Genomic DNA, 57,671 nt, shown 5'->3' with positions numbered 1-57,671 from the left:
CACTCGGCGAGGAACTCCTCGCCGGCCTCGCGCTCGTCGGGACCGTCGACGACGTGCAGCAGCGAGACCTCGGCGTCGGCGACCGCCGCGATCATCTCCGCGACCTCCGCGCCCAGGGACGAGTTCGGGCCGCCGGCCGTCGGAACGAGGATCCGCGAGACGTCGAGCCCGCGGTCCTTCACGATCAGGAAGTCGCTTGGGAGGCGGTTCGTCAGCTCGGTGAGCGGGCGCTCGGCGCGCGCGTCCGTCCAGAGCCGGTCCTCCCCCCACCCCATCAACACGAGATCGGGGTCGGTCCGACGGGCGGCGTTGAACACCTCCTCGAACGAGCGGTTGGTGATGACCATCGACGTCTCCAGGCCCGCGTCGTAGTCTGCAGCGACGTCCCGGAGCGGCTCCATCAGGCGGTCCGACTCCTCCATCACGCGCTGGCGCTGCCCGTAACTGGGGTCCGCCGAGCGGCGGCCCGGCGTCTGGATCACGTGGACAGCGTGGACGATCGCGTCCTCGCGAGCGCTCGCGATGGTGCAGGCCAGCTCGATCAGCCGCGATTCGGTCCGCGGGTTCGCGATCGGCACCATGATCCGGTAGGTGCCCTCGCTCGAGAGTCCCTGCTCGGAGGGGTCGAGCATCGGAACGTACGACCGGCCGGCGAGGCGGCCGAACAGCCACTCACGCGGGGTGAGCCGGCGCTCGATCCCCTCGAACCGGGCCGACTCGAGGCGGTCCTCGCTGGTCTGAAAGTAGTTCACGAGGGTGACGAGCGCGACGCCGCCGACGGTGTTGCCGATCAGGACCGGGAGGACGAACCCGGTGAGGCCGGCGAGGATCCCGAGCTCGCCGTGCAACAGCAGGTAGAACGCCTCCGCGAAGGAGACGACGACGTGGAAGAGTCCGCCGAGCGGGACCGCGAGGAAGGCCAGATAGGTCACGACGACCCGGGAGATCGTGTCCCGCGCGCTGAACCCGACCCAGACGACGCCGGCGACGATGAGGCCGGCGAAGACGGCCTTGGAGAACAGCGCCCACGCCGACGTTTCGACCCCGTGCCGGCCGAGCTCCATCGCCTTCTCGGCGGCCGCGGGGTCGAAGACGTTGCCGTAGACGAGCACCAGGGTCCCGAGCGCGCCGCCGGTGAAGTTCCCGATCAGGACGATGCTCCAGTGGCGGAGCAGGGCGGGGAGGCTGGCGATCCGTTCGAGGGTCAACGCCACCGGCGGCAGGGTGTTCTCGGTGTACAGCTGGTAGCCGCCGATGATGATGTAGATGAACCCGAGCGGATACAGCAGGACGCCGAGCACGGGGTGGTCCGTCGACGCCGAGAGGGACGCGTACAGCAGGAAGGTGATGCTGATCGCGAACCCGGCCGCGATGCCGCTGAAGAACAGCTCTCGGCCCGAGGAGGTGACCTCCTCGTCGGCCGCAGCGACGATCCGCTGGAAGACCTCGTCGGCCGAGAACCGGTCGCGGACCGCCTCGCCGACCGCGGGCGCGCCCATCCGCGAGCGTTCGACCGCCTGCCGGACCGACTCGTCGAGATCGCTTGGGGTCGGGGGGTCGTCCGGCTCGTCCCGTCCGTTTCGGTCAGGGGGGTCGACGTCGGAGTGGTTCTCGAGATCCGTGTGTTCCGGGTCGGCCATTATCCGATCCCTGATGGCGCGCCGACTTGAAGGTCACCGTCTCGCCGAGACTTGAAGGTCACCGTCTCGTCGAGGGTTCGGTCGCGGGCGCACGGCGCCGATTGCGCTGGATTCCGCACCGATCCCCGAACGGACGGCGTCGGCTACTCCCGAGCGCTCCGATCACGGCTCGGACCTGAGCCAGTCGGGGACCCATCGCTCGCGTCGCCCGCCTCCGACCGTCCGTCGGTCCCGGAGCCGGCATCGGCGACGTCACGGCTCCGATCCGAACCGCCAGTCGAACCCGTCTCGACGGCGGCGCTCGAACCGATCCGGTAGGCGAGATAGATCCCGACGAGCGGGACGATCGCCAGCAGCGGCGAGGGCTGAAGTTCGTAGAACGGCGGCATCAACCAGTTCAGCAGCCGGAACCCGGCGCCGATCGAAACCACCGCCAGACCGGCCGCGGCGAGACCGCTCGGAAGGCCGGCCCGCTCGCCGGCCCCGAGCGCGACGCCGAACCCGGCGGCAAGGGCGGGAAGAACCACGAGGAGCCCGTAGACCGTCTCCGTTTGCACCGACACCCACGCGAAGACGGCCGCTCCCAGCAGACCGAGGACGGCGCCCAGGACGATGCCGGCGACGATCCCGCCGCCGACCAGCCCCTCGGGGAGCGACGCGTCGGATCGGTCGGCGTCGGCGGACGTCCCCTCGGCTGCGGCAACGACCGCCTCCGGTTGGGGGATCCCCGCGGTGGCGGTCCAGGCGAGGTAGGTCCCTGCGGCGGTCACGACGATCGCGATCGGGCTGACCGTCACGAGAGCCACGAGGAGACCGAGCACGTACCAGACCGCACCCGCCGCGTGGACGACCGGCGAACGCTGGGGGAGCCCGAACCCGTGGCCGAGATAGACCGCGCCGGCAACGATGCCCCAGAATCCGAGCGCGGGGAACCCCCATAGTCGAACGCCGACGAGCAGCGACGAGAGAACGAGGAGCCCGCCGAGCGCGTAGCTCAGGTAGCTCAGATAGGTGAGCCGCTCGTGGCCGGCCTCCCGCGGATGGACGAAGACCGGTTCGACCGCGAGGAGGTCCCGAACGTCGCCGGGACCCTCGATCTCCGCGTTCCGGAGCCGGGCCCTGATCTCGGCCATCGACATCCGGCCGTCATCGACCTCGCCGGCGACGTCGTCGGAGGGATCCGCGGTGCCGCCGGCGCGGGCGGCAGCAGGGGTGGATCCGCCGGCCGCGGCTGCGCGCGAGTCGCTCCGCACCGACTCGGCATACTCGTCGAGGAAGACGATCTCGGTCCCGCCGCGAGCTCGCAGCCCGACGCGGAGGACCTGTCCCCCGCCGATGACGATCGCGATCGCGCCGAGGCTGGTCGTCAACAGCGAGAGCCCGCTGAGGGTGAACAGGGTCCAGCCGACGATCCCCGCGATCCACGCCTCGGTGGCCCCGTAGGTCCGGATACCGTACCAGGCGAGCCCGAACCAGGCCGTCGTCACGAGAAGGGTCGTCGTCCCGCCCAGCGCCGTCGCGGCGAAGACGAGGAATCCGACGACGATCCCGAGCGGCGTGCCCGAGGCCGCGGCCGTGAGCGGCGAGGCGACGGCCGAGACGACGAGGAAGAACCCGAGGATCGCCGTGAGGTACTTGTTCGCCCTGTTGAACTCCCGGAGGTGGCCGCGGGACGCGGCCGCAGGGGCAGCGGCGTCCCCGGGTTCCGAACGTGTCTCGGGGTCCGCGTTCGATCCCGCCTCTCCGCGGCGTCCCGTGCCGGAGCGCGTGGCGCGCGTGTCACTCGCTGCCCGGGAGCGCCGGTCGTCGACGAGATAGCGGCGCGCGATCCGCGAGGCCGCCCACGTCAGGAACGCGACCGCGGTCACCGCGGGCGGCACGAGCAGCACCGCGGTTCCGAGGACGGGCACGTCCAGTGCGCCGACGCCGAGCGCGTAGAATCCGACGATGACAACCACCGTCATTCCGAAGCCGATCAGCGCGACCGCGCCGGCGAGCTTCGCGAGCCATCCGAGTGCCGTGTTCCCCCAACCCATACTCGGAAAACGTTGTTCCTTCACAAAAAGTTTTGAGCGTGGAACGACCGCGAGGGCGGTCGAATGACCGCTGAGGAGGGAACGCCGGCACCCAGCGAAGCACGTTGGCCGCTCCTTTAGGGCCTTCCCGCAGCCACGTGCAACCGTGGCGGTCGTTGCGCCGCTTCGACAACCCCACACCAGTCAATGGAGACACCACGATGAACTATGACGCATTCCTCGGCGAGGTACAGCACCGACTGGAACTACCCGATGAAGGGCACGCGGCGAAGATGACGCGCGTCGTCTTGAACACGCTCGGGGAGCGACTCGGCGAGGGAGAGGCGGCGGACCTTGCGGCTCCACTCCCGATGGAGATCGATCGCTTTCTGACCGAGTCCCGCGGCGGCCAGCAGTTCACCTACCAGGAGTTCATCGACCGGGTCTGCCGGCGGGCCGACGTCGAGGAGGCCGACGCGCACTTCTACGCCCAGGCGATCGTCGCGCTGGTCGCGGAGTGTGCTACCGGATCCGAGATGCAACAGGTCCAAGAGCAGCTTCCCGAGGACTACGAGGAGCTCTTCGAGTTCACCGAGCAGGAAGCCGTCCCGTGGTGATCGCCGAGCGACCGACACGGCGAGACGGGGTCGTCAGGTGAGCGAGACGGGGTCGTCAGGTGAGCGAGACGGGCTCGTCAGGTGAGGACGGAGACCGTCGAGTTAGGACGCGAGCTTTTTTCGTCGGCCACGGTTGCTCCGGTATGGATCTGGGCTGCTTCACCGCACACGAACAGTACCCACCCGGCCGCCTCCTCGAGCACGTGGCCGCCGCGGAGGCCGCCGGCTTCGACGCCGTCTGGACGAGCGACCACTTCCATCCCTGGTGGCACACCGGCGCCGAGTGCGGCGCCGCCTGGCCCTGGCTCGGATCCGCGCTGGAACGGACCGACGACGTCCGGATCGGGACCGGCGTCACCGCGACCGTCGGCCGGTACCACCCGGGGCTGGTCGCACAGACCTTCGCGACGCTCGGCGCGATGTATCCCGGACGGGTCCACTGCACGCTGGCGACCGGCGAGGCGCTCAACGAGAAGCCGCTGGGCTACGACTGGCCGCCCTACGCCGAGCGGCGGCGACGGTTGATCGACGCCTGCGAGATCGTCCGATCGCTGTGGAACGGCGAGGTCTGTGACTACGAGGGCCACCACTGGGAGACCGACGACGCGAAGCTCTACACGCTGCCCGACGAGCCCGTTCCCCTCTACGTGGCCGGCAACGGCCCCGAGACGGCGCGCGTCGCCGGGCGGTACGCCGACGGCTTCCTCACGCTTGCGGACGTCGAGACCTACCGCACGGAGTTGGTTCCCGCACTCGAGGAGGGCGCTGCCGAGGCCGACCGGAACCCCGAGGAGATCGACCGGATCCGCCAGTTCAGCGTCTCGTACGCCGAGAACTACGATGACGCGCTCGACGCCGTGGAGTTCTGGACCGGCTCGATGGCCGTCGACTTCGACGACGACGTTTACCATCCACCACGGATCGAACAGCTTGCGGAGACGGTGCCACGGGAAAAGTGGACGGAGTGGGGCCTCGTGACGACCGAGATCGAGGACGTCCGGGCCGCGATCGATCGACACCGCGAGGCCGGGTTCGACGAGATCGAGTTCCTCTCGACGAGCCCCGACCAGGAACGGTTCATCGAAGCGGTCGGATCGCTGACCGCGATGACGTCATAAGCGGTGCAACGGAACGTCGCCGCGTTCGAGGGCCGCCGACCGACGAGGCCGTCGATCGGATTAGGCAGCACATTTATATGGGGAATTCGTCTGCGATCGATATGACCGAGAATCGACACGAATGGGCGCTGTCGGTCTCGGATCTCACGACGTTCGTCTCCGGGGCGGTGCTCGTGGTCGACGGAGAGGGGCGACTTCGTCGTGCAGACGAGGAGGCGACGGCGCTGTTCGGTCTCGAGAGCGGTCGGTCGGGCCGGCCCTCGATGCCGACCTTCTACGACGCCGACGGCGACCGGCTCCCGCCCGAGAAGCGGCCGACGGACCGTGCGGTCGAAACCGGCACACCGGTTGAGAACGTGGAGTGTGTCGTCGAGACCGCGGACGGGCGACGGCGCGTCGTCGTCGATGCGGCGCCGCTGGCTGGCGGGGGGACGGAGACGCGCCGAGGCGCCGTTCTCACCGTGGATCCGGTGACAGGGACGGACCAGGACGGAACCGATGGTCCGCACACGAGCGCCCACCACGTCGATCCACCGCCGGAACCGGAGACCGTCCTCGAGCGCGCCACCGACGCGTTCGTCGCTCTCGACGACGAGAGCCGTTTTACCTACGTCAACGAAGCGGCCGAGCGGCTGTTGGAAACGGCCGAATCGGAGCTGCTGGGGACCAGGGTCCGGGAGGCCATCCCCGGGACGGAGGACGCCGAGATCCAGGACCGCATCGAGGCCGTCCGGAGGACGGGCGAACCGCAGCGGGTCGAGCTGCACGACGAGGTCCTGGATCGTCGTCTCGCGGCGCGCATCTACCCGGACGACGACGGCCTCAGGGTGTACTTTCGGGACGTCACGGAACGTGAGAACCGTAAACGCGAACTCGAGCAGTACGAACGGATCGTGGAGACCATCGACGACGGCGTCTACGTGATGGACGAGGAGGGACGCTTCGTGATGGTCAACGACGCCTACACCGAGCTCACGGGCTACGACGAGGCGGAGTTGCTCGGCGAACCGGGCACGAAGGTCGTCAGCGAGGAAACCGCCGAACGGGCCCGAAGGCTCCACGACGAACTGGCGGGCGGGGAATCCGCACGGCTCGAAGCCACCGTCGAAACCGCCAGCGGAGAGGAGATCCAGGCGGAGGCGACCTTCACCCTCCTCGAGACCGACGACGGGACGAACAAGCGGATCGGCGTCGTTCGCGACGTTTCCGAGCGCAAGGCCAGGGAGCGCGAACTCGCGACGCGGTCCCGCCAGCAGGCCGCGGTCGCCGACCTCGGCAGGCGTGCCGTCCAGCCCGAGGGGCTCGACGCCTTCCTCGATCGGGCGACTCGCGTCGTCGCGGACGTCCTGGACACCGACTACTGCAAGGTCCTGGACCTCGACGCCGGCGCGGAGGAACTGCTGCTTCGCAACGGCGTCGGTTGGGATCCCGGCGCCGTCGGCGAGGCGACGGTCTCGGCGACGGAGAACCTCTCGCAGGCCGCCTACACGCTCGGCCAGCGGGAGCCAGTGGTCATCGAGAACCTGGCGGCCGACGACCGGATCGACGGCCCCGACCTCCTGACCGACCACGACGTCGTCAGCGGCGTCAGCGTCATCATCGGTTCCGTCGAGGATCCGTGGGGTATCCTCGGCACGCACGACACCGACCGACGCTCCTTCGCGGAACACGACGTCGAGTTCGTCCGGAGCGTCGCCACGCTCATCGCGTCGGTGATCGAGAACCACGAGCGACGGCGCCGGATCGAGGAGAGTCGCGAGCGCTACCGCACGCTCGTCGACAACTTCCCCAACGGGGCCGTCACGCTCGTCGACGACGACCTGCGGTACTCGCTGGTCGGCGGAACGATCCTCTCGGACCTCCCGATGACCGCCGACGCCCTGGAAGGCGAGGCCGTTCGCGACGTCCTCTCCGACGCGCTCGCCGAGGAGCTCGTGCCGGAGTACGAGGCGACGCTCGAGGGCGAACGGCGGTCGTGTGTGACCGAGAACGACGGGGTCGTTCGCAAGATCCACACCGTTCCGGTCCGGGACGAGGCGGGTGCGGTCACCGCGGCGATGGCGATCTCCCAGGACGTCACCGAGCGCCGCAAGCGCGAGCAGCGACTCCGGGAGCAACGCGAACAACTCGACGTCCTCGCGGAGATCAACGTGCTCGTCCAGGACCTCTCGGAGGCCGTCGTCGAACAGTCCCACGTCACGGACGTGCAGTCGACGATCCGGGCCCACCTCGAGCGCTCGCGGTTCTACGCGGCGTCCTGGATCGGCGAGGTGGGGCCCGACCGCGCGACGATCGAGCCGGTGGCGGGAAGCGACGCCGCCACGCTCCCGCTCGACCCGCCGCTGTCGATCGAGTCCGACGCCGCCTCGCCGACCGCGTTGGCGGCGCGCCGCGGCGACACCCAGGTGGTCTCGAACCTGGACGATCGCGCCGACGGGGAGGACGCTGCGTGGGCCGGTCCGCTCGCCGACCGTGGCTTCGAGTCGATGGCGGCGATCCCGCTCAACTTCGAGGACACGCTCTACGGCGTGTTGACCGTCTACACCGATCGCGACGCGATCCCGGACCGCGAGCGGCGATCCCTGGACCGTCTGGGGACCATCGTCGCCCACGCGATCCGGTCCGTGACGCGCGAGGAGCAGCTCCGCCGGAGCGAGGAGCGCTACCGCACCCTCGCGGAGAACATCCCCGGGGGATCCGTCGCGATGGTCGACACCGACTGCACCGTTCAGGCGATCGCCGGCGGCCTCGTGGACGACCTGGATCTCGATCCCCCCGCCTTCCGTGGTCGGCGTCCGACGGACGTCGAGACGCTCAGCGACGAGAGCGGACGGCGGCTCGAGGACGCTCTCGAGGCGGCGCTGAGGGGGGAGCGCAGATCGATCGACATGCGGAACGAGACCGGCGCGTTCGAACTCCGGACGCTCCCGGTCCGGAAGGAGGACGACGAGATCGTCGGCGCCATGGCGCTCGTCCGGGACGTTACCGACCGCGTCGAGCGCACCGAGGCCCTCCAATACGAGCGCGAGCGCCTCGAGTTCCTGATCCGGCTGGTGCGACACAACCTGCTGAACAGCCTGAACCTCGTCGACGCCCGGCTCGCGATGGTCGAGGGAAGCGTCGAGGCGGACGTGGTCGAGCACCTGGAGACGGCAAAGAATCGGACGACGGAGATGATCGACCTCGTCGAAACCATTCGGGGACTGACCCGCGTGATGGCCGGTGACGAACCCGACGACCTCGAGGCGATCCCCGTCGACGAGCTCCTCGCCGACCAGGTCGAGTCGGCGGCGATCACCTTCCCCGACGCCGAGTTCGAGACCGACTCGCTGCCCACGACCGAGGTGATGACCGACGGCCTCCTGGAGGAGGCGGTCGAGAACGTCATCCACAACGCCGTGCAGCACAACGACGAGTCGACGCCGCGGGTCTCCGTGACGGCGAGCGCGGACGAGGACGCGGTGACGGTGTCGATCGCCGACAACGGGCCGGGCATCCCCGACCACCTCGTCGAGAGCGTCTTCGAGCGGGGAGCAAAGGGGTTCGAGAACCCCGGCACCGGCTTCGGGCTCCACATCGTCCGGGAAGTCGTGGAGTCCTACGGCGGTTCCGTTGCCGTCGACGACAACGATCCGGAGGGCGCGATCGTCCGGTTGACGCTTCCACGAGCAACCTGAGCGGGAGCGTTCCGCGAGACCTGAGCGGGAGCGTTCCGCGAGACCTGAGCGGCGTGGCCGCCTCAGCAAACGCGTTCGAGATGTTCGACGAACGCCGAACGACCCATCGGTTTGGTGAGATAGGTCTCGACGTCGTCGTCGCTCAGGTGGTCGTCGCCCCGATACGCGCTGAGAACGAGGACGGGGACGTCCGGACCCTCCGCCGCCAGGCGATGGACGACCTCGGGCCCGGAGAGCTCCGGCATTCGCCGGTCGAGGACGAGGGCATCGACCTCCTCGTCGAGCTCCTCGATGGCCTCCCGGCCGTTCGTTGCCTCGCGGACGTTCCACCGGTCGTCGGCGAGCCAGATCGAGAGCGTCTCGCGGTAGGCATCGTCGTCGTCCGCCAGGAGAACGGTGAACGTCTCGTTCTCCGTCCGATCCCCCTTCGCCGTGTCGGGACCGGAACGGGGCTGGTTTTCCGCCGTCATTCGCGCCTCGAGGGTGATCGCGAGGTCGTACTTCGGATGGGAGATCCGGGGAGCCATCGCAGTCCCGCGCCTCGAGGACCCCGGCTGAACGGACCCGACCCGGACGCGTACACTAGCGAACTGCGCACTAATTTGCGGAATCATCAGGACGAGTAATAAAGCTTACCTCGGTGACGAACTGCACAACGGCGGTGAGGTGGACGACGACCACCCGCGCTCGACGGCGGTCGGGTCGCGTTCGACGACGGTCGCGGTGCGCTTGACGGGGGCGGGTCGCACTCAACGGCGGTCGTAACACCCGCAGAGCGGTTCGGCGGCGGTTAGGGACGCTTTTTAATTCCCGGACTCCGTGAGGCCCGGGCAACCCGGTTCTCCAGCGATGCTTTCGACCGTCCTTCTGCTACTGCTCGGACTCGCCGCGCTGATCTACGGCGGGGAGACGGTCGTCGACGGTGCGAGCGGCCTCGCCCACGGCCTCGGGGTCACCCGGCTGTTCGTCGGCGTCACCGTCGTCGCGGTCGGAACCTCCCTTCCCGAGATCGCCACGGCGGTCTACTCCGGGATCTACGGAGCGCCGGAGTTCCTCGTCGGCCACATCGTCGGCTCCGCGACCTCCCAGATCACCGTCGGGGTCGGGATCGTCGCGCTCGTCTCGCCGCTCGTCCTCGATCGCGCGAAGCTCAGGCTCTACGGCGGCGGGATGCTCGTCGGGATGACGCTCATGGTCGCAGTCATCCGGTCGGGACGGGCGACGCGCCCGGAGGGCGCCGTGCTGGTGGGCAGTTACGTCCTCTTTCTGGCGCTGACCTATCAGGAGATGGAGCTTCACGAGTCGGCGGCCCGCCGGGTGCGGGCTGACGCCAGCGTCGCCCGGACCGTCGCCCGGCTCGGCGGTGGACTCGCGCTCCTGGTTGTGGGCGGGCACTTCCTCATCGTGAACGGCCGCGAGGTGGCCGTGGCCCTCGGCGTTCCGCAGCTGCTCATCGGGCTGCTCACGGGCCTCGGAACGACGTTACCCGAGATCGCCGTCGCGGCGCTGGCGGTTTCGAAGGACCGTCACGGCATCGCCGTCGGGACGCTCTTCGGGAGCAACGTCACCGATCCGCTGTTTTCCTTCGGCATCGGCGTCCTCGTGAGCGGCTTCACGTTCGCCGACGTCGATTTCGTCCTCGGCTCGGCCCTCTATATGCTCGTCGTCTCGACGCTGGTCGTGGGCGTGTTCTTCGTCCGGAGCGAGGTGGGTCGGGCCGAGGCCGCGGCCTGCATCGCCCTGTACCTCCCGACCTTCCTCGTCTGAGCGCACGGGATCCGAGGGCACGAGATCCGAGGACACTAGAATCGGGGACTCTCGGGATTCTCGACGACCGCGAACTGCTCGACGGGGTCCTCGAGTTCGTCCATCCTGTCACCGATCGCCGCCTTCTTGCGCTCGATGCGCTCCTGAAGTTGGCGTCTGGCCTGCTCGATCACCTCGCCGTCCCGGGGCTCGAGGGCGCTGTGCTTGGAGGCCAGCCGGAACAGCTCCTGAAGCTCCTCGTCGAGGGTCCGGCGGTGAGCGAGACACTCGACCGTCTCGACCATCGTCGACCTGTCGATGGGCTTGGTCAGGTACTCGTCGAAGGGGAGATCGAGGACGTTCTCGTCCGGTTCGACCGCGGTCAGCATCGAGATCTGGTAGGAGCCGTCGCGCTCGCGAGCCTTGCGCAACACCGCATCACCGGGAATGTTCGGCATCCGGCGATCGAGCACGACGACGTCGATTCGGGGATCGAGCGCCGCCAGAGCCTCGTCCCCGCCGTAGGCGGTCTCGACGTCGTAGTCGTCCTGACGGAGCCACACGGAGTAGGTGTCAGCGAGGTCCGCCTCGTCCTCGACGATCAGGACGGTCGTGTCCGAGGCGACGCCGCCGGTCGGGGCATCGACCGAGTCAGTCATCGGCGCGTCCCGTGCCAGCCGGTTCGACGGGGCGGTCGGTCCCGAGCCGTGCAGTTCAGTCGAGGCTGCATGGTCCACCGTTCGCCACAAGTCATCCTATACCATATGCCTATATCATTAGGTGATCGACCGGCGGAGTACGGACGGCGCCGACCCCGGCGACCGGCGTCCTCGACGACCTCGAAAGGATGCATCGTGGTCATTCGGGATTCATCGCTGGCGAGTTATTTTTATGTGGGTGAATCGAGACGTAAGGCACAACCACGGGGGAATACGAATGAGCAACGAGCCGTCCGCCGAGACCGGTGTCGACGCCGCGCAGGAACAACCGGTCGTGCTCGTCGTCGACGACGACGAGGACATCGCGGACACCTACGCGATGTGGCTTCGTGACCGCTTCGACGTCGTCACGGCCTACGGCGGCCACGAGGCGCTGGAGCGGGTCTCCGAGGACGTCAACGCGGTGTTACTCGACCGCCGGATGCCGAATATGCCCGGCGACGAGGTCCTCGAACGGATCCGGGAACGGGACCTCGACTGCCAGGTGGCGATGCTCACCGCCGTCAAGCCGAACAGCGACCTCGTCGACCTCCAGTTCGACGAGTATCTCACGAAGCCGGTCGCCAAGTCCGACGTCGTCGGCGTGATCGAGGACTTGCTCCTCCGTGAGGACCTCGACGAGGAGACCCGGGAGTATCTCTCCCTCAAGTCGACCGCGCGGACGCTCGAATCGCAGGATTCCGATACGATCCGGGACCCCGAAGCGGTCGATCAGGTGAAAGCCGAGGCCGAGGCGGCGGCCGAGAGCCCGGTCGTCCAGCGGGAGACCGCCGAGCTCGAACGGCTGCGGTCGGTCAACGAGCTGCTCCGATCGGTGAACCGCGCCGTCGTCGACGTCGACTCGAAGGAGGCCCTCGCCGAGTCGGTGGCGGAGCTGATGACCGAGAAGCTGCACTACGACCACGCGCTGGTCGGCGAGTACACGACGGCCTACGACGAGCTGTTCCCGGAAGCGGTCGCCGGCAGCGATGGAGACCTCGACTCCGTCTCCTGTGAGCCCTCGGGACCGATCCGAACCGCGCTCGACGAGGGCGACGCCCGGCTCGTCGATCCCGGCACGCACCAGGATCACGCGGTGGGCCGCCTCACGACGCGGCTGGCCGCGGATGACGCGCTCCGGACGGCGCTCGTGGTCCCGATCAACTATCGTGACTCGATCCGGTTCGTCGTGGTTGCCTGGGCCGAAAACGAGACGGAACTCACCGATCGCGAGCGCTCGACCCTGCGGGAGGTCGGGACGACCGTCGGCAACGCGATCGACTCGATCCAGACCCAGCAGCTCGTCGAGGACGACAGCATCGTCGAGCTCGAGCTCAAGGTCACCGACGGCTCGGACTTCTTCGTCGACCTCTCGATGACCCACCGCTGTCGCGTCGAACTCGAGGGGGTCCACCGCAGTTCCGGCGAGGGGATCGTCTGTTACGTCACCGTGACGGAGGCGCCGACCGACGACGTGATGGAGCACCTCGCGGACGCCGAGGGCGTCGACGGCGCGCGCGTCATCGACGACCGCGGCGACGTCGTGCTCGTCGAATGTCGAGTTCACGACGGCTCGATCGTCTTGGAACTCCTCGAGACCAGCGGCAACGTCACGCGCCTGGTCGCCGACGACGGCGAGGGCCACCTCGACATCGAGTTCGCCTCCGACGTCGATCTCCGGACCGTCCTCGAGACGATACGGGAGGACTTCCCCGACGTCGACCTCGTGAGCAAGCGCAACGTCGAACGGTCCTACGAATCCGTTGAGGGCTTCCGCGCGACGCTCGAGTCGACGCTCACCGAGCGCCAAGACACGGTCATCACCGCTGCCGCCAACGCCGGATACTTCGACTGGCCGCGCAAGAGCACGGCCGAGGAGATCGCGGAGAGCCTCGGGATGGCGCCCCCGACCATGCACGAGCACCTCCGCGAGGCCGAACGGAAGCTGGTGGACATCTATCTCGAGGAGACGAGCAGCGGCGATCGGCGCGGTGCCTGAACGGGAGTCGCGGCGGCTGCGACGTCACGATCCGCCGGTGCCGGCCGTTCCGGTCGAATCCACGGTTGATTCGACGTTGGTCACGGTGACGGCGTAGGTCTTCGGCCCGAGGACGTCCGTCGCCGACGTGACCGTGTTACTGCTCGAATCCTTGAGCGTGACGTCCATACTGAGCGTCACGTCCGTGTTCGTGCTCCCGCCGTCGGTCGTCGCGGCGAAGTTCGACGCGGACAGGGCGCCGCCGTTGTTCGATAACAAGCTGATCTCCGGAAACGTATGGTCCACCGAACCGCTCTTGCCGGGACTCGGCGCCGAAATCGAGTACGGCGTGCTCCCGACGGTGCTCTCGCTCGTTCCGGATGATGCCACCGACCACGTCGCCTGGATCTCGGCAACTGCGGTCTCTTGCCCGTCCCAACTCACGGTGATGTCCGGCGCGATCGTAAGCGACGTGAGCTCTCCATCGTTGCTGGAGACGGTCACGTCGTCCGCCGACAGTCCCGTCGCCGCGACCGCAGGCTCCGACGAATAGACGAGCAGTCCGCCGCCGGTGATCAATGCAAGCGTCGAGCCACCACCAGCTCGTAACACGGTTCGTCGGGTGAGTTCCACCATCGTAATTGACGTGTCAATCTCCAGGATAAAGCGAGCGTATCCTAACTGTGTTGCGGCTGGAGGCGAACTCGTGTCGCGGATGGACGCGGAGCGGAAAGCGACGCCACCGGACCGGAGCCCGGGGACGCCGACGCCGGCGGTCGATGATCTCGAACGCGTCGATCCCACAGGCTTGCCAGCCCTACACACATAGGATGGCCCACTATTCCGATGGCAGTGGGTCGAACGGTATGGTCAAGCGTCACGGTCCGATCCCGGCGTACCGTATCCGACCCTGCCGGCGGGTCGCCGAGCAGACCGAGAACGAGCAGCCTGAGACCGAGCAACCCGAGGACCGTCGTGCGCGGACGAGCGGCGACCGCCGTGGTCGACGGAGGACCCGATGAGCGAGTGTCGGAACTGCGGGGCCTTCGTCACCGACCGATACGCGAGCGTCTTCACGCCACGGGACGTCGACCAACCACGGGTGTGTCCGCGCTGTCCGGACAGAACCCGGACCGGCGGCGACGTCCGCGAGATCCGAGGGACACGGTCCGGCTAAAGCCGACCGATGGAACCGACGATCATCGCCCTCGGCGGCAACACGCTCGTGTCGAGCGACGACGCCGACTACGCCGAACAGCTGCGGCGGGTCCGCTCGACGGTCGATCGTCTCGAGGGCGTCACCAGCACCGGGCGGACGATCGTCTGGACCCACGGAAACGGCCCGCAGGTCGGCCGGCAACTTCTCGAACGGGAGGTCGCGGACACGCCCGCCCGCCCCCTCGATGCGCTCGTCGCGGCGACGCAGGGCCAACTCGGCTATCTGCTGAGCCACGCGCTGGACGCACATCACGACGAGGCCGTCCCGGCGGTGACCACGCGCGTCGTCGTCGACCCGGACGATCCGGCCTTCGAGGAGCCGACCAAGCCGGTCGGTCCGTGCTACGATGCGGCGGAAGTCCGGGAGAAGCCCTTCGAGACCGCTCCGGTCGAGGGCGGTGCCGACACGTATCGGCGCGTCGTTCCCTCGCCGCGTCCACGGCGGATCCTCGAAGCGCCGACGATCGAGCAGCTCGTGGAAACGGGGCAGTCCGTCGTCTGCTGTGGCGGGGGCGGGATCCCCGTGGCGGACCGCGGTGACGGCTTCGAGGGACAGGCAGCCGTCGTCGACAAGGACTACACGTCAGCGCTGGTGGGCCGCCATCTCGATGCGGACGAGCTGGTGTTCGTCACCGACGTCCCCTGCGCGTACCTCGACTACGGCACTGACGCGCAGGAGCCGATCGGCGAGGTCGATCCCGGCACTCTCCGGAAGTACCTCGAGCGCGGCGAGTTCGGGGCGGGGTCGATGGGACCGAAGGCCGAGGCGTGCGCCTCGTTCGTCGACGAGGGCGGGCGGCGGGCGGTCATCACACAGCCCGAGGACCTCGACGACGCGCTCGACGGCGCGGCGGGGACGCAGGTTCGGTGACCGGTCACGGCAGACCCAGGTCGGTAGCGTACCGGTCCACCAGCGCCTCGAACGAGGCGTCGTGAAGCTCAGTGCGGTAGTTGACCCGCACGATCGGCGTGTCGACGTCGATCTGATGCGACAGGTCGTGGGGCGTCCCGGCGAGCACGAGGTCACAGTCCACGGCCCGGATCGTCGCCTCGAGATCCCGCAGCTGCTCGTCGGTGTAGCCCATCGCGGGGAGACAGTCCCCGAGGTGCTCGTGGCGCTCGAAGACCGCCGCGATCGACCCAACGGCCGCGTCGCGGGGATCGACGAGTTCCGCAGCGCCGTACTTCTCGGCAGCGACCGTGCCCGCGCCGGTCGGTGCATCACCGTGAGTGAGCGTCGGACCGTCCTCGACGGCCAGAACGCGGGCCCCCGTGACGCGATCGGGGTGATCGACGGTGACGACGGAGTCGGCGTGGCGGATCTCGGCGTCGGGGTTCACGTCCGCGACCGACTCGACGACGGTCTCGATCGCGTCGGCGTCGGCGCCGTTCTCCTTGTTCGAGATGACGACGTCCGCCATCCGGAGGTTCGTCTCCCCGGGATGGTAGCGACGCTCGTCGCCGGCCCGCAACGGGTCGACGAGGACGACGTGGAGGTCGGGGTCGTAGAAGGGGAGTTCGTTGTTGCCGCCGTCCCAGAGCACGACGTCGGCCTCCCGGGCGGCGGCCGCGCCGACCGCGCGGTAGTCGACGCCGGCGAAGACGACGTGGCCGTCGTCGAGGTGCTGTTCGTACTCCTCGCGTTCCTCGATCGTGACGCCGGCGGCGTCGAGATCGTCGTAGTCGGCGAACCGGCTGACGCGCCGGGCCTCGAGGTCGCCGTAGGGCATCGGCTCGCGGACGATCCGGACCGCGACGTCGCGCTTCTCCAACGCGCCGGCGAACCCGCGGGTGACCTGGGACTTGCCACAGCCAGTCCGGACGGCGTCGACGGCCAGGACCGGCACGTCGAGGTCGATCTGCATCGCCTCCGGGCCGACGAGACGGAAGTCCGCGCCGGCGCTCATCGCCCGCGAGGCCGCGTGCATAACGTGGTCGTGGGAGACGTCGGAGTAGGAGAAGACCACCTGGTCGACGTCGTGGGTCTCGATGAGCGACTCCAGGTCGGCTTCGGGCTCGATCGGGATGCCGTCGGGATAGCCGGAGCCGGCAAGCGACGCCGGGTACCGGCGGTCCGTCCCGGCGGTCGCCGCCCCGAGGTTCTGACCGGGCGCGCGGGTGAACGCGACGACCTCGGCGTCCTCCCGCCCCCGGAAGACCTCGTTGAAGTCGTGGAAGTCCCGGCCGGCAGCCCCCATAATGAGTACACGCATACCGTCCGATTCGGGCTCGGGCCCAAAGTGGATTGGCCAAATGGCGACGCGAGTGTCGAGCGTTCGTGTCGCCAAGCGCCACCCGGCCCCAGGCACTCGGCGGCCGCACCCCCGGCTCGAACGATTGCGGTGCCGGCGAATCGACGGTCGCTGCCCGCTCAGGGCGCTGGGTCGGACGAAAACCGCGGAGAGGGGTGGGTGTGGGAAGTGGCGATCGGTGGTGCGGGAGACACCGTCGCCGTGCCGGTCACGTTGGGTGCGACGCGACCCGCAACCGGATGTCTACCCGTGATGCCAATAAAAAGGAAGCCAAATCCGGAGGCGTTCCGCCGCTCGTCGAATCGACGTCGAGCGGCCAAGAGGCGTCGAGCGAGCGATCCGGCCCCGGAAAATCACAGGTACCGTTCCGGATACCGGTCCCCGCGGTCCGCCAGCGGGATGACGACGACGTCGTCCGACTCGAAGACTCCGCGATCGGAGAGTCGCTCGACCAACGCGAGCGCGCCGCCGCTGGAGGGGCCGACGCGGAACTCGCCGTCGACGCGGAGTTCCTCCCTGACGAACGATCGCGACCACTGGCCGGGGTCCTCGATCCGGATCCGCCGGTCATCGTAGCGGCGCCGGAGCCGGCGTGTGGCATCGTGGGCGGTCTCCGTGCCGAGAAACGTCATCGTCTCCACGACCGCGGGATCGTACGTTCCCGGGACGTAGTGGCCCGCCGTGTGCATATGCTTGCAGCCCGCGATGTCGTGCTCGTCCGTCGCCGGCTCGTAGCCGTGGACGTCCACACCCCGGTCGCGAAGGGCGGTCCCGACGCCGACGAGCGTGCCGGCAGTTCCGGCGCCGGCGACGAAGTGGTCGACCGCGCCGTCGGTCTGCGCCCAGATCTCCGGGCCGGTCGTCCCGGCGTGAACGCCGGGATTGGCCGGATTTTCGTACTGGTCCAGGTAGCAGTAGCGGTCGGGATGGCCCCCGGTCCGCGACCGACAGGCCTCCACGTAGGCGTCGTAGCCGAGGTCGGCGTCGATCCGAACGAGCTCCGCCCCGGCAGCCTCCATCGCCGCCACCTTCCCGCCGCCGGCGTCGTCGGGGAGAACGATCTCGACGTCGTAGCCCCGGGCGGCGCCGAAGCGGGCGACGGCCGCGCCGGTGTTCCCGCTCGAGGCTTCCAGGAGCGTCCGGTCGGCGAGCGGCTCCGGACCGGCCTCCGCCGCGAGCAGCATCGACTTCCCGATGCGGGACTTGATCGACCCGCCGCCGTGGGGCATCCCCGCTTGGTTGAACCACTCGACCTTCCCGTACACCGTCGGCGACGACGGTCCCTCGAGTTCGATCAAGGGCGTGTTTCCGACCGCACTGAGATCGGCTGTCGCTGCCATGGGCGTCCTATGGCGTCCCGCCGAAAAGTATGCCGCCCCAAACCGCCGCCCGTTCCGCAGCGAAGCGCCGGGCAGCCGGGAACGACGAGACGTTCGAGACTCGGACGAAGCGGAGACCTCCAACGGTTACTCCCGTCGTCGCGCCGCGACGAGCGCCGCGAGGACGATCCCGAGCAGGAGCAGCCACAGGAGCCACGCGGGCAGCAGCGACGATGCGGAGTCGTCCGGGGCGTCACCGGCGGGGGCAGGCGTACTCCCCGTGTCGCCGCCGCGATCCGCCGCCGGCCCGAGGACGGCGAACGACGAGGTCGAGGTCGTCGTCGCATCGAGAGTCACCGTTCCGTTACCGCGCTCGGCGACGTTCGTGTCGAGCTGGCGCCACTCGTCGGCGTCCTCGTCGTAGCGGACGATCGTGTGGTCCGCGGCCCGTCCGTCGAGCTCCGCAAGCGAGAGCCGCACGCGGAGGGTCGCCTCGGCGTCCTCGGCGAAAACGGGCCGGTCGAGGATCATCGTGGTGACGACCGGTCGCGAGCGGTCGTCGATGAAAGCGGATCGGTTGCTGGGAACGACGGCCTGCACGGGCCCGACAGCCCCGTCCGTGGACTCCACGACGACCGACTCGATGGTGGGGGTCTCCTCGAACTCGGCGATCGCCCGCCCGTCGTCGGAGAGCTGGGCCTCGGCATCGATCGGCTGTACCGACCCGACCACGCCGTCTTGAGACTCCACGATGAGCGGCTCGACGGTGAGCGTCGATCCGTACGAAGCGGCCGTCCGCTCAGCGTCGGACACGGCAGCCGTCCGCTCAGCGTCGGACACGGCAGCCGTCCGCTCAGCGTCGGGCAAGACGATCCCGGTATCGACCGCCTGCACGGCCGCGGGGTCCCGGATGCGAACGCTCGTCGACAGATCGTGGGTGAGACCCGCCGTGCTCGTCAGCGTCACGGTCGTGTCGTATCGACCCGCCGTCCGGGGATTGGTCACGGGTTCGAGCCCGACGACGATCCGGTCGCCGGCACGGATCGTCGGCCGCCGCTCGCCGTCGACCGTCGAGAGGTCGGCGTCGACCGTGCCGGCGGTCGTGTCGACGGTGACCTCGTCGGTGCCGCCGAGGCGAGCACGGACGCTGCCGTTGGCCGCAACCACGAGGAGGCGTTCGACGTTCTGGTCGTCGCTGACCGAGGAGAGGTCGCCGCCGGTCGCCAGGAACGCGTCGGAATAGCCGACCGAGACGCGATCGAGGGGCTGGCCGACGACGCTGGCGTTCTCCGCGATGCGGACCGCGAGCGTGTGTCGGCTGTCGTCGGCTCCGACGAAGGGCGAACCGGCGAAGCTGCTCGGGCGGGGTCCGGCAGTAGCCGAGGCGACGCGATCCGGTTCGACGGAGCCGGTGGCGCTCGTGACGCGTTGGAGGGTCGCGACGACGGTGGCCCCGTCGCCCGCGTCGACGTCGGCCGAGTAGACGTATGTGCCGTCCTCGCGCTCGCGAGTGAAGTCCTCGATCCGGAGTCGGTCAACCGTGGCGCCCGCAAGGTCGACGGTGAGGGCGTCCGCGCGCGCATCGACGACGGCGGTCACGGTGACGTCCTGGCCGTCGATCTCGACGTCGAAGCCGGAGACCGTCGGCGGCAGGGGATCCCCGCCGGAAGCGCCGCCTCCGGAATCGCCGGTGCCGTCACTTCCGGAGCCATCGGTGCCGTCATCCCCGGAATCGCCGGTAGTTCCGTCCCCAGAATCGTCGGTGCCGTCGGTCGTGTCGTCTCCGGAGCCAGTAGTGCCGGTTCCCGCGTCGACGGTGGCGACCTCCCGCGGTCCGGCGTCGCCGCCGCTGCTATCCTCGACGGTCGCGTCGATGCCGTAGGACGTCTCCGCGTCCGGGTAATCGACGCTCACGTCGACGGTCGTGTTCAGATCGACCGTGCCGCCACCGTCGACGTCGGTCTGGAATCTGACGGTGTCGTCGACGCCATCACCGTCGCGGCCGTCGACGAGCTCGGCGCTCTGGGCGATGCTCGCGGAGCCGTTCACGCTTGCTCCGTTCACCGAGAGGCCGTCCGCGAGTTCGTTCGGGAACGCGACGTAGTGCGTGTCGGTGTCGCCGTCGGCGCTGACGTTCGCGAGCGTCACCGTCACCACCTGGTTGTTCACGGTCTCTCCGGGGTCGACCGAGGCGGGATCGACCGTTCCGTCGACGATGGCGACGCCCTGCGCGCCGATCCGGACGGCGTCGGTCTCGCCGTCGGAGACGTCGTTCCCGTCGCCGTCGACGGCCTGCTCGAGGGTCACGTCGTAGCTGCCGTCGGCGTCGAGGACCTGCGACCCGTTGTACGCCCAGGTGTCGCCCTCGTCGGTCTCGGTGAGGTTGCTCTCGGTGAACGTCGCGACCGTCGTGCCGCTGGCGTTCGTGACGTCGATGGTGACGTCGGCGAGCTGCTCCGTCGAGTCGAAGGAGACCGCGAGCTCGCGGCCATCGGGGTTCGACGCGTCGTAGTTCGAGATCGCCGTGCCGGTGATGATCGTCTCGACGTCCTGCCGGGTCGTCGTTGCACCGCTGCTGTCGACGGTGCGGGCGTCGATCTCGAACGCGTCCTCGCGGTCGGGATAGGAAACGCCGGTGTCGACGGTGAGGTTCAGGTCGATCGCACCGCCGCCGTCGCCGCTCGTCGCGAACCGGAGGGTGTCGTCGACGCCGTCGCCGTCGAAGCCGTCAACCAGGTTCACGCTGGAGGTGATGCTCGTCGCGTTGGCGTCCGCCGAGTTCGGCGAGAGGCCGTCCGCGAGCTCGTTCGGGAACTCGACGTAGTGGGTGTCGGTGTCGCCGTCCTGGCTGACGTTCGCGACCTCGACGTGGACCAGCTGGTTGTCGACGGTCCGGCCGGGCTCGACGGGGTCGGGAGCGGCCGCGCCGTCGACGATCGTCGTCGACCCGACGACGGTGACCTCCCTCGCGGCGAGATCGTCGATCGTGACGTCGTAGGTGCCGGCGTCGCCGAAGTCGGTGACGAAGTCGACCGTGGTCGTCGAGTCGGCGGCGACGGTGCCGTTCTCCCAGCGGACCACCGAGCCGTCGACGACCAGCGAGGCGTTGTAGGTGCCCGACTGCTCGCCGGTGTTGTTCACCACCGCGGAGACGGTGAGGTTCTCGCCGACCTCGACCGTGGTGTCGTTGCCGTCGGTGTGCGTGTCGTTGAAGGCGAGATCCTCGTACCCGATCGACGCGGACGTGTCGATGGAGACGGCGTCCTCGAACTCCTCGAACTGCGTGTCGCCGGTGTCGTGCAGCGTCGCGTTCGCGGTGAAGTCGTCCGCGGGGTTCGTGACGTCGGCGACCTCGATGCGGACGGTGTCGCCGTCGTTGACGTTCCGTGAGCTCGAGAGCTTGAACTCGACGGTGCCGTCGGATGCGCTGAACTCCGTGAACCCGTCAGTGTACTCGACGCCGTTAATGAAGAGGTCGACGTCGCCGGATCCGACGGCGCCGACGTCCGCGGGCTCCAGGTGGACGTCGACGTCCTGGAGCGTGTCCTGATTCCCGAGCTGCAGGTCCCCGGTCGCGTTGTAGGTCACGCCCGTCGCGTTCGCGTCGGCGTCGCTCGGGCTGATCGAGACGTTCGTCGCGGCGCCGGCCAGTCCCGCGAATTGGAGGCTCGCTCCGACCAGGACGACGACGAGCAGCACGACTGCTGCCCGAGATCCGTCCGCGTTGGTTCTCCCCCTCATTGGCCGGTTCTCAGGGGTGCTCCGTCGGTCTGCGACGGCGGGATGCTCCCGCAAGCCGTTGGCTCGTTGACCCGGCGGATCCGGGGCGGGCGACCTCGCGGACGTCCAGCTCGGCCCGCGTCGCTGGCTGTACTGTGTGCTGCCGGCGGACGGATGGACGTGCCGGCTCGGTACCACGTCGTGAGACGGTCGCGGCGAGTGTGTACACTCATCGTGAGATCGCTCCTGTAAGGGGCGCCAGCACTGTGGGCTGGCGATGAGTGTCAATTGGAAAACGTTCACAATCAGGCACGTTCCTAAGTGCTTACCGCAGGAATCCGCCGGATCGGGTTGGTGGATTCGCACGCAGGCGGGACGGTTTCCTAACTGCTTAGGTGACGGTTTCGGACCGATGTGCCTCGATTTCGCCGGCAGTTCACCACACCGAGCGACGGAGGGGGTTGTTCACTCCGTCTCGGCGTCGGCCCGGACGATCGTCACCGGAACCGGCGCGTGCCGGGTGACCCTCTCCGCCACGCTGCCGATGACGACGCGCTTGAGCCCGCTGTGACCGTGGCTGCCCATGATGATCTGATCGACGTCTTCCGCCTCGACGTAGTCCAGGATGGCGTCGGTCGGCCGCCCGCGGACGTGCTCCGTCTCGACGTCCGTCCCGCGCTCGGCCGCGAGCTCCTCGGCGTCCGAAAGCAGCGAGGCGGCGTGCTCCTCGGCGGCCTCGTAGACCTCCTCAACGTGGACCGGTGCCATCCCGACCGGCGTCGCCTCGGTTTCGGAAACCACGCTGACGACGTGGACGGCGGTGATCGTCGCCTCGGGGTGGTGGTCGATCGCGAACTCGAGCGCGTTCCACGATGCCGCCGAACCGTCCAGCGGAACCAGAATGTGTCGGGCCATACGCGGCTGTGCGATCGCGGCATCAGTTAAAGGGTGAAGCTAATCGGCGACGAGGAACGGCGAGAGCCGGGGACGGGACCGTCACTCCGCAAGCGGAAAGACCAACTCGACGACGGTGCCGCCGTCGGGGGCCTCGTGGTCCCGGATCGTCACCGTGCCGCCGTACGCGTTCATCATCTCCGTGACGAGGTAGAGTCCGAAGCCGTTGCCGGGCTCCTTGAGTTCGGAGACGCCCTTCCGGAGGACCGCGTCCTTCTCCTCGTCGGGGATGCCGGGGCCGTCGTCAGCGACGTGAACGGCGATCGCGTCCCGCCGCTCCGTCTCGACGGCCGATGCCGACCGTCGCTCGGCGCGTTGACCCGAGAGCAACTCCCCGGACTCCGGATCGGTCGGGACGTCGACGGTCGTTTCGCTCGTCCGGACCTCGACCGTCGGCGACGCGGAGTCGTTGTGGGTCACGGCGTTGGAGAGCACGTTCTCGAAGACCTCGCCGATGAGGTCGTCGCCGACGACGGTCGTCCCGGGATCGGGGAGGTCCCGGGTCGTGAACTCGGCCTCGGGATAGGTGGCTCGCGAGAGTTCGACCTTCTCCTCGATCGCGCTGCGGAGCTCGACCGACTCGAGGTCGTAGTCGGAATCGACCGCGATGGCGTCGGCGAGGGAGCGCATCGTCTCGATGAGCTCGGTCATGTCCGCGACGCGGTCCCGAATCGTCTCGAGGTGAGCTTGGGGCTCGGGGCTGCCGGCGAACTCCGGCTCGAGGAGCTCGGCGCGGGCGTCGATGAGGTTGAGTCCGTTGAGGATGTTGTGTCGGATGATCCGGTTCAGAAACTCGATGCGCTCGCGTTCGCGTTCCAGCGCCCGCTCGTACTCGCGGCGGTCGGTCAGGTCCCGGACGATCTTGAGGTAGCCGACGTGCTCGCCGTCGTCGTGGCGGGCGGCGATCGTGACGTGGGCCCAAAACCGGGTGCCGTCGCTGCGGACGCGCCATCCCTCGTCGGTGGCCTGTCCCGTCTCCGCGGCCTCCGTCAGGAGCTCCCCGGGACGACCCGCCTCGCGCTTTTCCCGCGGATAAAACACCGAGAAGTGCTCCCCGACGATCTCGTCGCGCGAGTAGCCCTTGATCCGTTCGGCACCCTGGTTCCAGGAGGTCACGAGGCCCTCGGTGTCGAGCGCGAAGACCGCGTGGTTGTCGACGCCGTCGACGAACTGTTCGAACTTCGCCTCCTGCTCGCGGAGGGCCTGCTGGCGCTCCTCGAGGAGGTGCTTGCGGTTGAGTTCGTAACCCATCCAGTTGCCCATCAGCTCGACGACCGTGAGCTCCCACTGGTCGAAGGACGCCGCCTCCTCCCGGTCGAGGAAACACAGCGTCCCGTAGAAGGCGTCGTTCTCGTAGACGGGCGTCCCGACGTACATCTCGAAGCCCGTCTCCGTGCCGTAGTTCTTGGGGTCGACGTCGAAGGGCCGGGTCTCGAACTGGATCGTGCGATCCTCCTCGACCGTTCGCTGGCAGTGGGTTTGTGCCAGCGGCACCACGTCGCCCTCCGAGAGGTCGGCTGAGGTCGTCCGAACGGCTTCGAGGTGATACTCGCCAGCGTCCGCGTCGATGCGTGCGAAGGCGCCGTACTCGGCGTCGAAGAGGTCCTGACCGATCCCGATCAGCCGATCGACCTTCTCATCGAAGGTCAACCCCGGGTCGGAGATCACATCGTACATCCGCCGCAGTCGCTCGTCGCGCTCCTCCAGTTGCGACATCGCCTGACTCCGGCGAGCGTTGTAGACCCCAACGCCGAGCGCCGCCACCGAGCCGAAGAGCACCCCGTCGAGGACGAGGATCCAGGGTTTGAGCGATCCCATCACGGCCAGCTGGAGCGCGACGACGACGCCGTAAAGACCCGCGATCGCGACCGCGATCCCGACGTTCCACTTCACCGCCGCCCAGACGAATCGTGGCTCCCAGTCCTGCCGCCCGATCCAGACGCCGCCGTAGACGAGCCCGATCGCGAGCAGGAGCAGCAGCGAGTTCTCCACCACGGTCGAGGCGATGCCCCAGGACAGGGCGGTGACGTCCTCCCACATATCGTAGAGCGGCACGAACAGCAGCAGCACCCCCAGCAGCGACACGGCGATCCACGAGTGGCGACGGAGGACGCTGGTGCCGTCGGAGTCGGGATCGAACATTCGCAGTGGGTTATCCCACGCCGGGAATCCACTAATACGTTCACCCTGTTCCTCGAAACACGTTTAAATAGTCCGTCAGGACGACGTCGGATCGACCTCGTGGCGTTGCGGGAGGCCTATTACCCTCACGGTCGCTGAATGGGTATGGACGCGGACGAGATCCGGGAGTGGAGCGACCGGTACGACGAAGTGTACGACGACGACCTCCGGGCCATCGAGGAACGGCTCCACGAGGCGTTGGCCGACCAGGGGTATATCACCCGCGAGCAGCTCGCGGACGTCGTCCGGTGGAAGCTGAACGGACAGGCGGGACGACGCGACCGCAACGTCGAACAGGTACGGTCCGTCCCCGACGCGTTCGTTCGGCGCGTGAGCGAGGCGGCGTTGCTGGTCGACGATCCGACGCTCCAGCTGAAGACGCTACGGTCGATTCCGGGGATCGGCGGCTCGACGGCGACGGTCGTATTGATGTTTTACGACCCCGAAACCTACGCGATCGGCGACCGATACATCGTTCACGAGTTCTTCGGGGAGGATCGAGGGATGCGGGTCACCGACTATCCGAAGATCCTCGCGGAACTCCGCGACCGGAACCCTGGCGACTTCGATCTCCGGACCGTGGAGAAAGCCTACTACCAGAGATATCGGGTCGAGAACGACGTCGGGAACTGGTGAGTGACGCGGCTCGACCGAGAGCGTTCACTACGGACGCTCGCGTTCACTCCCGGAATATATGCGTCAATATCCCGGTGATGAAGTCCGAGTCGGATTAGAACTGAAGAATAAGACGGAGCGAGATTCATCCGGCCGATGGCAGAAACAGCCCGCCTCGCCGATGGTGGCGACTACTTCGAGTGAGTGGTTGTGGATCGAGAAGCGACATCGCGGTGGGCAATGAAGCTCGGTATTCGACACCAATTGACCGAATTATCACTTTCGGATACAATCTTAGAACGTGAGAGGTTCGGTATCGGGCGCTGTCGATCGACCGTCCACAACTGGATACGGAAAGCCGACCGACAGCCGAGTGAAGTTCTCACCTCAGGGGGTGAAAACCACCCACAGTCGGTCCGCCGGCGTCTCAGCGGCCGATGGTGCCCTGGCGCGTGATCGGTGCATCGGGCTTGATGTTGAACGCGACGATGGTGGCGTCCTCAGTCGCAGTGACGGCGACGTCATCGCCACCGGTCACGAGTGCGCTCTCGGTGTACCCGACGGCCTTCCCGCCGACTTCCACGGCGCCGTCGAAGACGTACAGGTAGGTGTGCCAGCCCGGTCGTGAGGGGAGCGTGGTCGTGGCCTCGGCGGTGAGCCGGCAGTCGTAGAAGTCGACGTCGTTCCGAACGGACAGCGGGGCGTCGGTTCCTTCGGGCCCAAACAGGTGTCGCCATTCCCCGGCGACCGGTTCAGGGATCGGTTCGTGTTGGATGCCGGGCTCGAGGTCGAGGCTGTGCGGGCGGACGAAGATCTGGAGCATCCGCAGCGGCGGGTCGTCGGCGAGCGTCTCCTCAGCGTGCCAGAAGCCGTTGCCGGCGTTCATCACCATCAGGTGGTCGGGATCGGTGACGAGTTCGTTGCCCTGCCGGTCATCGTGGCGCATCACGCCGTCGGGGACCCACGAGATTATCTCCTCGTTTCGGTGCTGGTGCATCCGGATGAGCGTCCCCGGATCCATAAACGACTCCACGACGGTCGCGAGCGGCCCGTACCCGTGGTCGTCGTGTTCGGGGACGGCACGGCCGGGGAAGTTGAAATGGATCCGGAACGTGCCCTGATTCTGCGAAACGTCCGTTCGTGGCGCCGTGTAGATGCGAGACGATGTCCGTGCTGAAGGCGAGTCGTTCATTGTCGCGTGTAGTCGCTCGTCCGCTAAATGGGTTCTGCGCGACCGTACCCGCACTGTTCAGATTAGAACTGAAGGATGAGGCGACTGAATCTCCGAGTGATCCATATCTATACCCGCAATCAGCCGCCTCAGCGGGAGCAGCAACTGTTTCGGGTTAGTTACTCTTGGATGAATAAATCAACGAATTGAGGTGAGACGGAGAAAACTTCGGACAAGAACTCGCTCATTGTCCGTAAAATTTCGTCGGCTTCAGGGGTTCTACCACCCGTTCTCCCGACAAATAATCTACCACCACGTTCAGCATCCCCGCCAACTACTTCAAGACCGTTTCTATGAGCAATCGATTTGATTTTCTCCCAATCTTGCGTATCAAACTTCCCGATGGTGTTACTTTCGTTAATAAATCCGTGGCAATTATAAACGTCAGCGGTGAGTTGAGGTGATATCACATACCCTGAATTTGAGCCGTCTAAATAGACCGTCACATAGACTGTTCCAGAGTTCCGTTTCGATAGCCGTATCGCCTGATTCAGTATGTCTTCTTTACTTCTATCCCTACTATCCGATAGTGTCACTTTAGAGTTATTTTCTGTTTCCGAAGGAATATATTTCCGTAACATCTCATCCGTTTTCAACTCTTTAATCATTGATATGAGCCGTTCCCTGTTGACTGTTTTAACGTTAAGATCACCCGCAGCCTCCTCTGCTTGAGGAGTGAAATCGCCGGTCGTCACCACAACGACGGCGTCTACGTTATCCGTCTGGTGTCTTAAACTACTGTACTGCTGTATATCCGGACGCCCTACCTTGGTGCGAGATGAATATCGCTTTGCTTGTATCAGTTGTTTTTGATGGAAGGGCGTGTCTTTTTCAGCAATAACATCCACACCACCATCGTTTGAGCCGGATGTAACCGTCGTACTCCATCCTTGTTTTTCCCACAAATCCGCGACAAACTCCTCAAATTCATACTCGTCCATATCTTGTAATTTTTTGAGGAGCTCCTTCTCAGTCACATCCATATTATCCAGTAGTGGTCAGTCGTCGGAGGAACGTGAAACCACTATCGGTGATTTATAAAATACGATATGATGTAGTGAAACGCCCGACGGCACAGGATACGTGCTGTTGCCGGTTCAAATCTCGCGGGGAGAGACGGTGAGATAGGACTACGTCCCGACGCGATATCTCGAATCCAACCCGAGCGAAAACGGAATGCCGCCTCCCGGATTTGAACCGGGGACAGCTCGATCTTCAGTCGAGTGCTCTCCCAATCTGAGCTAAGGCGGCTCGCATCCGAACCAAGGCCGATTCGGGACAAAAGGATTTCGAAACCCGGCGCGGGGGGTGGCGACCGAAACCCGTCATCTCGCCCCGGGTCATCGCCCGCCGCCGATCTCGATCCGGACGTTCGATCCGCGGCCGGATGAAGAATTATGAGGGTTCGGGGACGAGATCCGGGGACCGATGGACTCGAACGAGAACGCGGACGACGACGCTGCCGCGGATCCCGCGGCGTGGTGGCGGCGTCCGGGACGAGCGATCGTCGCCGCCGGACGGTGGATCGCGGACACGTTCCGGGGCTACTCGGGAGTTCGGGAGATCGAGAACCGGCGACGGTAGAAACGGATGGGGCCGCTGAGAGTCGAACTCAGGTCCACTGCACCCAAGGCAGCGAGGATACCACTACCCTACGGCCCCGCACCCTCCACTACCCGGATGACGCGCTAAAGGGTTTCGTTCGGGGAGAGTACCCGTTCCGGCCGCAGTGCGTCTCGCATCGCCGTTACCGATTTGTGGATCGCGCCGATCAGTATCGAACGGGATACGCTACCAATACGGGTGATACCGATGCGCATCGGCATCGAACTCGAGTGCTGGGTCGTCGACGGCGACGGGGCGCTCACGTCGGCGTCCGGGATCGCGTCGGCGTGTCCGGGCGTCGACTCGGAGTTCGTCGACCCGCTCCTCGAGGTCACGACCCGGCCACACGACTCGGCCGAGGCGGCGATCCGCGAACTGCGGAGCCGCCTCGAGACGACCGTGGAGACGGCACACGACCGCGGGAAGCGGCTCGTTCCGCTGGGGACGCCGCTGGGCGAGGGTCCGATCCCCACCAGCCGGGACGACCGGACCGCGATCCAGCGCGCCGTGCTCGGGGACCGGCTCGACCACGCCGCCCACTGTGCGGGCACGCACGTCCACTTCGAGCAGGTCGACGCCGTCGACCAGCTCCGGGTCCTGACGGCGCTCGACCCGGCGTTCGCCCTCGTGGCCACGTCGCCGTACTACCGGGGGCGGCACGCGAAGCCGTGCGCGCGACCCCACGTCTACCGACGGCTGTGTTACGCCGACTACCCGGACCATGGGCGGCTCTGGCGATATCCGCGGTCGGCGGCGGAGTGGCGCGACCGGATCGACGACCGGTGCGAGACCTTCCGCACGGCGGCGGTCGACGCCGGGATCGATCCGGACCGATTCGACGCCGCGTTCACGCCCGCGACCGCGGTCTGGTCGCCGGTCCGGCTCCGGGACGACCTGGGAACCGTCGAGTGGCGAGCCCCCGACGCCGCGCCGCCGAGCGATCTCGGCCGACTGATCCGGGAGACGGCCGCGATCGTCGCGGCCGCGGTCGAGCGGGGCACGCGGATCGAGTCCGCGCCCGGAACGGCCGACGGGCCGGTTCGGGTCCCGCCGTTCGCGACGCTACAGCGGCACGTCGAGACGGCGCTCGACCGCGGCCTCGAGTCACGCTCGCTCCGGCGGTACCTCGACCGGATGGGCTACGACGTGGACGCCTACCGCCCGGTCGGCTCGCGGATCGACGGCCGGACGCGGCTGGACCCGGGGACGGTGCGGCGGCTCCGGCGTCGGTACGCCGACCGGCTCGAGCGCGACCTCGACCGGCGGGCTCCCGCCGGTCAGCCCGTCCCGACCGGTCCGTTCCCCTACCGGTCGTCCTCGCGCAGCTCCAGCTCGGCGACGAGGTCGTAGGGGTCGGTCCCCTTCCGAACCCCGTCGAGGATGCGGAACGCCTCGTCGGGCGAGAGGAAGTGGCGGGTGACCGCCCGCCCCAGCGGCGTCGGCTCGAGGCCGTCGATGAACCCCCACTCCAGCAGCTTGCCGACGGCGTGTTTCGTGGGAACGTCGCCGATCATCCGGTCGTTGAGCCGCTTCGCTTGATTCCCGGCGACGGTGATGTTCGCGAGCGTCTCCTCGACGGCGGCGGTCTCGTCGTAGATCGTGGCGACGTCCTCCATCTCGCCTTTCAAGAGGGTGAACGCCACCTCGTCCTCGGTGCGCTCCATCGAGTTGTGGTAGGTGCAGTCGGGCTCGACCAGCAGGAAGACCGTCCCGCGATCGTGGTAGTCGGGTCGGCCCGCCCGCCCGAGCATCTGGGAGAACTCCTGAACGGAGAGCCACTCGATGCCCATGGCAAGCGAGTCGAAGACGACCTGCGAGGCCGGGAAGTCGACCCCGGCCGCCAGCGCCGCCGTGGTGACGACCGCTGCGAGGTCCTGGTCGAGGAACTGCCGTTCGACCTGCTTGCGTCGGCCGTGGTCGAGGCCGGCGTGGTACGGGGCCGAGTCGTACTCGAGCTTCCGGCTGATCTCGTGACAGCGCCGCCGTGAGTTGGTGAAGACGATCGTCTGGCCGCGATACCCCTTCGAGGACGTCCGGTCGAACTCGCGTTTGACGAGTTTGTTCTCGATCCGCGTCTTCTTTTGGCCGTCGGCGAACGTGACGTGGCGCTCGATCGGAACGGGGCGTTCCTCGAACTCGATGAGCGTCGCGCCCAACTCGCCGGCGAGCCACTCGGGGTTCCCGACGGTCGCCGACAGGTAGATCCACTGGGCGCCGTCGTAGGAGTCGCGGGCGGCGACGCGCCGCTCGCTGTAGTGTTTCAGCCGCGAGATCAGCCCGTCGAGGCGGTGCCCGCGCTCGCCCTCCTTGAGCGTGTGGACCTCGTCGATGACGACCGTCCCGACGTCGCCCAGGTCCTTGCCGGTCCGGAGCGCGTGGTCGATCCCCTCGTAGGTCCCGACGATCACGTCCGCGTTCGGGTCGAACCGGTTTCCGTCGTCGTCGATCCGCGAGGACCCGACCCGGATCGACACGTCGAGAAGGTCGCCGTACCGGTCCTGAAAGTCCTCGTGTTTCTGGTTTGCCAGCGCGACCAGCGGGACGAGAAACAGCAGCGTCCCCTCGCCTTTTAAGGCACGGTCGATCCCCGCCAGCTCGCCGACGAGCGTCTTGCCGGTCGCGGTGGCGCTCACGACGAGCTGGTCGTCGCCCTCGAGCAGGCCGTTGCGGACGGAGAGGCTCTGGACCGGGAGCAGCTCCTCGAACCGCGACTCCACCCGGTCGGCGAGCGCCGGGTGGAGGTCGAGGTCGGCGGTCCGGACCGGGCTCACGTCGTCGACGGTCGCCGAGACCTCGTCGTACTTGGTGAGGTCCGGGTCGAGCCCGCCCGACAGCAGGTTCGCGATCCGGTCGAGGTCCTGAACGTCCAGCAGCAGCTCCTCGAGGCGGTCCTCGGCGGCGCCGGTGAAGCCGCCGCCGTTCGTCCCGCCGACGCCGCTGGCGAAGGAGAGCTCGCGGTCGAGCTCCCGTCTAGCGCAGTCCGGACAGATGTGCTCGTCGTTGTGGACGATGGCCGTGTCCTCGGTGATCGGCGAGTACCGACCGTCGCTGGCACACCGGCGGCAGGTCCGGACGACCGCCGCATCGAGCTGGTAGCCGTCGAGAGCCGCCTGGAGGCGTTTACGCCCTTCCGGGGAGGTCTGCTGGGAGATCCGGATCCGGGAGGCGGCCCGCGCCAGGTCGACGAACTCCTCCGGCCGCCGCGGCTCGGCGTCGTCGTCCCGGATCGCGTGGAACTTCCCGGGCCGGGGGCCCGCGTCGGTGTCCTTGAGTTCCAATCGCCCGTGGAGGACGCGCGACCCGTCCCGGATCGCCGCCACGACGTAGTGACTCCGCGCCTCGTGGAGGAACAGGGTGTCGACGTCGGCCAGCTGCTGTGACACTACCGACGCGTAGGCGATCGGGGTACTTCAGCGGTTCGTCTCGGGGGATTCATCCGGAATCGTCTCGGGGGGTTCATCCGGAATCGTCTCGAGGGGTTCATCCGGGAGGGTTTTGGGCGCGGACGCCGTCCCCCGACGTATGTACGACTTCGCCGTCGTCGGCGTCGGGCCCGCCGGCGCGCGGTTCGCCCGTCGGGCCGCCGCGGCCGGCCACGACGTCGTCGCCCTCGAGAAGGGCGAGATCGGCACTCCGCTCGCCTGCTCGGGCCACGTCTCCACGGACATCTGGGAGTACGTCCCGGACGCCGCCGAAAGCGAGCTCCGTCAGAACCGGGTCCGCGGCGCACGCTTCCACGTCGGCGGACCGGGGTCCCGCTCCTACCCGTTTTATAAGCGCGAGGCGGTCTCCAACGTGATCGACCGCGTCGAGCTCGACCGGACGCTGGCCGAGTGCGCCCGCGAGGCCGGCGCCGACGTCCGCGAGGGCCACACCGTGACCGGGATCGAGGAGCGCGACGACCGGGTCGTCCTCGAGGTCTCGGTCGCCGGGCGTGACGGCGACGATGGGGGTACCGCAACCGGTGCGACCGGTTCGGTCGGCACGGAGACGATCGAGGCGCGGATGGTGGCCGGCTGCGACGGCCCCGTCTCCCGGGTCCGTCGATCGCTGGGGATGCCCGAGCCCGGAGAGACGCTCCACGGCGTGCTCGCGTTCGACGACGCGCCCGACGACGGCGACTTCGTCGACGTCCACCTCACCGCCCCGCGCTTCTTCGCCTGGCGGATCCCCCGCGGCGATGCGGGCGTCGAGTACGGGCTCGCCGCCCCGCCGGGCGAGGACGTCACCGAGCTGTTCGACGCGCTGACGGACGCCTACGACGTCGAGACCGACCGCTTCTGCTCGGGGGCCATCCCGATCGGGCCGCCGGACACGGTGACGAGCGACCGGGCGTTCCTGATCGGCGACGCGGCCGCCCAGACGAAGCCGTTCACCGGCGGCGGGATCCTCTACGGGATGACCGCCGCCGACGTCGCGGCCGACCGGATCGACCCCGCAGAGCCGGCCACGCTGGCCGACTACGAGGCCGGCTGGCGCGCGGAGCTGGCCACGGAGATCCGGCTGGGGAAGCTGATCCGGGCGTGTTACTCGTTGCCCGAGCCGGTCCAGCGCGTCGGGCTCCGCGCGCTCTCGGGGGAGATCGGCGTCCATATGGACCGCCCGTCGTCGTTTTTCTCGCGCAAGCAGCTCCGGCGGCTGCTCTCCTGAGTCGACGCCGCCGACGCTCGCGGCAACGATAGCCTCAGCGGTCGGCGGACGCCGAGTCCGACTCCGTGACGGACGAAAGCCGGAGCGTGATGACCGCGCCGCGGGGATCGTTGTCGGCGTAGGAGACCTCGCCGCCGACGTCGGTGATCGCCCAGCGAACGAGCCACAGACCGAGCCCCGAGCCGTGTTCGGTCGGCGTCTCGGCGGTCCCCTCGAGCGCGTTCCGCTCGGTCGCGGGAATCCCCGGCCCGTTGTCGGCGATGCGGAGGATCGCCTCATCCCCCTCAGAGTGGATCGTGACCGTGATCTCCGGGTCGCAATCGGCGTGTTTGACCGCGTTCGTCAGGATCTCCTCGATCGCGAGCTGGAGCCCGCCGTTCGACCGGACCGTCGCGGGCTCCAGCTCGCGGTGGATCGTCACGTTCGGGTCGGTTTCAGCGACGGTCTCGAGCAGGTCCGCAAGCAACCCGTCGAGCCGGACGTGTTCGAGCGGCGCGTCCTCACGCATCGCCGACCGAAACCGACGAGCGGCGTCCGAAAGCCCGATCAGGCTCTCGGCCGCGTTTCGGATCGCCGCCGCGTGCTCGGCGGCGTCGCCGTTCCCCGCCTCGATCTCGGCGGCGTGGCCGGTCACCACGTTGAGCCGGTTGCGGAGGTCGTGACGCAGGACGCGGTCGAGCACCGCGAGCCGCTGTTCGCGCTCGTGGCGGTCGGTCACGTCGCGCTGGAACCCGAGGAAGTACTCGACCTCGCCGTCCGCGCCCTCGATGGGCGTGATGTCGAGCTGGTTGTACCACTCCGTCCCGTCCGGGCGGCCGTTCCGGATCTCGACGGACACCGGCTCGCCCGCGTCGATGGCCGCCCGGATCCGGTCGACCGTGGCGGGGTCGGTGTGCTCCGTCTGGAGGAACCGCGGGTTCCGGCCGAGCACCTCCTCGCGCGGTCGGCCGGTGAGTCGCTCGAACTCGTCGTTGACGTAGATGAGCGGGTTGTCGGGCAGCGACGGGTTGGTGATCGAGATGCCGACGGTCGCCGCGTCCATCGCCCGGCGGTAGAGCTTGAGTTGGTCCTCGCGGGCCTGCCGCCGGGAGACGTCGTGGGCGACGATCTGGACGGTGCGCCCCGGCGACGGGGCAGCGTCGACGGTTTCGGTCCCGTTGGCCCCGGCCTCGTCCGTCTCCCCGTCGTCGACGCGCGCCACGGCGAGTTCCGTCGGGATGGGGTGGTCGTTACGGCGGAGGTCGACGTCGACGAACTCGATCGACGAGCCGGGGGCCATCGATTCCACGATCCCGACCACGCGGTCCCGGTCGTCCGGAACGACGAACTCGGCGAACGACTCGCCGCGAAGTCCGCCGTCCTCGGCGCCGAGGATCCGCTCGGCGGCGGCGTTGGCGTAGGTGATCGTCCCCTCGGTGACGAGAAAGACCGCCGCGGGCGTGTGTTCGACGAGCCGTCGGTAGCGCTCCCGGCTCCCGGCGAGATCGCGGGAGAGCCGGCGCGTGCGGAGCGCGCTCTCGATGCGTCGTTCGAGGATCGGCGTCCGGAGCGGCGTCGAGACGACGTCGGTGACCACGGCGGCCAGCGGCGCCGGCAGCGCGGCCAGCGTCTCGCCGGTGTCGCCGGGCGTGAGCAGCAACACCGGCAGCAGCGCCCGCGACCGGCGCCGGCGCTCGAAGAGCGGATCGCGGACGTCCGCGAGCGTGTGGCGGTCGACGATGCAGAGGTCGAACCGGACGGACGCGACCGCGTCCGGATCGATCCGGACCGGGTCGTAGCCGTGCGCCTCGAGCCACTCGACGAGCAGTCGTTCGTGGCCCTCACGGGTGAGACAGCACCCGATCCGGGGGCGACGGGAGTCGTCGGCCGGGTCGAGACCGGCCCGCTCGGCGGCGAGCCCGAACAGCGGCGGCGGCTCAGTGTCCGATCCGGCGTCGGTCGACCGGCGTGGCGGCCGCTTCGGGGATCCCCCGAGCCCGGCGCCGTTCAACAGGTCGTCGTCGGTCATCGGCCGCCGATCAGTCGCCCTCGTCGAACTCGGGCGTCCCGGTCAGGATGCCGCGCAGTCCGGTCAGTGGGTCCCCCAGTACGATCCCCTCGTTCGTGATCTCGAACTCCCGAAGCGTCCGCTCGAAGTCGCTGGCGCGTTTCTTCAACACGCCGGCCGCCTTCCGGAGTTCGCCGGCGACCTCGATGTAGCGAAGGAAGAGGATGTTGTCGGCGAGATAGCTGATCCGGGAGCTCGTCGGCGTGAACTCGCCGGTGACGGTGCCGACGTCGTCGACGAGGATCACGGTGACGCCCATGTTCCGGAGGTACCGACACAGCGCGTGCAGCTCCCGGACCAGGTCCTCGTCCGCTCCCCGCAGCGAGAGCCGATAGCCGGAGATCCCGTCGAGCATCACCAGGCGGGCGTCCCGCTCCTCGACCTCCTCGCGGACCTGCGCGGCGAACTCGTCCGGCGAGACCGACAGCGGCTCGATCTCCTCGATCGCGAGCGATCCGGATGCGGTCATCTCGTCGATCGGGACGCCGATCGACTTCGACCGGTGGCGAAAGGTCGCCTTCGACTCCTCGAACATATAAATGACGGACCGCTCGCCGCGGGCGGCGGCCTCCTTCATAAAGTGGGACCCGGTCGTCGTCTTCCCGACGCCGCTGGGCCCGGAGATAACCGAGACGGTCCCGCGTTCGATCCCGCCCGACAGCAGGGAGTCGAGCGAATCGATCCCGGAGGAAACGGTCTCGGCGGTGAACGGCTGCGAGTGGATCTCGGGGGTGAGCCGCGGGAACACGCGCAGGCCGCCCTCGTCGATCCGGACGGTGTGGGTCCCCGACTCGAAGTCCGACCCGCGGAACTTCGTCACCTCGAGCGTCCGCCCGGCCTCGCCGTGGCCGAGCCGGATGCTCCCGTCACAGAGGTACTCGAGGTCGTCGACCGACCGATCCGGGGTCGACTGGGTCGTAAAGAGGACGGTCGCGCCCGAGTCGGTGAGATAGCGCATAAAGGCGGTGGCCTCGCGCCGGAAGGCGGTATCGTCGGAGACCAGCTGGCGGAACTGCGTGAGCGGGTCGACGAACACCCGGTCCGGATCGACGCGGTCGACCGCCTCCGTGATCCGGTCGGCGACCCGGCCGGCCTCCGTCTCCTCGGGGCCGAACAGGCCGTAGGTCCGGTCCTCGGTGAAGGATTCGGCGTCCGCGGTGAGGTCGAGAAAGGAGACGTCGGAGAGGTCGAACCCGAGCGACGCGAGGTTCTCGCGGACGTGCTCGGTCGGCTCCTCGAAGTTCACGAACAGCGTCGACTCGCCCGCGGCGACGCCGGTCGAAAGGAAGTGCGCGCCCAGTATCGTCTTCCCGGTGCCCGGTTGGCCCCGGAGCATATACGAGCGCCCCGGTCGCAGTCCCCCCGAAAGTACGCGATCGAGTCCCTCGACCCCCGTCTCAATACGTGAACGAGTAGCCATCCACTGAACGGACAGGCGCGAGAACAATCAATATGTCCCCTCAGGAAGCGTTAATACGGTCAACGAATTGAGAGACACCCCCGAAACGGGTCTTCCCCGCCGGATCGGGGTTGTGGGGACCGAGCCACAGCTGGGACCGAGCCACAGCCGGGACCGAGCCGAACAGCGAGGTCGGGCGTGGCGTTTCGGCCGGAAATCACTCGAGATACGTCGGCACTCGCGCCGATCCCGCGCTACCCTCGTGGAACGGGAGCGCGACGCGACGCGCCGGAACGTCCGTTCCGTGGACGCGAACCGCGATCGTCTCCCCCGGCTCCGTGGCGCCGTACTCGACGAACCCGAAGGCGATCTGGTCGCCCCGTGCCGGGCTCTCGACCGCGCGCGTGATCTCGCCGATGGCGGCGTCGCCGTCGACGATCGCCGCGCCGGGCTCGGGAAGGGGGCTGGAATTCGACCCGTCGATCCCGTCGCCGTCCCCGAGGACGAGTCCGACCAGCCGGCGGCTCGGCCGCCCCTGGTTCTCCACGCGGGAGACGACCTCCTGACCGACGTAACAGCCCTTCTCGAAGTCGAGCGCGTTGCGGATGCCCGCGACGTTGGGGATCCGACCGTCGAGCTCGTACTCGAACAGCGGCGTTCCGGCCTCGAGGGTCAACGCGTCCCACGTCCGGTAGCCGAACGGCGCCGAGTTGAGCCCGCGGGTCAACAGCGTGTCGAGGACCTCGGGGGCGTCGTCGGCCGCACAGACCACCTCGTATCCCTCCTCGCCGAGCGGGGCGTCGCTGGCGATCACCGTCACGCCGGCGTCGACCATCGTTCCCCGGACGAACGAGAGCGCGGGCTCGGGCGACCCGGCGCCGTTGAGCACCGAGGCGATCTTCTCGGTGGCGGTCGGGCCGTGGACCCCGAAGACGCCGAACTCCGCGGTCGCCTCGCGGATCGCGACGTCCTGGATGAAGACGTTCTCGCTCCAGTGGTCGACGAGCGGTCCGGCGCGGTCCGGCGGCGTGAACACGAGCAGGCGCTCGCCGGCGTTGTAGACGTACATGTCCGTCTCGATCCCGCCCTGGGGGTCGAGCAGGAGCGCGTAGACGCCCTCCCCGTCGGTCCGGGGGACGGCGTTCGAGACGGCGTCGTCGACGAACGCGACCCGGTCGTCGCCGGTCACGACGACGATCCCGTAGCCCATCTCGATCGTCCCGACCCCGTTCCGGACCGCCCGCCCGACGCTGTCGGGGCGACCGTAATGGTCGACGACCTCCCGGCCGCCGCGATCGACGAAGACGGCCCCGTGGTCCACGTGCGCGTCACTGACGAGCGTCATACCGATCCGGAGTCGGCGCGGGGACAAAAGCTCCCTGAACCGGGACGTCCCGGAAGCCCGGCGACCGACTGATACCGTGCCCTCACAGTCCGAGTTTCGATCGGATCCGGTCGAGGATCCCCGGGTCGTCCGGCTCCGGCGTCGAGTCGGGAACGACGCGGTCGTGGGGGTACACGCGCAGGCGCGTCTCGGCCTGGTCGACGGTGATCAGGCCGTCGTCCTTCAGCTCCCCGAGCGCCGCCTCGATCCGGTCGATGTCGGCGTCGACGGCGGTCCGGAGCTCGAACACCGTCATCCCCTCCTCCCTGCGGTCGACGAGGGCGTCGAGGATCGCGACCTCGACCTCCGGTCGGTCGCGATACGCCGGCTTCGCTGCCATATCGGGGCCAACGGTCGGATCGGGTTTACGTGTACCGGCGATCGGCAAATTCGAGCTCCGTCAGTCCGCGGACCGGGGTTTATAAACGCCGGGCGGGCGAGGGACGGGGTAATGCCCACCGACGCCCAGCAGGCCTGCTTCGAGGCCGGGATCAAGTTCGGGTCGCTGTACCACCAATTCGCCGGCACGCCCGTCAGCCCGGCGAACACGCGCAGCCTCGAGCGCGCGATGGCCGAGGCCATCGAGAACCAGCCGTTCTGCGAGTCGGTGACGGTCACGATCCACGACGACCGCGTCCGGGAGGCGATCGACCACGAGAACGGCTACGCCGAGCTGACGGGGTCGCTGATGGACGTCACGATGCGGATCGACTACGAGGGCGTGACCGTGCGGACGCGCATGGAGATGGAAGACGGCTATCCCCTGATGACGCTCGTGGAAGTCGATCCCGGCAACGAGGAGTGATGGGAGCGAGGGGTGACGAAACGGGCGGTGACGGCAACGAGCGATGACGACAACTGGCGGACGCGGACTCAGGACTCAATACTCGTACTCGATCCGCGTTTCGCCCGCCGCGTCCCGCACGATCACGGTATCGCCGTCGTTGTTCCAGACGGCGGAGTCGGCGTTCCAGTACAGTTCGGTCTCAGTGTCCGTGCCCGCGCCGGAGTGGACGGTCACCCGATCGCCGGGTTCGAGGACGAACCCCTCCGGAAACGTGTACGTTTTCCCGGCCGCATCCGAGAGCGTCCACCCGTCCAGCGCGACCGGCTCGTCGCCGCGGTGCTCGAGGGTGATCGATTCGCCGTTCAAGTTCTCGTGGTCGTTGCCGGGCGCGTCCGCGGTGACGTCCGCGACTGCGATCCCGTCCGGGCCGACGGCGGTTCTGCTCCCCGTCCCGTTCGCTCCGGCACCCGCCTCGTATCCCCAGACGCCGATGCCGGCCTCGCGGGCGGCCGCCTCCGCCGACCGGTAGGCCGACCGCTCCGTGAAGGGAGTGTCGTACAGCCGAGCGTACCCCTGCTCGAGCAGCCGGCGGTTGAACGAGACCTCGGTGGTCTCGTTTTGGGAGACGGTGACGAGCAGCCGGCCGTAGCTCCCGCGGGCGTCCGCCTTCGGGTCGGTCTCGATGTAGACCTCCTCGCCGGCGAGTCGGTCCTCGGCGTAGACGGTCGCCCGGTCGGCCCAGCCGGCGAGCCACGCCCGACCGTCCGGATCGTCGGGAATCGACTCCCACTCGTCGGGCGAGACCGACCCGGTTCCCGTCTCGGGCGTGTCGACGCCCAGCAGCCGGATCGTGTCGCGGGTCCCGTCCGGCAGCCGGACGTGCATCGTGTCGCCGTCGACCACTTCGATGACCGTCACGGTCGCGCCGGCGGTGCGGTCGACGCCGGGCGTCGCGGTCGTCGCCGGCCGGTCGACTGCACCGCCGTCGGCGCTCGGTACCGTCGGCAGCGCGGCGATCGCCGGACCGCCGACGATCACCGCGACCGCGAGCAGCCCCACCACGAGCAGGACGCCGGCCCCGACCGCGATCTCGAGCTCCGCGCGGTCGCCAGTCGTCGCCGCCCCTGGTCGGTCGCCACTCCTGGGTCGGTCGCCACTCCTGGGTCGGTCGTCACTCGGACTGGGTCGGTCGGCGTCCGGTCCGGAGCGATCACCGCCCCCCGAGGATCGTCCGTCGGAGCCGGACCGGGGCGAGGGCATCACGGCCGAAGGGTCGGCCGGGAGCGCCCTAACCGTTTCCCTCGAGCACGCGCTCGAGAGCGATCGTCGGATCGACCGATCGAATCGTGGACGCGTAGCTGGGAGAGTGTGGGTGACCGAAAATCGCGATCGAGCCGCCGACGGACCCGACGTCGTTACTGGATGTGGCCTTCCTCGCGCAGCTGGTCGGCCTCGCTCTTCTCGTAGCGCCAGGTGATGTCCGCCTTCTCGTCCTGCCAGTCCCACGGTTCCACGAGGACGATGTCGCCCTCGCGGATCCAGATGCGCTTTTGCATCCGGCCGGGGATCCGCGCGGTCCGCTCCGTCCCGTCCGCACAGCGAACGGTGACGCGATTCGCTCCGAGCATGTTCGTGACCTCGGCGAACACCTCGTCCTCGTCGGGCATTCTGAGGTCACGTCGGCCCTCGCCGTCGTCGCTCATGGGCCCCGGTTCGATCCGTCGCGGTTTAAAGCCGCCGGACGCGGGCCGACGCGAAACGTTTTCGCGGAGGCTCCTCTCGGCGAGCCCTACTGGTCCTGCCGGTCCTGCAGCTGCTCGCGGCCGGGGGCGATGAGCCGGTCGAGGGCGCTCGCGAGGGCGGATTTCGCGTCCGCCGGATGAAGCTCGCCGGACTCGACGTCGGCCTCGAGGGCGTCGTACGTCTCGTACTCGAGGTCGCCGCCGTACTCGTCGGGGCGCTCGACCACGACGCTGTCGAAGCGGGGGAAGACGTGGTACTCGAAGATCTGGAGGACGGGGTTCTCCCGCTCGTTCCCCTCGTCGTCGGGGTCGGGGTCGGCCGTGGGCGGACAGTACGCCTTCTCGATCTTCGTCTCGATCTCCTCGGTCGAGTCCTCCATCGAGACCGTGACGCCGGTGCTCGAGGACATCTTCCCGATCCCGGAGGCCAGGTCGGCGATGAGCGGCGTGTGCAGGCTCGTCGGGGGCTTGCGGTCGATGCTCGGGAGCACGTCCCGCGCGAGCATATGGACCTTCCGCTGTTCCATCCCGCCGACCGCCAGGTCGACGCCGAGGTACGGGATGTCGAGCGCCTGCATCAGCGGGTAGACGGCCTGGGAAACCTTCACCGAGTCGCCGGACTTGATCTCGGCCATCGCCCGCTCGGCGCGCGCGAGCGTGGTCTCGAGCTCCAGCGCGTGCAGGTCCAGGGTGTAATCGTCCTCGAGCTGGAAGTCCGACCCGAGCACGAACTGCGTCCGGTCGGCGTCGAGGCCGTAGGCGATGAACTGGTCGCGCATCCGCTCGGCAGTTCGGCGGATCTCCTCGAAGGAACCCTTGTCGTTGAGGTAGGCGTGGACGTCCGCCAGGAGGACGGTGACCTCGAATCCGGCCTCCTGGAGGTCGATCAGCTTGTTCGCGGTGAGCATATGCCCGATGTGGAGGACGCCCGAGGGCTCGTAGCCGACGTACGCCCGTTTCCCCTCGGGGTCGTCGGCCAGCGCCTCGATCTCCTCCTCCGTGACCACCTCGGCGGCGTTCCGGGTGATCAGCTCGTAGGCGTCCATACACGCTCGGTCGGGGACCGTTCGGATATGCCTTCTGAAAGCGGGGCCGAGCGGCGTCCCGAAACCGGCGGCGTCAACCGGCATCGCTGAGCCGGGACCGACCGTGATCGGGCGAGCGTGATCGAGCGACCGTGATCGGACGACCGTGATCGGGCGTCCAACGATCCGGGACTCGCCGATGGACGGAAATACGTCCCTCCCGGACGGGAGCGTATGAGCGAGCCGATCGTTGGCGGGCTGCACACCCAGGAGACGATCGAGACGCGCGTCGGCGACGGGACCGCGCCCGCGTGGGTGGCCGACCACTGGCGGACGTTCCGGGAGGGCCTGCTCGGCGAGCGGAACGGCTCCCCGTTCCCGTGTTACTTCGGCGCACGCTCGGTCGAGGCCGGCGCGCCCTTATATACCGCCGTCGAGTCGATGACCGACCCGGCGGCGCTACTGGAGCTCGGGCGAACGCTGCAGACGTACCTCGACGTCCATCGGGAGTACGACGACCACGCCTCGCTGGTGACGTTCTTCAAGCCGCCGGCGCGGCCGCTGTCGGAGGCGGAATACCACGAGCATCTCTGGAACGTGCTCCAGTTCCTCCACGTCCACGATCCCGAGCCGTGGCCCGATAACATCCCGACCGACCCCGACGACCCCTACTGGGAGTTCTGCTTCGCCGGCGAGCCGATCTTCCCGACGTGCCGGGCGCCCTTCTACGAGGAGCGCAAAAGCCGGTACTGTCCGATCGGCCTCGAGATCACCTTCCAACCGCGGGCCCTCTTCGAGGACTTGGACGTCACGGCCGACACCGAAAAGGGCGAACGCGCCCGCGAGATCATCCAGGACCGGCTCGGCGACTACGACGGCGTCTGCCCCCACGCCGACCTCGGCGACTGGGGCCACGAGGGCGACCGCGAGTGGGTGCAGTACATGCTCTCGTCCGACGAGGAGCAGGCCCCGGCTGAGCCCCCGATCGCGATCAGCCGCGACCACCCCAAATCGACGCGGCTGCTCGATGCGGAGCCGAAGACCCCCTCGATCCCGTTGGAGGCATCGCGATGACCGACGACGAGACGGGGGCGAACGCGGACGAGGCGAACGATGAAGGGCCGAACCCGGACGGGGCGAACGATGAAGGGCCGAACCCGGACGAGGCGAACGATGAAGGACCGAACCCGGACGGGGCGAACGATGAAGGGCCGAACCCGGACGAGGCGAACACGGAGGAACGAGACGCCGATCCCGTTCTCGTGCTCGTCGACTTCCAGCGCGGCTTCGACGAGCCCGGCTGGGGCGACCGCAACAACCCCGACGCCGAGGCGAACGCCCGCACGCTGCTGTCGGCCTGGCGCGAGGCGAGCCTCCCGGTCGTCCACGTGCGTCACGACTCGACGGAGCCCGACTCGCCGCTCCGCGGGGACCGGCCGGGATTCGCGTTCAAGGAGGGGTTCGAGCCCGCCGACGGCGACCGCGAGCGCCTCGTCACCAAGCGCGTCAACGGCGCGTTCGTCGGGACCGACCTCGAGGAGTGGCTCGCCGAGCACGGTTTCAGGCGGCTCGTCGTCTGCGGACTCACGACCGACCACTGCGTCTCGACGACGACGCGGATGGCCGAGAATCGCGGGTTCGAGGTGACCGTCGTCCGGGATGCGACCGCGAGCTTCGACCGCGAGTTCGGCGGGGAACGGTTCGACGAGGAGCGGTTCGACGCCGACCTGGTCCACCGGTCCGCGCTGGCGCACCTCGCCGGCGAGTTCGCCCGGATCGAGACGACGGCGTCGGTTCGCGAGCGCGTCGACGGCCGTCGGATCGAATCGACCTGATCCCGTCCCGGATCCGATCGGCTTTTCAGAATCATATGTGTTTAAGGAATTCATTTATATACTATCCGTTCGTCCCGATATCACGTGCGAAAAGGACTTGAAGAGAACGTATGAGTCGGAAAGAGCCGGATCGTTTAATAAGTGATTCAAGCACGGGAGGGCCGAAACGGATCAACCGACGGACGACGACGACGGACGACGACGAACGGCGACGAACGACGTTCGGGACGCACCGCCCGCCGAACGCCGACGCCTGATGGCCGGACACACGACGCGATCTCCCGCCGACCGGCCCCGCTCCATCCGAGCCGCCGTCCCAGCCGACGGCGGCGCCACGCGCGAAATCGCCGCTGGTCCCGCGACGGTCCGGGGGCTCGGCGGGACGATCGCCTTTTGAATGGACCGAGAGAACGACGCCGCCGAGAAAGCAACGCCGAGCGACCGCGATGCCGTTCGGCTCGCAGGATCACCCGCCCCTCACGACCGCTCGGCCCGGTGCTCGGAGATGATCTGGTCGACGAGCTCGCTTTGTTGCCGGCGTTCGCGCTCCTCGGCGCGGCGCTCCCAGTCGTCGATGGCGGCCTCGACGTCGCTCTCGCGGGCGACCGCCAGGTCGTCGACCTCCTGGAGGGCGACGTCGTCGGCCGGCGCGACCGGGACCGACTCCTCGAAGAGGACGGCGTCGGCCGCCTCCGAGAGCGTTCCCTCCTTCAACACGAGCCGGGGCTCCATCTCCGCCAGCAGCGCGGCGGTCTGGCGGCCGGCACCGGAGGCGTCCCGGAGGTAGACCACGTCGCCGGCGGCGATGCCGTACTCGCCGTCGGCCGCCCGGATCGCGTCGCGGGTGAACTGCTCGACCGCCTTGACGGCCACGAGGTCGCGGCCCTCGGCGACGTCGGCGAAGTCGGAGTGGTCGAGCTTCCAGAGCGCCTTGAGCCGGTCGAGCTTCTCGGCGAGGCCGTCGGCGCGCTCGCGAGCCTCGTCGCGCTCGCGCTCGAGCCGGTCCGTCTCGCGCTCGAGCCGCGAGACCGCCCGCCGTTCGCGGGCCTCGATCCGCTCCTGGCGTTTGGCCTCGGAGAGCTCCGCCTCGAGCTCCTCGATCCGCTCGTCGCGGTCGTCGAGCTTGTCGGTCAGGTCGTCGACGTGTCCCTCGAGCCGCTCGACCCGGTCGCGGAGCCGGCGGATCTCGCGTTCCTCCTCGGTGCGGTCGGGCTCGGCGGCGTCGCCGTCGCTCTCGTCGCCGGCGTCGTCGGCATCGGTCCCCTCGCCGTCGTCGCGGAGGTCGTCGATGACCGTCTCGACCGACTCCTCGCTCGAGACGACGCGGGCGATCACGGCCTCCCGGTCGAGCCGCGGCGGGGTCTTCTCGGCGATCCGGTCGAACTGGTCGGCGTGGTCGTCGAGCGCGTATAGGGCCGCCGCCAGCGCGTCCCGCTCGTGGTCGTTGTCGGTCTCGAACTCGCGGGTCCGGTGCAGCTTCTCGTCGACCGGGAGGTCGCTATCGGGGACCCAGCCGGCGGCGTCGAACGACCGGCGGAACGTCTCGACGGTGTCGGGCATCGGCTCGACGTCGGCCGCGACGATGGCCGGGCGGCCGCGCTCGATCACCCACTCGATGACGGCGGCGGTGTCGGCGGTCCGGGTGGAGTGGACGTCGTGGACCGTCCCGTCGAGGCCGACCACGGCCACCGCGGTCGTGGTGCCGGGGTCGATCCCGACGATCACGTGGTCACGCCGCTGCACGAGCGGCTCGTAGGCGATCCCGTCGCGCCGCTCGCGCTCGATCTCGACGCGAACGTCGCCAGCCCGGGAGTTCGAGACGGGGATGTCCTCGGGACGGGCCTCGACCGTGAAGACGGCGTTGGCGTAGCCGCCGTACTTCTCGGTCACCTCGCGCTCGTACTCGAGGTTCGCGGAGCGGAGCTCCGACTCGACCTGCCGCGTTCGCTTCTTCACGTTGCCGTGGATCCGACGGGTGTACCGGTCCTGGCTCCACCCGCCCTTGCCGGTCGATCGGCCGCGGGCGACCTTGACGGTGGTCTCGTCGGTGAAGGCGGTCACCTCGTGGCCGACGTTGGCGGCCGCGAGCCGGGCGGCCGCCTCCGCCTCCGACATCGGATCCGAGTCGTAGGGGATGCCGTGGCGGGAGGCCACCCGCGAGAGGGGTTCGGGCCGCTCGGCGCCGGTCACCTGCACGAGCCGGGTTTCGTCGGGCAGCGACCGGAGGAGCTGGACGAGCTCGCCTTTGTCCGCCGCCAGCTCGTAGGCGTTGTCCGTGGCGATCCGGACCGGCTCGCGGTCGCCGATCAGCCGGAGGAGCTTCCGGCGGGAGACGACGTCGCGGTCGATCCGGGCGATCGGCCCGTCGACGTCGGGTCGGTTCTCGTCGGGCACCGCGGCCTCCTCGTCGTCGGACAGCGGGGTGAGGGTGACGAGCGCGTAGGCGGGCGCGTCACCGCGGACGTCGCCGCTTTGCACGTCGACCCCGAACACCGGACGGTCGAGGGCGCGAACGGTCCGGGAAGTCACGCCCGGCGATAGACGATCGACGGATAAATACTCCACGGCGAGGGGGTTCGGCGGTGGTGGCCGGCGGACCGGGAATCGACGGTGTTGACCGACGGTGCGGGAGCGGTTGGTTCGACCGTATGAACGTGACTATATGACATACCACGATTCGATCCCTAACTTATATACTGATATTGTGATATGAATACGAAACGCTTCGATGCCCCTCTCGATGGACGCGATCGACGTCCTCCACGTCGACGACGACCCGGCGCTGGTCGACCTCGTCGGAACGTACCTTGAACGGGAATCCGACGCGATCGAGACGATGACCGCGACGAGCCCCGAGGAGGGGTTCGACCGGCTCGCGGCCGCGGAGATCGATTGCGTCGTCAGCGACTACGAGATGCCGGAAATCGACGGACTCGAGTTCTTGGAACGCGTCCGCGCGGACCATCCCGATCTCCCGTTCATCCTCTTTACGGGCAAAGGGTCCGAGGAGATCGCGAGCGAGGCGATCGCGGCCGGCGTCACCGACTACATCCCGAAGGGCGGCACGGAACAGTACACCGTCCTCGCTCACCGGATCGAGAACGCGGTGGAGCAGCATCGCGCGAAGCGGCGGGCCGAGCGGACCGAGCGGCGGCTCCGCGAGCTCGCGCGTGAGGCCGAGGACCTCCTGTGGATGTACTCGGGCGATTGGGAGGAGTTGCTGTTCATCAACCGGGCCTACGAGGAGCTGTTCGACCGACCGGTCGCGGAGCTGCGGGACCATCCGCGGTCGTTCCTCGAGGCGGTCCACCCCGACGACCGCGACCGCGTTCGAGCGGTCCTCGACCGGGTCGCGAACGGCGCCGCCGAGGAGGTCGAATACCGGGTCATAACCGACGGCGGGGACGTCCGGTGGGTGTCGGTTCAGTCGAACCCGATCCGCGACTCGGACGGCAACGTCGTCCGGATCGTCGGCTACACCCACGACGTCACCGAGCGAAAGCGGCGCGAACGGCGCTACGAGGCGATCCTCGAGAACAGCTACCAGTTCACCGGACTCCTCGAGCCCGACGGAACGATCATCGAGGCCAACGAGGCGCTCCGATCGTTCGCCGACGCGGACCGTGAGACGCTCGTCGGAACGCCGATCTGGGAGACGTCGTGGTGTCGCGGCGACGAGGACGCCGCCCGAACGACGAAGCGGACGGTCGAACGCGCGCGAACGGGCGAGACGGTTCGGGACGAGCTCCGGATTCGCGGACGGGACGAGTCCCGCGACGGGCAGCGGGAGACGATCGTGGACGTCTCGGTCCGGCCGGTGCTCGACGACGACGGCGACGTCGAATCGCTGGTGCTTGAAGGGCGGGACGTGACCGGGCGGAAGGACAGCAAGCAGGAGCTGCGCCAGCAACAGGCGTTCATCGAGCAGGCGATCGACACGCTCGAGGACGTCTTCTACGTCGTCGGGGGCGACGGCGAGCTTCGCCGGTGGAACGACCGTCTCGAGACCGTCACGGGGTATGGGACCGACGAGATCGCGGGGATGCAAGCGGTCGAGTTCTTCCCGTCCGACCATCGCGACCGGATCGCGGAGGCGATCGCGACCACCTTCGAGACCGGCGAGGTCGAGGTCACCGCCGATTTCGAGACGAAGGGCGGCGACCGGATCCCGTACGAATTCACCGGCGCGCGCCTGACGGGGCCCGACGGGGACGTTCGGGGGCTTGTCGGCGTCGGGCGGGACCTCAGCGAGCGTCGGCGGCGCGAGCGCGAACTCGAGCGGGCGGAACGCCGCTACCGGGCGACGTTCGAGGACCCGAACCTCCTCGTCGCGCGGCTGGAGCCGGACGGGACGCTCCGGGAGGTCAACGAGACCGCGCTCGACTACGTCGAGGCGGACCACGCGGATCTGGTCGGGACGCCGTTCCCCGAGACCCCGTGGTGGAGCCACTCGAGCGAGTTACAGGCGGACGCCAGGGCGTGGATCGACCGTGCGGCCGACGGCGAATACGTCGAGTACGAACGCGAACATATCCGCCCCGACGGCGATACGTCGGTCGTCAACGGCGCGTTCCGACCGGTTACCGACGATCGAGGGGTGGTCACCTCGATCGTCGTCTCGGCACAGGACGTCACGGAACGGCGCGAACACGAACGGGAGCTCGAACGGTACGCCGCGCTGACGCGCCAGTCGCGGGACGTGTACACCGTGATCGATGCCGACGGAACGATCACCTATCAGAGCGAGTCGATCGAGGCCGTGCTCGGATACGCCCCGGCCGAGATGGTCGGCGACCCCGTCCTCGAGTACGTCCACCCGGACGACCGGGAGCCGGTCGCGGACGCGATCGCGACGCTGCCCGATCGCGATGATTCGGCGGCCAAGCGCCTGACGTTCCGGATGCGACACGCGGACGGGACCTGGCGCTGGCTCGAGTCGGTCGGCAGCAACGAGACCGGGACGGTTCTCGACGGCTACGTCGTCACGTCCCGCGACGTCACCGAGCGAAAGCGGCGCGAGCGGGAACTCGAGCGCACCAACGACCGGCTGGAGGAGTTCGTCCGAATGGTGAGCCACGACCTTCGCAACCCGCTCAACGTGCTCTCCGGCTCGCTGGATCTGGCGGCCGAAACCGGCGACGCGGAGCACATCGAGACCTGCCGGGAGGCGGCCGACCGGATGGAGGACCTGATCGACGACCTGCTGACGCTGGCCCGGAAGGGCCGAAGCGTCGACGACCTCGACCGCGTCGACCTCGCCGCGGTCGCCGCGGAGTGTTGGGCGACCGTCGAGACCGACGACGCGACGCTGGCGGTCGACGTCGACGGGGCGATCCGCGCCGACCGAACGCGGCTGCGACAGCTCCTCGAGAACCTCTTCCGCAATGCCGTCGAACACGGGACGGACGACCCCGCCGCGAGCGAGGATCTGACCGTCACGGTCGATGACCGGCCGAACGGCTTCGTCGTCGAGGACGACGGGACCGGATTCGACGTCGCGGACCCGAGCCGGCTGGTTGAACGGGGTATCTCGACCGCCGAACGGGATGGCGGGCTCGGGCTCGCGATCGTCGAGAACGTCGTAAACGCCCACGGCTGGGAGCTCGACCTTGCGGCGTCGGAGTCGAACGGCGCCCGGTTCGAAGTCACGGACGTCGGGATGGCGAAGGAAGACTCATAGACACGCGACGAGGGAAGACCCATAGACACGCGACGAGGGAAGACCCATAGACACGCGACGAGGGAAGACCCATAGACACGCGATCGTGAGTCAGTCGTCCCCGTCGCCTGCAGCGTCCGCATCGTCCTCGGCGTCCGGATACGGGACGTCGATCGTTCGGCCGTCGCCCGGGACGAAACACTCGCCCGGGAAGGCCTCGCGGGCCTCGCGTTCGATCGCCGAGGCGTCGCCGGCGTACCGCGAGGAGATGTGGATCAGCGCGAGCCGTGCCGCGTCGGCTCGGTCGGCGATGCCGGCTGCCTCGCGGCCGGTCGAGTGGGCGGTTTTCCGGGCGCGGTCGGCCATATCGTCGGCGAAGGTGGCGTCGTGGATCAGCAGATCGGCGTCCCTGGCGACCTCGACCGTGCGCTCCTGCGGGCGGGTGTCCGCGGTGTAGACGATCCGGCGACCGGGGCGGGGCGGGCCGACGACCTGCTCGGGACGGACCACGGTGCCGTCCTCGAGCTCGACGGGGTTGCCGGCGTGGAGCTCGCCGAACTTCGGCCCGACGGGGACGCCCAGCTCCTCGGCCTTCGGCCGGTCGAAACGGCCGGGGCGGTCCTCCTCCGCGAGGACGTACCCCTGCGACCGCGTCCGGTGGGACGTCTCGAAGGCGCGGACCGCGTACTCGTCGGCCTCGAGCGCGGCGGTGCCGGGCGCGACCTCGTTGATCCGCACCTGAAACCCGGGGTCGTGGCCCGCGGCGTGGACGAGGTCGTGGAGGTGGCGCTTCGCGTTCGGCGGACAGTGGATCGCCAGGGGCTCGTCCCGGTCGTTGAAGTCCATCGTCTGGACCAGGCCGGGAAGCCCGAGGACGTGGTCGCCGTGGAGATGGGAGACGAAGACGTGGTCGACGGTGAACCCGGTCCCGAACCGCATCATCTGGCGTTGGGCCCCCTCGCCGCAGTCGAACAGCAGCCGGTCGCCCTCGCGGTTGCAGAGGACGGCGCTGGGGGCTCGTTCGGTCGTCGGGACGGCGCCGCCGGTCCCGAGGAAGGTCACGCGCAAGGACATACCCTCAGATGCGGGCGGCGCTTTTAAACCGGTGTCGAAAGGGGGGCTCGCGGACTCGCCCGGCCGGTTCGTCCAGTCACCACCGCTGGTCGACCCGTCCAGTCACTGCGGCCGGTCCGTCCAGTCACCGCAGCTGGTCGACCCGTCCGATCGACCGATTCTTGAGCGCGGGGCGCCGAGGGGGCGGTAATGGACGGACCGCTGTGGACGAGTCGGCACGCGCCCGATCTCTCGGAGATCCGGCAGACGGAGGCCAGGGAGCGGCTCGATCGCGCGCTCAGCGAGCCGATGAACCTCGTGGTGCAGGGGCCGCCGGGCGTCGGCAAGACGGCCGCGACCCGGGCGCTCGCACGGGAGGCCCACGCCGACCCCGACAACGACCTGATCGAGATCAACGTCGCCGACTTCTTCGGGCGGACGAAAAAGGAGATCCGAAACGATCCGCGCTTCGAGTCGTTCCTCGCGGGGCGCAGCGGGATGGCGAAACGCGACATGATAAACCGCGTGCTCACGGAGTCGGCCGCCTACGCGCCGATGAGCGGCGACTACAAGACGATCGTTCTCGATAACGCCGAGGCGATCCGCGAGGACTTCCAGCAGGCGCTGCGGCGCGTGATGGAGCGACACCACCGGACGACCCAGTTCGTGATCACGACCCGCCAGCCGACGAAGCTCATCCCGCCGATCCGGTCGCGGTGTTTCCCGATCCGGCTGCGCGCGCCGACGATCGACGAGACGATCGACGTGCTCGCGACGATCTGCGACCGCGAGGACGTCGCCTACGACGACGACGGGCTGGAGTTCGTCGCCAGCGCCGCGGGCGGCGACCTCCGGCGGGCGATCCTCTCCGCGCAGGCGACCGCGGTCGAGGACGAGTCGATCACGATGTCGACCGCCTACGAGACCCTCGGCGAGGTCGGCCACGACGAGGCGATCCGCGAGGCGCTCGCGGCCGCCGTGGACGGGGACCTCTCCGACGCTCGGAGCACGCTCGGCGGCCTGCTCGACGACGAGGGGTACGACGGCCCCGGCCTCCTCCGCGAGATCCTCCGAGTGGCCCGCGCCGGGTCGACCTACGGCGGGGACGAGCTCGCGCGCCTCCACACGCTGGCCGGCGAGGTCGACCTGCAGCTCGCCGAGGGGCTCGACGACCAGCTCCACCTCACGCATCTGCTCGCGGCGTGGGCGGCCGGCCGGGAGACCATCGCGGTCGACCTGCGGGACCCGGACGCGGCGGCCGCGACGGCCTGATCGATCAACGGTGTGACGATCTCGTCCTGCCTACAATCGTCCCGTCTACAGTCTCCCGTCAATAGACGAAACGGCTCGACGACGGATGGGTACCGCCCCGATCGGGATTGCCGATCGACGGCACAGACACACCGGGTGTCGAGTGTATATGCCGAGATTTCATCGGGTGAAGTCGAAATATTCGTGGTGGGCACACACGCAGAACTAGCGCCTTTATCCCGGATTTGGGATCACAAACAGACACACACCGGGCGTCGAGTGTAACTAGAAGCCGACCATCGGGGAATCCAACGATCGATCCGCCGATGCAGTATACACACGACGCACGGTGTGTGTTCCTCAAATTTGAATCCGGTTCGAGAAAATACAAATACACCAATATTATGAACTCTACCGCCAAAATTAGAGTAGTTACACTCGACAGTTGGTGTTTATGAAATACATATATTTATATACTATACCGGGCGTCGTGTGTAACACGGGACGGCCCTTTCGGGGTCGATCACATCTATGACCGACGAGAACCACAGCCCCCTCGACTCGATCTGGGAAAGCGAGGATCCGATCTTCGCGAACAAGGAGCTCCTCGACATCGAACACATCCCGAACGAGGACCGGATCATCGGTCGAGAGGACGAAATATCCAGCCTCGCCAACAGCATTCATCCCGCGATACGCGGCGGCAAACCCAGAAACACGCTCATCTACGGGAAGACCGGGACCGGAAAGAGTCTGGTCGCGAAGCACGTTACCCAGAGTGCCGAGGAGTTCGCTCGCGACCGCGACACGAAACTCGATCGTGCATACATCGACTGTACGCAAGCGACGACGGAAACACAAGTCGTCATCACGCTCGCGCGCTCGTTCAACCAACCGGAGACGACGGACATCACGGTCCCCCTGTCCGGATTGTCCACCAACGCGTACTACGATCGACTGTGGAACATCCTCGATTCGCTCCACGACGTCGTTATCATCATTCTCGATGAGGTCGACAAACTGCAAGGAAACAACGTGTTGATGCAACTGTCTCGGGCAGGTGAAGCTGGCAAGCTCGAGACGTGTAAGGTCGGCATTCTCGCGATCAGCAACAAAATATCGTTTAAGGATTCACTGGACGAACGCGTCTTGAGCAGCCTCCAGGAACGCGAGTTCATTTTCCCGCCCTACGATGCGAACCAGCTCCGCGAAATTATGCGACATCGAGAGGATGCCTTTCGCGAAGGCGTCCTTAGTGATGACGTGATTCCGCTCGCGGCCGCCTTCGCCGCACAGGAGCACGGTGACGCGCGGAAGGCGCTCGACATCCTTCGAAACGCCGGCGAACTCGCCAAGGAGGACGATAGCGACGCCGTTCGGGAGGACCACGTTCGAAACGCCAGGCAAAAGGCGGACATCGATCGCTTCTCCAAACTCCTCCAGGACCAACCGACCCAATCGAAAGCGGCGGTGTATGCGCTCTCACTGCTTGCGGACGCGAGCGACGAGGAGGAGTTTCCGACGCGCCGGATATACGAACAGTACGAACGGATCACGGACTCCCTCGATATCGATTCGCTCTCACAACGCCGGATGGTCGATCGGTTGAACGAACTGGCGTTTCTCGACATTCTCGGCGTCACGGATCGGGTCGGTCGGGGTCGTGGCAAGGGGATCACGAACCTGTACTACCTCCTCGAGGATCCGACCGTCGTCCAGACGGCGATCGAATCCGACCCACGCTTTTCGCCCGCCAACTAGTACCCGTTTCACCCCCCGGCTAGTAGCCGTTACACTCGACAGGTGGTGTGTGTGCCCCACCAGACCGAGATATGGTTGAAGCAGAACTGAGGTATATACAGGGATAGAAGGTTTAAAACACCACTTAAGCCACATACACACTCGACACGTGGTGTGTCGACGACTGACTCGCGGCGAGGTGTAGTTCCAGTCCATCACGCTTCCCCGTGCCTATTCGAGTTACACTCGACGCCCGGTGTGTGTCTCCGATCGGCGAACCCATCAGAGCGGCCCGCTCGACCTATCCGTCCAGTTTTCACCGTTACACTCGACGCCCGGGGTGATTCTCGGCCTGAACATCGAGAATCACCGCGTTAAGTAGGAACACACCTGTATCGATCCTCGACCTTTTGACGTAAGCACCGCTTACATCCGACCACCGTGAGTACCGATCCATCGACCACACCGAAGTCACACTCGTCCGCCGACCCGCCGGAGTCACGCTCGGACACGAATCCGCCGCTTGCCCGTGTCCTGCCGTTCCCGGTCGTCGACGACGCCTGGCGGCTCGCCCGACCGCCGGCGCTGCTCGGCGCGGCGTTGCTCGTGTTCGTCCCGCCCGCGGGCATCGCCCTGCTCGCGCTCACGATCGGCGTCCTGTGGTTCCACCGCGATCCGCCGCGGTCGCCGCCGGCTCCCGACGAAGCCGCCATCTCCGCCGCCACCGATGACGCCGCCATCTCCGCCGCCGCCACCGATGACGCCGCCCTCTCCGACGAGGCCGAACACGGGGACATCGAGGCCGCCGTCTCTCCGGCAGACGGAACGGTCTCGGTCATTCGCGAGGAGGGCGACCGCCTGCGCGTCGGGGTCTTCATGAACGTCACCGACGTCCACGTGAACCGCGCGCCGCTGTCGGGAACGGTGGAGGCGGTCCGCCACCGGCCCGGTGCTTATAAACCCGCCTTCAGCAAGGACTCCGACCGGAACGAGCAGCTCGTGATCGACTGCGGCAACCACGAGCTGTTCCTCATCGCCGGCTGGTTCGCCCGCCGGATCCATCCCCACGTCGCGGCCGGCGACGAGATCGAACGGGGCCAGCGTATCGGCCACGTCTCGTTCGGCTCGCGCGCCGACGTGCTGTTCCCGCCGTCGGTTGACCGGTCCGATCTGTGCGTTCAAAAGGGCGAGACCGTCCGAGCCGGCGAAACTGTGCTCGCGCGGCCGTGAGAGGGGCGGAGCAGCCGACGATCAAACGGAGCGCTGTCGGCAGTCGGCGATCACACGTACCCGTCGACCATCCCCTCGACGTACTTCGCGATCACGTCGACCTCCAGATGAACCGGGTCGCCGGGGTCCTTCTCCGAGAGCGTGGTGAGGTCGTAGGTGGTGGGGATGATCGCCACGTCGAAGGCGTCCTCGCGGCGGTCCGCGACCGTGAGCGAGATCCCGTCGAGCGTGACCGAGCCCTTTTGAACCACGTACCGCGCCTGGTCGTCGGGGAGCGCGAACGTGAACCGCCAGTCCTCGCCGACTGACTCGATCGCCTCGACGGTCGTGACCGTGTCGACGTGGCCCTGCACGAGGTGGCCGTCGAAGCGCCCGTCGGCCGGCATCGCGCGCTCGACGTTGACGACGTCGCCGACGCCGAGGGACCCGAGGTAGGTCTTCGCGACGGTTTCGCTCGCGAGGAACACCTCGAAGACGCCGCCATCGGTGTCGTCGTTGCCGTCGTCGCCGGTGCCGTCGTCGCCGGTGCCGTCGTCGCCGGTGCCGTCGCCGGTGCCGTCGTTGCCGTCGCCGACAGCACCGACCTCGGGCCCCGAATCCGCGACGCGCACGTCGTCCCCGTACGCCTCGACCGTCAGGCAGACCCCGCTGACGCTGATCGACTGGCCGTGATACAGCTCCGAGAGACCGGGAGCGGCGATCGCGAGCCGGCGCCCGTCCGCGGTTTCCTCGACGCCGACCACCTCGCCGGCGGTCTCGACGATCCCGGTGAACATAGGCCCGCTTCGAACGGGGTGGTGAAGTCGGTGTCGGCACGGGGCCGCGGACACGGTCCCGCCGAGCTTTCTAATTATATCTAATTAAGTTTTATATGGCAGGGACGACGAGGCGGTAGCAATGAGCGAGTACACGACGATCTCGCTGCGCAAGGAGTTCGTGGCGGACGTCGAGGCGTACATCGAGGACGAGCCCTTCGGGTCGGTCAAGGAGTTCGTGAAACACGTCGTCGTCCGGGAGATGGAGTCCGCCGACGAGATCTCCGAGGCGGAAGCCCGCGAGATCGGTCAGAAGCTCCGAGATCTGGGGTATATGGAGTGACGCCGGTGGTTTCGTCGCCGTTCGACGCCGGCGCCGGCGATGGCGTCGGGGACGTCGGGGTTGAGGACGTCGAGGTTGAGGACGTCGACGGCATCGGTGACGTCATCGACGTCGAGACGGTCGCGACGATCGAGGCGGTCGCGACCGCGGAGATCGCCGAGGGGCTCGCACGCGCCTCGCGGGAGGACCTGCGGCTCGCGCTCATTCCGGTCCTGTTCGTCGGGGTCTACGGCGGGGGGCGGCTGGCGATGGATCCCGCCGCGATCCCGGCTGCGGTCGCATCCCTCGTCTGTGGCCTCCTGATCGCGGACGGCCTCTTCTGGCATCCGCCGCGCGACTTATAACCCGGCGGCGGCTACCGATCGGCGATGCGATTCGGGATCCTGGACACGATCGAGCTGGCGACCACGCTGATCTTCGCGATCCCGGTGGCCAACTACGGGGTGATGCGCGCCCTCGACGGCGAGACCGCCGTCGGCGTCGCGATGGTCGGCGTCGCGGTCGCGATGGTCGTCCTCCCCCAGTACTTCCTGGACCCCGAACGGATCCTCCGTGGACTGGTCGGGGGTCTGCTCCCGAGCCGGCTGCGGAACGCGGGCGACGAAGCCGAGGAGCCCGCGGAGGGGGCCGTGGAAGAATCCGCGGACCGGTCCGATGCCGACGGGTCAGTCGAGAAGTGATGGCCGTCAGCGAACGGAGTCCGTTCGGAGCTCTCCCTTCGTCCCGATCCTCCTCGTTTCCGATTACCACTCCGCGATCGCCGTCTCGACCCGCGACCGGAACGACGCCGCCCGTTCGGCCAGGTCGGCGATCGTCGCCAACACGGGATAGGTCGTCTCGCGGTCGGCATAGAGGTACCGCGGCACGTCGGGCGTCTCGCCGGGCACGCGGAGGTCCCGGCGCTGTCGGCGGATGGTCGCCTGCCGGTTCCGGGCGAGCGTCTCACAGCGGTCGCGCAACGCGCCCGCCCGGGCGTGGTGTGCCTCGAGCGCGCCGAAATCCAGCGATTCGAGGTCGGCACCGGCGAGACTATCGAGGTCGCGAGCCAGTTCCGGGAGCGGCTCTCGAAGGTCGGCGAGGGACGCCGCCTCGGTATCGAGCGTGTCGAGGACCGCGACGCAGCCCTCGCGACGATCCCGAATAGCCCGCTGGAGCTCCCGTTTGATCGCGGGATCGAAGGCGGTCCCGGCGGTGAGCGTGGCCGACAGCTCGCGGCCGAACTCCGCCGCGAGGCTCTCGGGATAGGTATCGTCGTAGTCCTCGGCGTAGTGCGGGACGCTCATCACCGTCTCCTCGTAGGCGTCGCGCACCGCGCACAGGCCGGGCGTCGAGGCGGACCGCTCCCCCACTAACGGAGTCGTCGCCGACGTCCGATCAGCCGCCGACGTCCGATCAGCCGCCGACGTCCGATCAGTCGTCCGTGCTCGGGCCGCCGTCCGTGGTTCGATGTCCGCGAGCCGCTTCCGAAAGGCGTCGAACGCCTGCCGTTCGTCGGCGATGCGGCGGCGCTCGGTGCGCACCGCCCGTCGAAGGGCCGCGAGCCGGTCGCCGACCCGGTCGTCGCTCGGTCGCGTCGCCGATCCGGTTGTCATACGCTGACAGGCCCGCCGCACGGGATTAAACGCTTATAAGACCCCTATTGAGTCCCGCGGAACGGTATTCCCCGATCCAAGCGGTACGGTCGACTATATAGATGCAGATCGAACCGCGCGATCGGAGGCCGTGGGGTTCTTTAAAAAAAAAAACCGCGACGCTTGCCGCGCCATAAACGGGGGGACAAAGGTGACACGTAGCGAGCGGAAGCCCACCCCTTCAGGGGTGGGAGGACGTCAATCACTCGTCGATCTCCGCCATCGCCTCCCGAACACGGTCCCAGGCGACGGGCGGATCGAACCGCGCCAGCGTCCGGTCGGTCGCCGCGAGACGGTCCGCGAACCGGTCGCGCCAGTCGGAGGTAGCCAGGGCCGACAGCGTCGCGGCAAGCGCCGAGAGGCGTCGGTCCGCGGCGTCGATCCGCGACGGGAGCGGCGCCGGAACCGACGCGTCCTCACGGGCGGCCCAGCGCCGGAGGACGGCCGACTCCGCCCGAACGTCGGCCACCAACAGCTCGAGCACGCTCGCCCGGACGGTCGCGTCAGCCCACGCGTTCGCTGGCGTCCCGTTCCCGTCCGTGGCCGGTCCGGACGC

General features: G+C 68.1%; 46 protein-coding genes and 2 tRNA genes (2 of these 48 running past the window's edge). 21 read left to right on the top strand and 27 right to left on the bottom strand.

What is annotated here, in order from left to right; translation table 11 throughout:
- On the bottom strand, positions 1 to 1,640 hold the 5' portion of the coding sequence (locus tag BLV25_RS03545) for a formate/nitrite transporter family protein (protein ID WP_021075262.1). It extends 244 nt beyond the left edge of the window; the window shows 1,640 of its 1,884 coding nt (coding positions 1-1,640); its start codon is at positions 1,638 to 1,640; the stop codon falls past the left edge of the window.
- Between the two features lie 143 nt (positions 1,641 to 1,783).
- Complete coding sequence (locus BLV25_RS03540; RefSeq protein ID WP_092730917.1) at positions 1,784 to 3,676, bottom strand: hypothetical protein; 1,893 nt, start codon at positions 3,674 to 3,676, stop codon at positions 1,784 to 1,786.
- Between the two features lie 200 nt (positions 3,677 to 3,876).
- On the opposite strand from BLV25_RS03540, the gene BLV25_RS03535 reads away from it, so the two are divergent.
- The 3 genes from BLV25_RS03535 (at position 3,877) to BLV25_RS03525 (ending at position 9,067) form a co-directional block, all read left to right on the top strand.
- Entirely contained in the window at positions 3,877 to 4,272 is a 396-nt protein-coding gene (locus BLV25_RS03535) for a DUF2267 domain-containing protein (protein ID WP_092730915.1), read from the top strand.
- A 143-nt stretch (positions 4,273 to 4,415) separates the two neighbouring features.
- Entirely contained in the window at positions 4,416 to 5,390 is a 975-nt protein-coding gene (locus BLV25_RS03530; protein WP_092730913.1) for a TIGR03557 family F420-dependent LLM class oxidoreductase, read from the top strand.
- Positions 5,391 to 5,491: 101 nt separating this feature from the next.
- Positions 5,492 to 9,067, top strand: coding sequence for a PAS domain-containing protein (locus tag BLV25_RS03525; protein ID WP_176819431.1), 3,576 nt, complete (start codon positions 5,492 to 5,494; stop codon positions 9,065 to 9,067).
- Positions 9,068 to 9,129: 62 nt separating this feature from the next.
- Here the strand turns inward: BLV25_RS03525 and BLV25_RS03520 are convergent, their stop codons facing one another.
- On the bottom strand, positions 9,130 to 9,594 hold the full coding sequence (locus tag BLV25_RS03520; protein ID WP_303645822.1) for a response regulator transcription factor: 465 nt from the start codon (positions 9,592 to 9,594) through the stop codon (positions 9,130 to 9,132).
- A 322-nt stretch (positions 9,595 to 9,916) separates the two neighbouring features.
- Between BLV25_RS03520 and BLV25_RS03515 the strand changes: the two genes are divergently transcribed.
- Positions 9,917 to 10,834: a sodium:calcium antiporter gene (locus tag BLV25_RS03515; protein WP_092730908.1), complete on the top strand. Its 918-nt coding sequence runs from the start codon at positions 9,917 to 9,919 to the stop codon at positions 10,832 to 10,834.
- 35 nt (positions 10,835 to 10,869) lie between these two features.
- Here BLV25_RS03515 and BLV25_RS03510 read toward each other — a convergent pair whose 3' ends face one another.
- Complete coding sequence (locus BLV25_RS03510) at positions 10,870 to 11,550, bottom strand: response regulator (RefSeq protein WP_092730906.1); 681 nt, start codon at positions 11,548 to 11,550, stop codon at positions 10,870 to 10,872.
- Positions 11,551 to 11,749: 199 nt separating this feature from the next.
- Between BLV25_RS03510 and BLV25_RS03505 the strand changes: the two genes are divergently transcribed.
- Positions 11,750 to 13,510, top strand: a complete 1,761-nt coding sequence (locus BLV25_RS03505) for a bacterio-opsin activator domain-containing protein (protein ID WP_176819430.1) — start codon at positions 11,750 to 11,752, stop codon at positions 13,508 to 13,510.
- A 24-nt stretch (positions 13,511 to 13,534) separates the two neighbouring features.
- On the opposite strand, the gene BLV25_RS03500 is transcribed toward BLV25_RS03505, so the two are convergent.
- Positions 13,535 to 14,125 (bottom strand): hypothetical protein, encoded by a 591-nt coding sequence (locus BLV25_RS03500; RefSeq protein ID WP_143114380.1) that lies wholly within the window; start codon positions 14,123 to 14,125, stop codon positions 13,535 to 13,537.
- Between the two features lie 382 nt (positions 14,126 to 14,507).
- On the opposite strand from BLV25_RS03500, the gene BLV25_RS17250 reads away from it, so the two are divergent.
- Positions 14,508 to 14,666, top strand: a complete 159-nt coding sequence (locus tag BLV25_RS17250; protein WP_176819429.1) for a DUF7563 family protein — start codon at positions 14,508 to 14,510, stop codon at positions 14,664 to 14,666.
- Between the two features lie 9 nt (positions 14,667 to 14,675).
- Entirely contained in the window at positions 14,676 to 15,578 is a 903-nt protein-coding gene (locus BLV25_RS03495) for an amino acid kinase family protein (protein ID WP_092730900.1), read from the top strand.
- Between the two features lie 4 nt (positions 15,579 to 15,582).
- Here BLV25_RS03495 and BLV25_RS03490 read toward each other — a convergent pair whose 3' ends face one another.
- The 5 genes from BLV25_RS03490 to BLV25_RS03470 all read right to left on the bottom strand — a co-directional run bounded on the left by BLV25_RS03490 (position 15,583) and on the right by BLV25_RS03470 (position 25,094).
- Positions 15,583 to 16,920: a hypothetical protein gene (locus BLV25_RS03490; protein ID WP_256335643.1), complete on the bottom strand. Its 1,338-nt coding sequence runs from the start codon at positions 16,918 to 16,920 to the stop codon at positions 15,583 to 15,585.
- Positions 16,921 to 17,312: 392 nt separating this feature from the next.
- Positions 17,313 to 18,299, bottom strand: a complete 987-nt coding sequence (locus BLV25_RS03485; protein WP_092730896.1) for a PLP-dependent cysteine synthase family protein — start codon at positions 18,297 to 18,299, stop codon at positions 17,313 to 17,315.
- A 126-nt stretch (positions 18,300 to 18,425) separates the two neighbouring features.
- The gene (locus BLV25_RS17245) at positions 18,426 to 22,019 is read right to left on the bottom strand and encodes a hypothetical protein (RefSeq protein ID WP_176819428.1); all 3,594 of its coding nucleotides are present in this window, start codon (positions 22,017 to 22,019) and stop codon (positions 18,426 to 18,428) included.
- A gap of 444 nt (positions 22,020 to 22,463) precedes the next feature.
- On the bottom strand, positions 22,464 to 22,913 hold the full coding sequence (locus BLV25_RS03475; RefSeq protein WP_092730892.1) for a universal stress protein: 450 nt from the start codon (positions 22,911 to 22,913) through the stop codon (positions 22,464 to 22,466).
- Between the two features lie 81 nt (positions 22,914 to 22,994).
- Complete coding sequence (locus tag BLV25_RS03470) at positions 22,995 to 25,094, bottom strand: PAS domain S-box protein (RefSeq protein ID WP_092730890.1); 2,100 nt, start codon at positions 25,092 to 25,094, stop codon at positions 22,995 to 22,997.
- A gap of 144 nt (positions 25,095 to 25,238) precedes the next feature.
- Here BLV25_RS03470 and BLV25_RS03465 point away from each other — a divergent pair, with 144 nt between their 5' ends.
- Positions 25,239 to 25,769 (top strand): hypothetical protein, encoded by a 531-nt coding sequence (locus tag BLV25_RS03465; RefSeq protein WP_092730888.1) that lies wholly within the window; start codon positions 25,239 to 25,241, stop codon positions 25,767 to 25,769.
- Between the two features lie 406 nt (positions 25,770 to 26,175).
- On the opposite strand, the gene BLV25_RS03460 is transcribed toward BLV25_RS03465, so the two are convergent.
- The 3 genes from BLV25_RS03460 to BLV25_RS03450 all read right to left on the bottom strand — a co-directional run bounded on the left by BLV25_RS03460 (position 26,176) and on the right by BLV25_RS03450 (position 28,230).
- A complete protein-coding gene (locus tag BLV25_RS03460) occupies positions 26,176 to 26,940 on the bottom strand; it encodes a pirin family protein (protein ID WP_092730886.1) in 765 nt (254 codons plus the stop codon).
- Positions 26,941 to 27,098: 158 nt separating this feature from the next.
- Positions 27,099 to 27,962 (bottom strand): restriction endonuclease, encoded by an 864-nt coding sequence (locus tag BLV25_RS03455; RefSeq protein WP_092730884.1) that lies wholly within the window; start codon positions 27,960 to 27,962, stop codon positions 27,099 to 27,101.
- Positions 27,963 to 28,156: 194 nt separating this feature from the next.
- A tRNA-Phe gene (locus BLV25_RS03450) sits at positions 28,157 to 28,230 on the bottom strand.
- A 177-nt stretch (positions 28,231 to 28,407) separates the two neighbouring features.
- On the opposite strand from BLV25_RS03450, the gene BLV25_RS17240 reads away from it, so the two are divergent.
- Positions 28,408 to 28,563 (top strand): hypothetical protein, encoded by a 156-nt coding sequence (locus tag BLV25_RS17240; protein WP_021075237.1) that lies wholly within the window; start codon positions 28,408 to 28,410, stop codon positions 28,561 to 28,563.
- A gap of 7 nt (positions 28,564 to 28,570) precedes the next feature.
- Here the strand turns inward: BLV25_RS17240 and BLV25_RS03445 are convergent.
- Positions 28,571 to 28,641: transfer RNA gene (locus BLV25_RS03445), tRNA-Pro, on the bottom strand.
- A gap of 150 nt (positions 28,642 to 28,791) precedes the next feature.
- Here BLV25_RS03445 and BLV25_RS03440 point away from each other — a divergent pair.
- Positions 28,792 to 29,934: a glutamate-cysteine ligase family protein gene (locus tag BLV25_RS03440; RefSeq protein WP_092730882.1), complete on the top strand. Its 1,143-nt coding sequence runs from the start codon at positions 28,792 to 28,794 to the stop codon at positions 29,932 to 29,934.
- On the opposite strand, the gene BLV25_RS03435 is transcribed toward BLV25_RS03440, so the two are convergent.
- A complete protein-coding gene (locus BLV25_RS03435) occupies positions 29,889 to 31,967 on the bottom strand; it encodes a DEAD/DEAH box helicase (RefSeq protein ID WP_039399839.1) in 2,079 nt (692 codons plus the stop codon). The two genes, BLV25_RS03440 and BLV25_RS03435, sit on opposite strands and share 46 nt — an antisense overlap.
- 139 nt (positions 31,968 to 32,106) lie before the next feature.
- On the opposite strand from BLV25_RS03435, the gene BLV25_RS03430 reads away from it, so the two are divergent.
- Entirely contained in the window at positions 32,107 to 33,234 is a 1,128-nt protein-coding gene (locus tag BLV25_RS03430) for a geranylgeranyl reductase family protein (RefSeq protein WP_092730880.1), read from the top strand.
- Positions 33,235 to 33,268: 34 nt separating this feature from the next.
- Here BLV25_RS03430 and BLV25_RS03425 read toward each other — a convergent pair whose 3' ends face one another.
- The 4 genes from BLV25_RS03425 to BLV25_RS03410 all read right to left on the bottom strand — a co-directional run bounded on the left by BLV25_RS03425 (position 33,269) and on the right by BLV25_RS03410 (position 38,404).
- Complete coding sequence (locus tag BLV25_RS03425; RefSeq protein ID WP_092730878.1) at positions 33,269 to 35,242, bottom strand: PAS domain S-box protein; 1,974 nt, start codon at positions 35,240 to 35,242, stop codon at positions 33,269 to 33,271.
- 10 nt (positions 35,243 to 35,252) lie between these two features.
- A complete protein-coding gene (locus BLV25_RS03420; RefSeq protein WP_092730876.1) occupies positions 35,253 to 36,701 on the bottom strand; it encodes an ATPase domain-containing protein in 1,449 nt (482 codons plus the stop codon).
- Positions 36,702 to 36,897: 196 nt separating this feature from the next.
- Positions 36,898 to 38,025, bottom strand: a complete 1,128-nt coding sequence (ygfZ, locus tag BLV25_RS03415; RefSeq protein ID WP_092730874.1) for a CAF17-like 4Fe-4S cluster assembly/insertion protein YgfZ — start codon at positions 38,023 to 38,025, stop codon at positions 36,898 to 36,900.
- A gap of 82 nt (positions 38,026 to 38,107) precedes the next feature.
- Positions 38,108 to 38,404: a DUF6432 family protein gene (locus BLV25_RS03410; RefSeq protein ID WP_021072977.1), complete on the bottom strand. Its 297-nt coding sequence runs from the start codon at positions 38,402 to 38,404 to the stop codon at positions 38,108 to 38,110.
- A 111-nt stretch (positions 38,405 to 38,515) separates the two neighbouring features.
- Between BLV25_RS03410 and BLV25_RS03405 the strand changes: the two genes are divergently transcribed.
- Positions 38,516 to 38,869, top strand: a complete 354-nt coding sequence (locus BLV25_RS03405) for a dihydroneopterin aldolase family protein (RefSeq protein WP_092730872.1) — start codon at positions 38,516 to 38,518, stop codon at positions 38,867 to 38,869.
- 75 nt (positions 38,870 to 38,944) lie between these two features.
- On the opposite strand, the gene BLV25_RS03400 is transcribed toward BLV25_RS03405, so the two are convergent.
- The 3 genes from BLV25_RS03400 to BLV25_RS03390 form a co-directional block, all read right to left on the bottom strand.
- Complete coding sequence (locus BLV25_RS03400; RefSeq protein ID WP_092730870.1) at positions 38,945 to 40,111, bottom strand: lamin tail domain-containing protein; 1,167 nt, start codon at positions 40,109 to 40,111, stop codon at positions 38,945 to 38,947.
- 155 nt (positions 40,112 to 40,266) lie between these two features.
- On the bottom strand, positions 40,267 to 40,554 hold the full coding sequence (eif1A, locus tag BLV25_RS03395; RefSeq protein ID WP_021072980.1) for a translation initiation factor eIF-1A: 288 nt from the start codon (positions 40,552 to 40,554) through the stop codon (positions 40,267 to 40,269).
- An 86-nt stretch (positions 40,555 to 40,640) separates the two neighbouring features.
- The gene (locus tag BLV25_RS03390) at positions 40,641 to 41,639 is read right to left on the bottom strand and encodes a tyrosine--tRNA ligase (RefSeq protein ID WP_092730868.1); all 999 of its coding nucleotides are present in this window, start codon (positions 41,637 to 41,639) and stop codon (positions 40,641 to 40,643) included.
- A 213-nt stretch (positions 41,640 to 41,852) separates the two neighbouring features.
- Between BLV25_RS03390 and BLV25_RS03385 the strand changes: the two genes are divergently transcribed.
- Together BLV25_RS03385 and BLV25_RS03380 are read left to right on the top strand one after the other, a co-directional pair.
- The gene (locus BLV25_RS03385) at positions 41,853 to 42,692 is read left to right on the top strand and encodes a YqcI/YcgG family protein (RefSeq protein WP_092730866.1); all 840 of its coding nucleotides are present in this window, start codon (positions 41,853 to 41,855) and stop codon (positions 42,690 to 42,692) included.
- 188 nt (positions 42,693 to 42,880) lie between these two features.
- Positions 42,881 to 43,453: a cysteine hydrolase family protein gene (locus BLV25_RS03380; protein ID WP_256335649.1), complete on the top strand. Its 573-nt coding sequence runs from the start codon at positions 42,881 to 42,883 to the stop codon at positions 43,451 to 43,453.
- Positions 43,454 to 43,930: 477 nt separating this feature from the next.
- Here the strand turns inward: BLV25_RS03380 and BLV25_RS03375 are convergent, their stop codons facing one another.
- Positions 43,931 to 45,982, bottom strand: a complete 2,052-nt coding sequence (locus BLV25_RS03375) for a DUF460 domain-containing protein (RefSeq protein WP_092730862.1) — start codon at positions 45,980 to 45,982, stop codon at positions 43,931 to 43,933.
- Between the two features lie 199 nt (positions 45,983 to 46,181).
- On the opposite strand from BLV25_RS03375, the gene BLV25_RS03370 reads away from it, so the two are divergent.
- Positions 46,182 to 49,133 carry a hybrid sensor histidine kinase/response regulator gene (locus tag BLV25_RS03370; RefSeq protein WP_092730860.1) on the top strand — a complete coding sequence of 984 codons (2,952 nt, stop codon included), beginning with the start codon at positions 46,182 to 46,184 and terminating at the stop codon, positions 49,131 to 49,133.
- Between the two features lie 90 nt (positions 49,134 to 49,223).
- Here BLV25_RS03370 and rnz read toward each other — a convergent pair whose 3' ends face one another.
- A complete protein-coding gene (gene rnz / locus BLV25_RS03365; protein ID WP_092730858.1) occupies positions 49,224 to 50,186 on the bottom strand; it encodes a ribonuclease Z in 963 nt (320 codons plus the stop codon).
- 189 nt (positions 50,187 to 50,375) lie between these two features.
- Between rnz and BLV25_RS03360 the strand changes: the two genes are divergently transcribed.
- The 3 genes from BLV25_RS03360 (at position 50,376) to BLV25_RS03350 (ending at position 54,386) form a co-directional block, all read left to right on the top strand.
- Positions 50,376 to 51,437, top strand: coding sequence for an AAA family ATPase (locus BLV25_RS03360; protein WP_092730856.1), 1,062 nt, complete (start codon positions 50,376 to 50,378; stop codon positions 51,435 to 51,437).
- Positions 51,438 to 51,947: 510 nt separating this feature from the next.
- Positions 51,948 to 53,177 (top strand): orc1/cdc6 family replication initiation protein, encoded by a 1,230-nt coding sequence (locus BLV25_RS03355; protein ID WP_092730854.1) that lies wholly within the window; start codon positions 51,948 to 51,950, stop codon positions 53,175 to 53,177.
- Positions 53,178 to 53,690: 513 nt separating this feature from the next.
- Positions 53,691 to 54,386 (top strand): protein sorting system archaetidylserine decarboxylase, encoded by a 696-nt coding sequence (locus BLV25_RS03350; RefSeq protein WP_143114387.1) that lies wholly within the window; start codon positions 53,691 to 53,693, stop codon positions 54,384 to 54,386.
- A 50-nt stretch (positions 54,387 to 54,436) separates the two neighbouring features.
- On the opposite strand, the gene BLV25_RS03345 is transcribed toward BLV25_RS03350, so the two are convergent.
- Entirely contained in the window at positions 54,437 to 55,162 is a 726-nt protein-coding gene (locus BLV25_RS03345) for a riboflavin synthase (protein WP_092730850.1), read from the bottom strand.
- 121 nt (positions 55,163 to 55,283) lie between these two features.
- Between BLV25_RS03345 and BLV25_RS03340 the strand changes: the two genes are divergently transcribed.
- From BLV25_RS03340 to BLV25_RS03330, 3 genes are read left to right on the top strand one after another with little or no spacing between them, the layout of a single operon-like run.
- Entirely contained in the window at positions 55,284 to 55,484 is a 201-nt protein-coding gene (locus tag BLV25_RS03340; RefSeq protein WP_021072996.1) for a hypothetical protein, read from the top strand.
- 5 nt (positions 55,485 to 55,489) lie between these two features.
- Entirely contained in the window at positions 55,490 to 55,828 is a 339-nt protein-coding gene (locus BLV25_RS17795) for a hypothetical protein (protein WP_256335642.1), read from the top strand.
- Between the two features lie 24 nt (positions 55,829 to 55,852).
- A complete protein-coding gene (locus BLV25_RS03330) occupies positions 55,853 to 56,164 on the top strand; it encodes a DUF7533 family protein (protein ID WP_092730848.1) in 312 nt (103 codons plus the stop codon).
- Between the two features lie 63 nt (positions 56,165 to 56,227).
- On the opposite strand, the gene BLV25_RS03325 is transcribed toward BLV25_RS03330, so the two are convergent.
- Both BLV25_RS03325 and BLV25_RS03320 read right to left on the bottom strand, forming a co-directional pair.
- Complete coding sequence (locus BLV25_RS03325) at positions 56,228 to 57,076, bottom strand: DUF7260 family protein (RefSeq protein WP_092730847.1); 849 nt, start codon at positions 57,074 to 57,076, stop codon at positions 56,228 to 56,230.
- 241 nt (positions 57,077 to 57,317) lie between these two features.
- Positions 57,318 to 57,671 carry the end of a hypothetical protein gene (locus BLV25_RS03320; RefSeq protein WP_092730845.1) on the bottom strand. It continues 657 nt past the right edge of the window, so only the last 354 of its 1,011 coding nucleotides appear in the window; the start codon falls outside the window, past its right edge — the gene reads right to left on this strand; its stop codon occupies positions 57,318 to 57,320.

This window comes from Halopenitus persicus (assembly GCF_900107205.1).
Lineage (GTDB): Archaea > Halobacteriota > Halobacteria > Halobacteriales > Haloferacaceae > Halopenitus > Halopenitus persicus.
Note: the sequence above shows the minus strand (reverse complement) of the source record. Positions and strands in the feature narration are given on the sequence as shown.

What these genes read in the sequence shown, in the direction of transcription:
- BLV25_RS03540 (WP_092730917.1), bottom strand. Translation starts at nt 3,676, where the DNA reads ATGGGTTGGGGGAACACGGCACTCGGATGGCTCGCGAAGCTCGCCGGC.
- BLV25_RS03535 (WP_092730915.1), top strand. Translation starts at nt 3,877, where the DNA reads ATGAACTATGACGCATTCCTCGGCGAGGTACAGCACCGACTGGAACTA.
- BLV25_RS03530 (WP_092730913.1), top strand. Translation starts at nt 4,416, where the DNA reads ATGGATCTGGGCTGCTTCACCGCACACGAACAGTACCCACCCGGCCGC.
- BLV25_RS03525 (WP_176819431.1), top strand. Translation starts at nt 5,492, where the DNA reads ATGACCGAGAATCGACACGAATGGGCGCTGTCGGTCTCGGATCTCACG.
- BLV25_RS03520 (WP_303645822.1), bottom strand. Translation starts at nt 9,594, where the DNA reads ATGGCTCCCCGGATCTCCCATCCGAAGTACGACCTCGCGATCACCCTC.
- BLV25_RS03515 (WP_092730908.1), top strand. Translation starts at nt 9,917, where the DNA reads ATGCTTTCGACCGTCCTTCTGCTACTGCTCGGACTCGCCGCGCTGATC.
- BLV25_RS03505 (WP_176819430.1), top strand. Translation starts at nt 11,750, where the DNA reads ATGAGCAACGAGCCGTCCGCCGAGACCGGTGTCGACGCCGCGCAGGAA.
- BLV25_RS03500 (WP_143114380.1), bottom strand. Translation starts at nt 14,125, where the DNA reads ATGGTGGAACTCACCCGACGAACCGTGTTACGAGCTGGTGGTGGCTCG.
- BLV25_RS17250 (WP_176819429.1), top strand. Translation starts at nt 14,508, where the DNA reads ATGAGCGAGTGTCGGAACTGCGGGGCCTTCGTCACCGACCGATACGCG.
- BLV25_RS03495 (WP_092730900.1), top strand. Translation starts at nt 14,676, where the DNA reads ATGGAACCGACGATCATCGCCCTCGGCGGCAACACGCTCGTGTCGAGC.
- BLV25_RS03490 (WP_256335643.1), bottom strand. Translation starts at nt 16,920, where the DNA reads ATGCGTGTACTCATTATGGGGGCTGCCGGCCGGGACTTCCACGACTTC.
- BLV25_RS03485 (WP_092730896.1), bottom strand. Translation starts at nt 18,299, where the DNA reads ATGGCAGCGACAGCCGATCTCAGTGCGGTCGGAAACACGCCCTTGATC.
- BLV25_RS17245 (WP_176819428.1), bottom strand. Translation starts at nt 22,019, where the DNA reads ATGAGGGGGAGAACCAACGCGGACGGATCTCGGGCAGCAGTCGTGCTG.
- BLV25_RS03475 (WP_092730892.1), bottom strand. Translation starts at nt 22,913, where the DNA reads ATGGCCCGACACATTCTGGTTCCGCTGGACGGTTCGGCGGCATCGTGG.
- BLV25_RS03470 (WP_092730890.1), bottom strand. Translation starts at nt 25,094, where the DNA reads ATGTTCGATCCCGACTCCGACGGCACCAGCGTCCTCCGTCGCCACTCG.
- BLV25_RS03465 (WP_092730888.1), top strand. Translation starts at nt 25,239, where the DNA reads ATGGACGCGGACGAGATCCGGGAGTGGAGCGACCGGTACGACGAAGTG.
- BLV25_RS03460 (WP_092730886.1), bottom strand. Translation starts at nt 26,940, where the DNA reads ATGAACGACTCGCCTTCAGCACGGACATCGTCTCGCATCTACACGGCG.
- BLV25_RS03455 (WP_092730884.1), bottom strand. Translation starts at nt 27,962, where the DNA reads ATGGATGTGACTGAGAAGGAGCTCCTCAAAAAATTACAAGATATGGAC.
- BLV25_RS17240 (WP_021075237.1), top strand. Translation starts at nt 28,408, where the DNA reads ATGGACTCGAACGAGAACGCGGACGACGACGCTGCCGCGGATCCCGCG.
- BLV25_RS03440 (WP_092730882.1), top strand. Translation starts at nt 28,792, where the DNA reads ATGCGCATCGGCATCGAACTCGAGTGCTGGGTCGTCGACGGCGACGGG.
- BLV25_RS03430 (WP_092730880.1), top strand. Translation starts at nt 32,107, where the DNA reads ATGTACGACTTCGCCGTCGTCGGCGTCGGGCCCGCCGGCGCGCGGTTC.
- BLV25_RS03425 (WP_092730878.1), bottom strand. Translation starts at nt 35,242, where the DNA reads ATGACCGACGACGACCTGTTGAACGGCGCCGGGCTCGGGGGATCCCCG.
- BLV25_RS03420 (WP_092730876.1), bottom strand. Translation starts at nt 36,701, where the DNA reads ATGGCTACTCGTTCACGTATTGAGACGGGGGTCGAGGGACTCGATCGC.
- ygfZ (WP_092730874.1), bottom strand. Translation starts at nt 38,025, where the DNA reads ATGACGCTCGTCAGTGACGCGCACGTGGACCACGGGGCCGTCTTCGTC.
- BLV25_RS03410 (WP_021072977.1), bottom strand. Translation starts at nt 38,404, where the DNA reads ATGGCAGCGAAGCCGGCGTATCGCGACCGACCGGAGGTCGAGGTCGCG.
- BLV25_RS03405 (WP_092730872.1), top strand. Translation starts at nt 38,516, where the DNA reads ATGCCCACCGACGCCCAGCAGGCCTGCTTCGAGGCCGGGATCAAGTTC.
- BLV25_RS03400 (WP_092730870.1), bottom strand. Translation starts at nt 40,111, where the DNA reads ATGCCCTCGCCCCGGTCCGGCTCCGACGGACGATCCTCGGGGGGCGGT.
- eif1A (WP_021072980.1), bottom strand. Translation starts at nt 40,554, where the DNA reads ATGAGCGACGACGGCGAGGGCCGACGTGACCTCAGAATGCCCGACGAG.
- BLV25_RS03390 (WP_092730868.1), bottom strand. Translation starts at nt 41,639, where the DNA reads ATGGACGCCTACGAGCTGATCACCCGGAACGCCGCCGAGGTGGTCACG.
- BLV25_RS03385 (WP_092730866.1), top strand. Translation starts at nt 41,853, where the DNA reads ATGAGCGAGCCGATCGTTGGCGGGCTGCACACCCAGGAGACGATCGAG.
- BLV25_RS03370 (WP_092730860.1), top strand. Translation starts at nt 46,182, where the DNA reads ATGCCCCTCTCGATGGACGCGATCGACGTCCTCCACGTCGACGACGAC.
- rnz (WP_092730858.1), bottom strand. Translation starts at nt 50,186, where the DNA reads ATGTCCTTGCGCGTGACCTTCCTCGGGACCGGCGGCGCCGTCCCGACG.
- BLV25_RS03360 (WP_092730856.1), top strand. Translation starts at nt 50,376, where the DNA reads ATGGACGGACCGCTGTGGACGAGTCGGCACGCGCCCGATCTCTCGGAG.
- BLV25_RS03355 (WP_092730854.1), top strand. Translation starts at nt 51,948, where the DNA reads ATGACCGACGAGAACCACAGCCCCCTCGACTCGATCTGGGAAAGCGAG.
- BLV25_RS03345 (WP_092730850.1), bottom strand. Translation starts at nt 55,162, where the DNA reads ATGTTCACCGGGATCGTCGAGACCGCCGGCGAGGTGGTCGGCGTCGAG.
- BLV25_RS03340 (WP_021072996.1), top strand. Translation starts at nt 55,284, where the DNA reads ATGAGCGAGTACACGACGATCTCGCTGCGCAAGGAGTTCGTGGCGGAC.
- BLV25_RS03330 (WP_092730848.1), top strand. Translation starts at nt 55,853, where the DNA reads ATGCGATTCGGGATCCTGGACACGATCGAGCTGGCGACCACGCTGATC.
- BLV25_RS03325 (WP_092730847.1), bottom strand. Translation starts at nt 57,076, where the DNA reads ATGACAACCGGATCGGCGACGCGACCGAGCGACGACCGGGTCGGCGAC.